53 protein-coding genes, 5 tRNA genes and 6 pseudogenes are annotated in these 57,671 nt (G+C 52.8%); 13 read left to right on the top strand and 51 right to left on the bottom strand.

Annotation, left to right across the window (positions count from 1 at the left end; all coding sequences use genetic code 11):
- The first annotated feature begins 85 nt into the window (after positions 1-85).
- From JOD24_RS04520 to JOD24_RS04510, 3 genes and pseudogenes are all read left to right on the top strand, one after another.
- Positions 86-769 carry an amino acid ABC transporter permease gene (locus JOD24_RS04520; protein WP_380164245.1) on the top strand — a complete coding sequence of 228 codons (684 nt, stop codon included), beginning with the start codon at positions 86-88 and terminating at the stop codon, positions 767-769.
- 14 nt (positions 770-783) lie between these two features.
- Positions 784-1,533: an amino acid ABC transporter ATP-binding protein gene (locus JOD24_RS04515; RefSeq protein ID WP_380164157.1), complete on the top strand. Its 750-nt coding sequence runs from the start codon at positions 784-786 to the stop codon at positions 1,531-1,533.
- 520 nt (positions 1,534-2,053) lie between these two features.
- Positions 2,054-2,254, top strand: a pseudogene (locus JOD24_RS04510) (Arm DNA-binding domain-containing protein); the annotation flags it as partial.
- 123 nt (positions 2,255-2,377) lie between these two features.
- Here the strand turns inward: JOD24_RS04510 and JOD24_RS04505 are convergent.
- The 6 genes from JOD24_RS04505 to JOD24_RS04480 form a co-directional block, all read right to left on the bottom strand.
- Positions 2,378-2,452, bottom strand: a tRNA-Val gene (locus JOD24_RS04505).
- 16 nt (positions 2,453-2,468) lie between these two features.
- A tRNA-Ile gene (locus JOD24_RS04500) sits at positions 2,469-2,544 on the bottom strand.
- A gap of 14 nt (positions 2,545-2,558) precedes the next feature.
- Positions 2,559-2,635, bottom strand: a tRNA-Asp gene (locus JOD24_RS04495).
- Between the two features lie 4 nt (positions 2,636-2,639).
- Positions 2,640-2,715: transfer RNA gene (locus JOD24_RS04490), tRNA-Met, on the bottom strand.
- A gap of 60 nt (positions 2,716-2,775) precedes the next feature.
- A complete protein-coding gene (locus JOD24_RS04485) occupies positions 2,776-2,952 on the bottom strand; it encodes a hypothetical protein (protein WP_380164161.1) in 177 nt (58 codons plus the stop codon).
- Between the two features lie 292 nt (positions 2,953-3,244).
- Complete coding sequence (locus JOD24_RS04480; protein ID WP_380164163.1) at positions 3,245-3,793, bottom strand: phosphatidylglycerophosphatase A family protein; 549 nt, start codon at positions 3,791-3,793, stop codon at positions 3,245-3,247.
- 192 nt (positions 3,794-3,985) lie between these two features.
- On the opposite strand from JOD24_RS04480, the gene JOD24_RS04475 reads away from it, so the two are divergent.
- Together JOD24_RS04475 and JOD24_RS04470 are read left to right on the top strand one after the other, a co-directional pair.
- Positions 3,986-4,495: a YjcG family protein gene (locus JOD24_RS04475; RefSeq protein ID WP_380164165.1), complete on the top strand. Its 510-nt coding sequence runs from the start codon at positions 3,986-3,988 to the stop codon at positions 4,493-4,495.
- Between the two features lie 26 nt (positions 4,496-4,521).
- Complete coding sequence (locus JOD24_RS04470) at positions 4,522-4,959, top strand: GNAT family N-acetyltransferase (RefSeq protein WP_380164167.1); 438 nt, start codon at positions 4,522-4,524, stop codon at positions 4,957-4,959.
- Between the two features lie 12 nt (positions 4,960-4,971).
- Here JOD24_RS04470 and JOD24_RS04465 read toward each other — a convergent pair whose 3' ends face one another.
- Entirely contained in the window at positions 4,972-5,811 is an 840-nt protein-coding gene (locus JOD24_RS04465; RefSeq protein WP_380164169.1) for a PHP domain-containing protein, read from the bottom strand.
- Between the two features lie 185 nt (positions 5,812-5,996).
- Between JOD24_RS04465 and JOD24_RS04460 the strand changes: the two genes are divergently transcribed.
- Positions 5,997-6,353, top strand: coding sequence for a hypothetical protein (locus tag JOD24_RS04460; RefSeq protein WP_380164171.1), 357 nt, complete (start codon positions 5,997-5,999; stop codon positions 6,351-6,353).
- Positions 6,354-6,633: 280 nt separating this feature from the next.
- Here the strand turns inward: JOD24_RS04460 and JOD24_RS04455 are convergent, their stop codons facing one another.
- The 5 genes from JOD24_RS04455 to JOD24_RS04435 form a co-directional block, all read right to left on the bottom strand.
- Positions 6,634-6,843 carry a DUF948 domain-containing protein gene (locus JOD24_RS04455; RefSeq protein WP_380164173.1) on the bottom strand — a complete coding sequence of 70 codons (210 nt, stop codon included), beginning with the start codon at positions 6,841-6,843 and terminating at the stop codon, positions 6,634-6,636.
- 220 nt (positions 6,844-7,063) lie between these two features.
- Positions 7,064-8,569 carry a YecA family protein gene (locus tag JOD24_RS04450; protein WP_429246416.1) on the bottom strand — a complete coding sequence of 502 codons (1,506 nt, stop codon included), beginning with the start codon at positions 8,567-8,569 and terminating at the stop codon, positions 7,064-7,066.
- Positions 8,570-8,733: 164 nt separating this feature from the next.
- The gene (locus tag JOD24_RS04445) at positions 8,734-9,750 is read right to left on the bottom strand and encodes a resuscitation-promoting factor (protein WP_380164177.1); all 1,017 of its coding nucleotides are present in this window, start codon (positions 9,748-9,750) and stop codon (positions 8,734-8,736) included.
- 181 nt (positions 9,751-9,931) lie between these two features.
- A complete protein-coding gene (locus JOD24_RS04440) occupies positions 9,932-11,032 on the bottom strand; it encodes a VanW family protein (protein WP_429246415.1) in 1,101 nt (366 codons plus the stop codon).
- Between the two features lie 65 nt (positions 11,033-11,097).
- Positions 11,098-11,364 (bottom strand): DUF1294 domain-containing protein, encoded by a 267-nt coding sequence (locus JOD24_RS04435; protein WP_380164247.1) that lies wholly within the window; start codon positions 11,362-11,364, stop codon positions 11,098-11,100.
- Positions 11,365-11,745: 381 nt separating this feature from the next.
- Between JOD24_RS04435 and JOD24_RS04430 the strand changes: the two genes are divergently transcribed.
- Both JOD24_RS04430 and JOD24_RS04425 read left to right on the top strand, forming a co-directional pair.
- On the top strand, positions 11,746-13,065 hold the full coding sequence (locus tag JOD24_RS04430) for a cytochrome ubiquinol oxidase subunit I (RefSeq protein WP_380164181.1): 1,320 nt from the start codon (positions 11,746-11,748) through the stop codon (positions 13,063-13,065).
- Positions 13,066-13,081: 16 nt separating this feature from the next.
- Entirely contained in the window at positions 13,082-14,098 is a 1,017-nt protein-coding gene (locus JOD24_RS04425) for a cytochrome d ubiquinol oxidase subunit II (RefSeq protein WP_380164183.1), read from the top strand.
- Between the two features lie 16 nt (positions 14,099-14,114).
- Here the strand turns inward: JOD24_RS04425 and JOD24_RS04420 are convergent, their stop codons facing one another.
- The 32 genes and pseudogenes from JOD24_RS04420 to JOD24_RS04265 form a co-directional block, all read right to left on the bottom strand.
- The gene (locus JOD24_RS04420; protein ID WP_380164185.1) at positions 14,115-14,828 is read right to left on the bottom strand and encodes a gamma-glutamyl-gamma-aminobutyrate hydrolase family protein; all 714 of its coding nucleotides are present in this window, start codon (positions 14,826-14,828) and stop codon (positions 14,115-14,117) included.
- A 120-nt stretch (positions 14,829-14,948) separates the two neighbouring features.
- Entirely contained in the window at positions 14,949-15,176 is a 228-nt protein-coding gene (locus JOD24_RS04415) for a DUF378 domain-containing protein (protein WP_380164187.1), read from the bottom strand.
- A 122-nt stretch (positions 15,177-15,298) separates the two neighbouring features.
- On the bottom strand, positions 15,299-16,396 hold the full coding sequence (gene ispG / locus JOD24_RS04410; RefSeq protein ID WP_380164189.1) for a flavodoxin-dependent (E)-4-hydroxy-3-methylbut-2-enyl-diphosphate synthase: 1,098 nt from the start codon (positions 16,394-16,396) through the stop codon (positions 15,299-15,301).
- A 330-nt stretch (positions 16,397-16,726) separates the two neighbouring features.
- Positions 16,727-16,930, bottom strand: a complete 204-nt coding sequence (locus JOD24_RS04405; protein ID WP_380164190.1) for a YqzE family protein — start codon at positions 16,928-16,930, stop codon at positions 16,727-16,729.
- Between the two features lie 43 nt (positions 16,931-16,973).
- A complete protein-coding gene (locus JOD24_RS04400) occupies positions 16,974-17,498 on the bottom strand; it encodes a shikimate kinase (protein ID WP_380164192.1) in 525 nt (174 codons plus the stop codon).
- Between the two features lie 120 nt (positions 17,499-17,618).
- The gene (locus JOD24_RS04395; protein ID WP_380164194.1) at positions 17,619-17,771 is read right to left on the bottom strand and encodes an SHOCT domain-containing protein; all 153 of its coding nucleotides are present in this window, start codon (positions 17,769-17,771) and stop codon (positions 17,619-17,621) included.
- Positions 17,772-17,917: 146 nt separating this feature from the next.
- A complete protein-coding gene (locus JOD24_RS04390; protein ID WP_380164196.1) occupies positions 17,918-18,292 on the bottom strand; it encodes a hypothetical protein in 375 nt (124 codons plus the stop codon).
- Positions 18,289-18,867: a hypothetical protein gene (locus JOD24_RS04385; protein ID WP_380164198.1), complete on the bottom strand. Its 579-nt coding sequence runs from the start codon at positions 18,865-18,867 to the stop codon at positions 18,289-18,291. The genes JOD24_RS04390 and JOD24_RS04385 overlap by 4 nt, the downstream gene beginning before the upstream one ends.
- Positions 18,750-19,115 carry a prepilin-type N-terminal cleavage/methylation domain-containing protein gene (locus JOD24_RS04380; protein ID WP_380164200.1) on the bottom strand — a complete coding sequence of 122 codons (366 nt, stop codon included), beginning with the start codon at positions 19,113-19,115 and terminating at the stop codon, positions 18,750-18,752. The genes JOD24_RS04385 and JOD24_RS04380 overlap by 118 nt, the downstream gene beginning before the upstream one ends.
- The gene (locus JOD24_RS04375; RefSeq protein ID WP_380164249.1) at positions 19,112-19,519 is read right to left on the bottom strand and encodes a GspH/FimT family pseudopilin; all 408 of its coding nucleotides are present in this window, start codon (positions 19,517-19,519) and stop codon (positions 19,112-19,114) included. Before JOD24_RS04375 ends, JOD24_RS04380 begins: the two co-directional genes overlap by 4 nt.
- Before the next feature lie 34 nt (positions 19,520-19,553).
- A complete protein-coding gene (locus JOD24_RS04370) occupies positions 19,554-19,916 on the bottom strand; it encodes a competence type IV pilus major pilin ComGC (protein ID WP_429246414.1) in 363 nt (120 codons plus the stop codon).
- On the bottom strand, positions 19,913-20,959 hold the full coding sequence (locus tag JOD24_RS04365) for a type II secretion system F family protein (RefSeq protein ID WP_380164204.1): 1,047 nt from the start codon (positions 20,957-20,959) through the stop codon (positions 19,913-19,915). Before JOD24_RS04365 ends, JOD24_RS04370 begins: the two co-directional genes overlap by 4 nt.
- Positions 20,952-22,034, bottom strand: a complete 1,083-nt coding sequence (locus tag JOD24_RS04360) for a GspE/PulE family protein (RefSeq protein ID WP_380164206.1) — start codon at positions 22,032-22,034, stop codon at positions 20,952-20,954. The genes JOD24_RS04365 and JOD24_RS04360 overlap by 8 nt, the downstream gene beginning before the upstream one ends.
- 267 nt (positions 22,035-22,301) lie before the next feature.
- Positions 22,302-22,757, bottom strand: coding sequence for an SMI1/KNR4 family protein (locus JOD24_RS04355; protein WP_380164208.1), 456 nt, complete (start codon positions 22,755-22,757; stop codon positions 22,302-22,304).
- A gap of 665 nt (positions 22,758-23,422) precedes the next feature.
- The gene (locus JOD24_RS04350; protein ID WP_429246413.1) at positions 23,423-24,847 is read right to left on the bottom strand and encodes a DHA2 family efflux MFS transporter permease subunit; all 1,425 of its coding nucleotides are present in this window, start codon (positions 24,845-24,847) and stop codon (positions 23,423-23,425) included.
- A 3-nt stretch (positions 24,848-24,850) separates the two neighbouring features.
- Entirely contained in the window at positions 24,851-25,060 is a 210-nt protein-coding gene (locus tag JOD24_RS04345; protein WP_429246412.1) for an MbtH family protein, read from the bottom strand.
- A pseudogene (locus tag JOD24_RS04340) lies at positions 25,044-27,559 on the bottom strand (amino acid adenylation domain-containing protein). Before JOD24_RS04340 ends, JOD24_RS04345 begins: the two are co-directional and overlap by 17 nt.
- 108 nt (positions 27,560-27,667) lie before the next feature.
- Positions 27,668-28,978: pseudogene (locus tag JOD24_RS04335) on the bottom strand (condensation domain-containing protein); the annotation flags it as partial.
- A gap of 56 nt (positions 28,979-29,034) precedes the next feature.
- On the bottom strand, positions 29,035-29,934 hold the full coding sequence (locus JOD24_RS04330; RefSeq protein ID WP_429246411.1) for an isochorismatase: 900 nt from the start codon (positions 29,932-29,934) through the stop codon (positions 29,035-29,037).
- Positions 29,935-29,977: 43 nt separating this feature from the next.
- The gene (locus JOD24_RS04325; RefSeq protein ID WP_429246410.1) at positions 29,978-31,594 is read right to left on the bottom strand and encodes a (2,3-dihydroxybenzoyl)adenylate synthase; all 1,617 of its coding nucleotides are present in this window, start codon (positions 31,592-31,594) and stop codon (positions 29,978-29,980) included.
- A 2-nt stretch (positions 31,595-31,596) separates the two neighbouring features.
- A complete protein-coding gene (gene dhbC, locus JOD24_RS04320; RefSeq protein WP_429246409.1) occupies positions 31,597-32,835 on the bottom strand; it encodes an isochorismate synthase DhbC in 1,239 nt (412 codons plus the stop codon).
- Between the two features lie 25 nt (positions 32,836-32,860).
- Entirely contained in the window at positions 32,861-33,634 is a 774-nt protein-coding gene (locus JOD24_RS04315; protein ID WP_429246408.1) for a 2,3-dihydro-2,3-dihydroxybenzoate dehydrogenase, read from the bottom strand.
- The gene (locus tag JOD24_RS04310; protein ID WP_429246407.1) at positions 33,627-34,502 is read right to left on the bottom strand and encodes an alpha/beta hydrolase; all 876 of its coding nucleotides are present in this window, start codon (positions 34,500-34,502) and stop codon (positions 33,627-33,629) included. The genes JOD24_RS04315 and JOD24_RS04310 overlap by 8 nt, the downstream gene beginning before the upstream one ends.
- Positions 34,503-34,648: 146 nt before the next feature.
- Positions 34,649-35,679, bottom strand: a pseudogene (locus JOD24_RS04305) (FecCD family ABC transporter permease).
- 39 nt (positions 35,680-35,718) lie between these two features.
- Positions 35,719-36,378, bottom strand: a pseudogene (locus JOD24_RS04300) (helix-turn-helix transcriptional regulator); the annotation flags it as partial.
- 326 nt (positions 36,379-36,704) lie between these two features.
- A complete protein-coding gene (locus tag JOD24_RS04295) occupies positions 36,705-38,051 on the bottom strand; it encodes a purine-cytosine permease family protein (protein ID WP_380165943.1) in 1,347 nt (448 codons plus the stop codon).
- A 27-nt stretch (positions 38,052-38,078) separates the two neighbouring features.
- Positions 38,079-38,408 (bottom strand): cupin domain-containing protein, encoded by a 330-nt coding sequence (locus JOD24_RS04290; RefSeq protein WP_076526473.1) that lies wholly within the window; start codon positions 38,406-38,408, stop codon positions 38,079-38,081.
- Positions 38,408-40,147 (bottom strand): annotated as a pseudogene (locus tag JOD24_RS04285) (hydantoinase B/oxoprolinase family protein). The gene JOD24_RS04290 and the pseudogene JOD24_RS04285 overlap by 1 nt, the downstream one beginning before the upstream one ends.
- 1 nt (position 40,148) lies before the next feature.
- Positions 40,149-42,194 (bottom strand): hydantoinase/oxoprolinase family protein, encoded by a 2,046-nt coding sequence (locus tag JOD24_RS04280; protein ID WP_380165941.1) that lies wholly within the window; start codon positions 42,192-42,194, stop codon positions 40,149-40,151.
- 25 nt (positions 42,195-42,219) lie between these two features.
- Complete coding sequence (locus JOD24_RS04275; protein WP_429246406.1) at positions 42,220-42,759, bottom strand: helix-turn-helix domain-containing protein; 540 nt, start codon at positions 42,757-42,759, stop codon at positions 42,220-42,222.
- Between the two features lie 226 nt (positions 42,760-42,985).
- Positions 42,986-43,525 carry a helix-turn-helix domain-containing protein gene (locus JOD24_RS04270; RefSeq protein WP_040387276.1) on the bottom strand — a complete coding sequence of 180 codons (540 nt, stop codon included), beginning with the start codon at positions 43,523-43,525 and terminating at the stop codon, positions 42,986-42,988.
- Positions 43,526-43,652: 127 nt separating this feature from the next.
- On the bottom strand, positions 43,653-43,931 hold the full coding sequence (locus JOD24_RS04265) for a hypothetical protein (RefSeq protein WP_009709291.1): 279 nt from the start codon (positions 43,929-43,931) through the stop codon (positions 43,653-43,655).
- 255 nt (positions 43,932-44,186) lie between these two features.
- Between JOD24_RS04265 and JOD24_RS04260 the strand changes: the two genes are divergently transcribed.
- Together JOD24_RS04260 and JOD24_RS04255 are read left to right on the top strand one after the other, a co-directional pair.
- Positions 44,187-44,261, top strand: a tRNA-Gln gene (locus tag JOD24_RS04260).
- Between the two features lie 110 nt (positions 44,262-44,371).
- The gene (locus JOD24_RS04255; RefSeq protein ID WP_380165939.1) at positions 44,372-45,181 is read left to right on the top strand and encodes a metallophosphoesterase; all 810 of its coding nucleotides are present in this window, start codon (positions 44,372-44,374) and stop codon (positions 45,179-45,181) included.
- A 39-nt stretch (positions 45,182-45,220) separates the two neighbouring features.
- Here JOD24_RS04255 and JOD24_RS04250 read toward each other — a convergent pair whose 3' ends face one another.
- The 6 genes from JOD24_RS04250 to JOD24_RS04225 form a co-directional block, all read right to left on the bottom strand.
- Entirely contained in the window at positions 45,221-46,336 is a 1,116-nt protein-coding gene (locus JOD24_RS04250) for an MGDG synthase family glycosyltransferase (RefSeq protein ID WP_380165937.1), read from the bottom strand.
- Positions 46,336-46,929 (bottom strand): YkoP family protein, encoded by a 594-nt coding sequence (locus JOD24_RS04245; protein ID WP_429246405.1) that lies wholly within the window; start codon positions 46,927-46,929, stop codon positions 46,336-46,338. The genes JOD24_RS04250 and JOD24_RS04245 overlap by 1 nt, the downstream gene beginning before the upstream one ends.
- Positions 46,930-47,056: 127 nt before the next feature.
- Positions 47,057-47,725 carry a TerC family protein gene (locus tag JOD24_RS04240; protein WP_429246404.1) on the bottom strand — a complete coding sequence of 223 codons (669 nt, stop codon included), beginning with the start codon at positions 47,723-47,725 and terminating at the stop codon, positions 47,057-47,059.
- Between the two features lie 118 nt (positions 47,726-47,843).
- On the bottom strand, positions 47,844-49,493 hold the full coding sequence (locus tag JOD24_RS04235) for a M20/M25/M40 family metallo-hydrolase (RefSeq protein WP_429246403.1): 1,650 nt from the start codon (positions 49,491-49,493) through the stop codon (positions 47,844-47,846).
- 72 nt (positions 49,494-49,565) lie between these two features.
- Positions 49,566-50,762, bottom strand: a complete 1,197-nt coding sequence (gene thiI, locus JOD24_RS04230; RefSeq protein WP_380165929.1) for a tRNA uracil 4-sulfurtransferase ThiI — start codon at positions 50,760-50,762, stop codon at positions 49,566-49,568.
- A complete protein-coding gene (locus JOD24_RS04225; protein WP_380165927.1) occupies positions 50,759-51,922 on the bottom strand; it encodes a cysteine desulfurase family protein in 1,164 nt (387 codons plus the stop codon). Before JOD24_RS04225 ends, thiI begins: the two co-directional genes overlap by 4 nt.
- 750 nt (positions 51,923-52,672) lie before the next feature.
- Between JOD24_RS04225 and selD the strand changes: the two genes are divergently transcribed.
- The 3 genes from selD (at position 52,673) to selA (ending at position 55,807) form a co-directional block, all read left to right on the top strand.
- Entirely contained in the window at positions 52,673-53,725 is a 1,053-nt protein-coding gene (gene selD / locus JOD24_RS04220) for a selenide, water dikinase SelD (RefSeq protein WP_429246402.1), read from the top strand.
- Between the two features lie 210 nt (positions 53,726-53,935).
- Positions 53,936-54,142, top strand: coding sequence for a hypothetical protein (locus tag JOD24_RS04215; RefSeq protein ID WP_429246401.1), 207 nt, complete (start codon positions 53,936-53,938; stop codon positions 54,140-54,142).
- Positions 54,143-54,400: 258 nt separating this feature from the next.
- Entirely contained in the window at positions 54,401-55,807 is a 1,407-nt protein-coding gene (gene selA, locus JOD24_RS04210) for an L-seryl-tRNA(Sec) selenium transferase (RefSeq protein WP_429246400.1), read from the top strand.
- Between the two features lie 34 nt (positions 55,808-55,841).
- On the opposite strand, the gene JOD24_RS04205 is transcribed toward selA, so the two are convergent.
- A complete protein-coding gene (locus JOD24_RS04205; RefSeq protein WP_429246399.1) occupies positions 55,842-57,416 on the bottom strand; it encodes an acyl--CoA ligase family protein in 1,575 nt (524 codons plus the stop codon).
- Between the last annotated feature and the right edge of the window lie 255 nt (positions 57,417-57,671).

Below are 57,671 nucleotides of genomic sequence, written 5' to 3'. Positions count from 1 at the left end.
CCGTCCACATAGGGATTCTCCCATCGATGGCATCGGACCATAGACTTTCTCCATGCAAAATCACACCGGCGAAAGGTTGGAAAGCATCATGACGGATATTGAATGGGATAAACTCTTCAATCCGCAACTGGCAGCGGAATCCTTGCCGTTTGTGCTGGAAGGAATCGGATACACCATTTCCCTCAGTTTCATCACCATGATCATCGGACTGATCCTCGGGCTGATCACCGCCATGGGACGGATGTCAAAGCGGGTGTGGTTCCGGTGGCCGGCCCGGTTCTATATCTCTATCATTCGAGGGACCCCTCTCCTGGTTCAGCTATCCATCTTGTACCTGGGCTTGCCGGTGGTGGGAATCCGGTTGTCCGCCATTACCGCCGCAATCATCGGTCTCTCTCTCAACGTGGGCGGATACTCCGCGGAAACCATCCGTGCCGCGATCCTGTCCATCCCCCGGGGGCAGTGGGAAGCGGCCAAATCGATGAACATGACTCATTGGCAGACGATGCGCCGGATCATCCTCCCCCAATCCGTCCGGGTGGCACTGCCGCCGTTGGCCAACACCTTTCTCAGTTTGGTGAAGGACACGGCCCTGCTCTCGGTGATCACCGTACCGGAGATGATGTACCAAGCGAAGATTGTCGGCGGGCGCAGTTTTGATCCCATGACCATGTATATCCTGGTGGCCGCCATCTATTGGATCATCTGCACCCTGCTCAACGTGTTGCAGGAAAAACTGGAAAAAAGATTCGGCCGTTTTGCCGTCTAAATGGAGGTGAACCCATGATCACCATTCACGATTTGAACAAACAATATGGAGAGTTGCAAGTGTTGAAGGGAATTGATCTACAGGTGGAGACGGGAAAAGTCCTCTGCATCATCGGTCCCAGCGGTTCCGGTAAATCCACCCTTCTCCGCTGCATCAACCTGCTGGAAACCCCCACTTCGGGAACGGTTTCCATCGGGGATACAACCGTCACCTTCGGAGAGAAGAAACCCAGGGAAAAAGAGATCCGTGCCCTACGTGGCAAGACGGGGATGGTCTTCCAAAGTTTCAACCTCTTCCCCCACAAAACCGCACTGGAAAACGTGATGGAGGGACCCCTGGTGGTGAAGAGGGAAGAGAAAGCCCGCACGCGGGAGCGGGGGAGGGAGCTTCTGGCCAAAGTGGGTCTCGCCGACAAGGAAAACACGTATCCCTCCCAACTCTCCGGCGGTCAGCAACAACGGGTCGCCATCGCCCGTGCCCTCGGCATGGCACCGGAGGTGCTCCTCTTCGATGAACCTACTTCCGCCCTCGATCCAGAACTGATTGGTGAAGTCCTGGCCACCATGAAAGAGTTGGCCAGGGAAAACCAGACGATGGTGATCGTCACACACGAGATGGCTTTCGCCCGGGATGTGGCTGATCAAGTGATCTTCATGGATGAAGGCTCCATCGTCGAGTCAGGAGATCCGGCCCAGATCTTCTCCAACCCCAGTCACAAACGGACCCGGCTGTTCCTGGCCAAACTGCTGACCGAGACAAGTTGACCCTGATCATATTTTATAAAAAAGAAGCCTGTTCATCCTCGTTCTGGCTTCTTTTTTGATTTTCGAACAAATAGCCTGTGGCGCATCCTTAATTTCATATTGTAGTGCCCATGGCGCATCCTTAATTTCATATTGTAGTGCCCATGGCGCAAAGGTCGCTTTGGCAGCACACGACTCCCTTCCGCCACCCATTTTCTGGTTAATCAACGAAGATGACCAACGGTTTGTTGGAAGGAATCAATGGACTAGTACAAGCGATAATTGAGAAGGAGGAACCCGAATGAGCGAGGAAATCAAAGGCCTACTGCAGGCAATTCTGAGGCGATTGGACGAACATGGCGCAGAAATAAAGGCTGTACGAGAAGAGGCTCACTCCATCTGAAAGGAAATGGCCGCAAAGGAAGATGTGGCGGAAATCTGAGGAAATATTCACCCCCTGATCGATGAAGTCAGGAAATTGAAACGGAAAGTCGGGGAGGTACAATGAAAGGTTACTCAAAGGAAGACGTGGTCCTTTACACTGGATATCGGAAAGGATGCCCAGGGGAAGCGGAAGCAAAAGACAAAGGGAGGATTTAAGACCAAAAAGGCAGCCGAGGAAGCCTGTACGGAGTTGATCGAGCTGAACAAAGGTGAGTATGTGGTACCTAGCAAATCCACACTGGGTGAATACCTCCAGAAATGGATCAACTCCTCCGCAAAACAAACCATGAGGGATACCTGGATACCCATCAGATTGTGATCGATAAGCACATCAATTTAAGTCAGCTGACAAAAGAGTTTTTTGTGGTCAACGCCCACAAAGACAAAAAAATAAAAACCCTTGAGAATTCAAGGGTTTCAGTGGTGGGCAGTACTGGGATCGAACCAGTGACCTCTACCGTGTCAAGGTAGCGCTCTCCCCCTGAGCTAACTGCCCGAAGAAGTCATGGCTCTGGTGGGCCCAACAGGACTCGAACCTGTGACCGATCGGTTATGAGCCGACTGCTCTACCAGCTGAGCTATAGGCCCTAAAAAAAATAAGATGGCGGAGCTGACGGGACTCGAACCCGCGACCTCCGGCGTGACAGGCCGGCGTGAACTCCAACTTCACCACAGCTCCATAATGGTTGCGGGGGCAGGACTTGAACCTGCGACCTTCGGGTTATGAGCCCGACGAGCTACCGACTGCTCCACCCCGCGGCGACAAATAATACTATACTACATTATAGAAGTCATGGCAAGGGGTTATCCAAAGTTTTTTCAGGAACGTCTCCAAATGTATCGAACTCCATAACGCCCCTTCTTAGATTGAAAGACTTCCACTTCAGCTGGACTGTCATATCCATAGATCCACCAGTCTTCCTGCATCCGTGTAGCCAGACAACGGGCCTGAAAGCGTGTTTCATACAATTTGGCCCAATAAATCCAGCATGTCATGTGGTCAATCCCCCTTATTTCAGTCTCCGCATGGGAAATTGCATCAGGGGATAGTTTGTCTGAAAACCGAGGGATTCATGCTTGGAGGGCAATCGTACATTTTTGCTACCAGCCGATTCCTTCGGTTCCTTCCGGTCATAAAATAAATTGACAATCCCATTGGATTGTCAGTTCAACCATCTGACCTGCTTTGGACAGATGTTCCCTCCTCTGAATGGGGGCTGTTCCCACAGCCCCTTTTTTTTGTCCAAAAACCATCCCCTCCCGAATTCAGACACAGAAGAAAGTTATCTCAGCCAGCATGTTGATTGGGTACATCGGCTTCTCCGGCTTCTGCCGCCTCCTCTTCATCCCGGATCCGGTGAGCTAGACGACTGGAAGCCGATGCAGCGATGCTCGCTACCAGATCATCCAAAAAGGTATGAACGAGACCGTCGTTTTGAGTATCCAAGTTTTTTATAACCCCGATTTTGTGTTTATCCAAATACCCAAAAGTGGTGACAGCAATGCTCCCGTATCCAAACACCGATCCAAGAGCCAGTGTCTCGTCACAGCCGAACAATCCTTCATCCTCTCTCACGATGGACAGGAGGGGTTCGGACAACTGATTTTTCTCTGCTAACTGATCCAGCTCCACTCCGACCAAAATGGCATGCTGAATCTCCCGTTTATCCAAAACAGCAGTTACACTTTCCACACAGCTGTCCATGGTGAGGTGATCGGAATAGGGGGATTGCATTTGATAAACAATCTCGGCGATCCCTTCCAAGGTGACCCCACGGTCCTGCAAGCGTTCCAGTGCAGAATCCTTCACCACTTTACTGTGAACACGCCTATTCATCATCGGTTCCTCCTCTTCCACGTAAAAGCCACCTTTCCATCTTATCACAATTCTTCTTGCAGGTTCTTATCTTTTGACTTTATCGGTTGTTCACTAGAGGGTATAATGAAAGGTAACCCTTTCCACTGCCCAAGGATTGCACTTGGCGAATCGGTTCCGACTACTCTTATTCCCAACAAAGGAGGTAATGCGATGAAATTCGGGATCGCCACTTTTCCGGGAAAAGTGATACAGGACTTCGCAAACTCCTACCGTAAACGGTACGACCCCAACTACACATTGATACCGCCCCATATCACCCTTAAGGAATCCTTTCATTTGGATGAAAAGATGCTCCCCCAAGCCGTGGAGCACCTAGAGCAAGTAGCACAGGAGACAGCCCCCTTCAATATTCATTTTCATAAAATCGGCAGTTTCCACCCCACGAACAACGTCGTGTACATGGCTGTGGAAAATGCGGATGAAATCAACCGCCTTCATGAAAAAATCAATCGCGGCCAACTTCATCACGAAAGCGGATATAAATTCATCCCTCACATCACCATCGGTCAGAAACTTCCCCAAGACGAACTACTGGATGTTTATGGTAGCCTGCGGATGTTATCTGTGGACATGAACAGCTGGATCGATCGTTTTCACTTAATGTATCAGCTGGAAAACGGCTCCTGGACGCTCTATCAATCTTTCCTGCTCCAAGGATAATCCGAACAGTTATCCGGAGGTTTTTCATGAGCTTCGAAATTAAAACGGTTACAAACCAAAACGAACTGGACCAAGTCATGTCCATTCGATTCCAAGTGTTTGTGGAAGAACAAAAGGTCCCCCTTTCCTTGGAAATTGACGATTGGGAGGAGACAGCGACTCATTTTCTGGCTCGATCTGCCGGAAAACCTGCAGGTGCCGCTCGCTTGCGCTTTCTTGCCGATAGCATCGGAAAGGTGGAGCGGGTGGCGGTTCTGCCCTCGCAGCGAAAGACCGGAATGGGTCGTGCTCTGATGCAAGCCATAGAGGAATTCGCCGCCAATCACGGGGTGACCCTGATCCAGCTTCACGCCCAAATCCAAGCTCTTCCTTTTTACTGTAAATTGGGCTACCAAGTGACGGGGGAACCCTTTATGGATGCGGGGATTCAACATCGAAAAATGGAGAAGCCGATCCTTTCCTAGGATCGGCTTCCCTTATGTTCTTGCGGACCTGGCGGCCTTTTCCAAAGCATTGACCGTTTCCCGATCGGTGGTGCAGGTTCCCAAGTCAGCATGATACATGGAACCCTGGCGTTCCCCGTGAAAATCCGACCCGGCAGTCGCCAAGAGCCCACACTGACGGACCATTTCCCTATACCTGATTCTCATCTTCTCATCATGGTCTGGATGGTTCACTTCGATCCCTGCGAGATCATTTTGGGCGAGTTTCCACACTAATTCATCATCGTCGTATAAGCCAGGATGGGCCAAAACAGGGACTCCACCGGCCTGGCGGATTAAGATTAGCGCTTCCTCCGGAGAGATCCGAGGGGTGGTGACATATGCCGCCCCGTCTTTGCCCAGATACTTTGCAAAAGCTTCATTCATGTTCTGAACAACGCCTTTTTCCACCAGCACTTCCGCAATATGCGGGCGACCGATATTTACTTTGTCCGGTTTTCGGGCCTCCACTTCCTCCATGGTAATTTGGATTCCCAGGTTCGTCAGTCTGTCCAGAAGCTGGTGGTTCCGTCTTTTCCTCGCTTCCCGTTGTTCCTGTAGCCTCTCCTGAAACGATTCATCAGTAAGATCCACAAAATATCCGAGTACATGGATATCCTGTCCGTTGGCGACCGTACTGATCTCGACTCCCGGAATTACAACCAGCCCCGATTCTTCCCCGCACTGTCGGGCTTCTTCGACACCGGCCACCGTATCATGATCTGTGATGGCAATTCCCAGGAGTCCCTTCGCTTTCGCCCTTTTGACCACTTCAACCGGTGAAAACATTCCATCGGATGCTGTGGTATGTACATGCAGATCCAAACGACTCAATGGGCTCCACTCCTTTCCCTTCCTTTCAAAGCATACCACACTCTCCAGAAAAGCGAGGAAAACCCGGAATGATTCATACCGTGCCACCCTTCGTTCATAACATGGAAGTATCCCTTTTTCAGAAACACCCTTTGCTTGCGCAATGAAGGATAGGAACGCAAACCATCTTGTGAGGAGGTTTCACTTTGGGCCAAAGGATGAAACGAATCATGGGATTGGTGTACACTCGCGATCAAATTGATCGCACGCTGCGCTCCGGGGGATTTGTCCGGCGTAGCGGACAACCCCCTGTCTATGATCTTCACCTTCGCGATCCACTTTCCGGACAGAAATTTCGCCTCCGGATTCCCACCTATCCTTCTCCAGATCCAGATATTTCTCGACTTCGCCTAGGGAAGCCTGTCATTGATCGATGTAGAGGGTATCCCTCGGTAAAATCAGGCCATTCTCCTATCCCAGACCATGTGGTGAAAGCAGCAGACCATCAACTAGCGGAAGTTTTCTCTTATCTCAATTCCAGCGATCCCGGGAAGGAGGTCTGATCCACCTCTTACTGGGAGCCACGCCTGTGTGACCGTCACCGATCTCATTCCAAAAAAACCTATATCGTTGTGATTCCATCTCTTAGACGCGGCCGGCCGGGGTTGAGTTTTACATTCCGGGGGAGATCGGCTCGACTTGTGTCCTGTGGGTCTGACGCAACACTCTTGCGTTGTCAGCCACACAGGCCTCTTTTTTTCTTTACATGAAACAAAAAGACTGCACACGCCTTAGAAAAAGGTGCGGACACCCACAGGGTGCCCGCCACACTCAACAGTCGTTTCAGGTGCGTTTTTTCAATTCTTTCTTAACTTGTTCACCCAGTTCATTAGCATTTTGCGATGACTGTTTAGTTTCGTCTGTGGAAACACCCAATTCAGACGCCACCTCGTTCATCGTTTCCCGAAGTTTTCGCTCATCGGAGGAAACATCTTTCCGGTCATGCTCTTTTTCCTTGGGTTCTTCTTTATTGAAGTTAAACAAGCCGAACATAGCAAACGCCCCCCTACAAGTGGTTGAGTGCCCTTTTAGTATCACACTTGTCAAAAGGCATTATAATTCCTGTTTATGGTGGTTTAAACGTAGAGTAACTTTTTTATGCAAAAAAGGAGAACAAGGCAGGACTCCTAGATTCCTATGCAGAATAAGACAAACGAACACCCGTACGCTTCAGAATACGAAAAAAAACTCGCCATGGGAAACGGCGAGTCCTTCAAAGCAATTCGGGTTCATAAATCTCCTGAAGGTGTGGATAGACAGATTCCACAGAATGGAAACTACATCTTTCCCCATGAAAAGCAACGGTTCCACGCACCCAGAAACGATGATCCAGCCAAGTCGGAGGAACCCCCCGACCGTTCATATGAAGGGGAAGCCACTGATCCGCAATTCTCAAGCGGGCTTCTGCCCCGGAAACAGCCATTTGAACTGTGCCTGTCAACTGTTTGGAACCAGGGGCTTCGGCCACCCCGTTTTCCCGCAACCAGCGATAGGCCTCATAAGAAAGCGGGAGATTTCGGATCGACTCCCGATACACCGGAGCAAAAGCAGGATACACATCACTGATCGCCTCTTCCTGAATCCAGCGAAACAGTCCCTTTAATGTATTCAGGAAGATTCTTGATTTAATCGGTCCACCTTCGCCGGTATCCACGTACCAGACCCCGAAGAAATGGGACAAGACATCCCCACTCAACATGGGCCAGGTAAACCGCTTGCCAAAATAGGTGGCAACATACTTTTTAAAGAGTTCGAGGGAATGCAGATAGAAACTTTGGGTCTTCTCCTGGAATTTCTCCACATAGTTGGAGAAAAACAAGTTCAACTGCTGTTCCACGATATCGGGAAGACCTATCTCTTCCTCTGGCAAAACCGGTGGGTTGAACCGTTTCTTCTCAACAGGCAGTGCACCCATTTCGGACATTTCCTTCTCTTGTGTTGTTTCTCCCCAACCTTCCTCACTGACGGGATCGGGAAGATCTTCCGCTGCCTTTTCCGACTGTTCCATCTCCCGGGCTCGTTGCATCATCCACCCGAGAACATGCAGTCCATGTTGATGCCAATATTCCCGCTGTAAGCCCTCACTGGGCTGTACTTGATTTTTTAAATACATATCGATCTCCCCCTTCATCTCCACCCCAAAAGATGTATAAGGGCCAAACAGCTCGTACCGATTGACCAAGCGGGAGAGTCGAGCAAACATCAACATGCCTACACGAACCGGCTCCACCAGACGGATAGAAAACTCCTGGTCTTCCGTCAATAACGAACGGAGGATCACCTCCTCACCGTTCACGCGAACCACTTCGTAACAGCACAGATGAACCCCCGCCAATTCTTCGGCGATTCGCTCCGATTGCGATGAGGAACCGACCAAGGTTCTCCTCCAATATTCCACGGGTCTTTCTCCCCGAAAACAAGTCGCATCAAACAGCATCCAAAAACGATAGGTGTAGGCCAACTTGGACGGGATCGGATGTTCTACCGGCAACTGGAGACATTTTTTAAAGGTGACGGACCACTTCTCGTCGATTTCCCTCATACAATTCTCTTGAAACCATTTGTTAAGCCAAGAGACCAACCGGGTTTTCAATTTCCGCTCCCGCTCTTCCCGTAGAAACTCCGCTGACTTGAAAGCCACCACCCGTTCACAGCACTTTTTGTATTTTTTTCCGCTACCACAGGGACAAGGATCATTTCTACCAGCAGTTACAGGCATATTGACACATCCCGTATAATCCTTTTCTCCAGTATATCTCAATTCCCCATCAAAAAACAAAAATATTTGGAAAAGACTGAGCCAATTCCCACTTCGCAACCTACTCTTATCATAAATAGAAAAAACCCGTGGTGTAAAGTACCACGGGGAAAATGATTCCACTTTTATTCGAGGATATAAACGGTTACACCTCTCCGCCCCCACTGAATCGCTTCCTGGCGGGTCTCGAAGAAAAGATCGATGATATTTCCGTTCACGGCCCCACCGGTATCCTGCGCCACAGCCTGACCGTAGCCTGGTATGTAGAGCTTGGTACCGAGTGGGATGACACTAGTATCGACAGCAACGGTTCCTCGATGAGGCATCGCACCTGTCGCAGTAGGACTTCCGGTGTGAGTGTATCCCGTGGCCTGCATGGAGAGGCTTTTTTTGTATTTTAGACCGGCAATTCGGGACCCAGAAGAGGAAGAAGCCAGATCCGTGTCTTCCTTTTCTTCCTCCTTAGTCTCTTCGCCGGAGCCCACCTTCACAATCTCAGCCACAGGTTTAACCTCATCCACTTTCTTCTGATCCGTCACCATGGCCTTTCCATTTTTATACAAGGCGGTCACTTCATAGATGACTTTTCCCTTTTCCCCTTTTTGGGTCACCTTTTTTTCACCCTTGGGCAAATCAGGATCCTTTTCTTTTTTGACTGGATAATCCGTCGTTTCTACCTTTTTCTTGACCTGTTTTTCGATTTTGTCGATCACAATCATCATATCATTGTTAATTTTTTGATCCAATGCGGCATTCATTTGATCGCTTTTTTCCGTTTTCACTTTTTGTTCCTTGAGAAAATCTCCGACAGTGGGTTGCAACGTTCGGGTCTTGACCGGGTCTTTCCCACCCACCTTCAGAGAGACCTTACAATTACAGGTCAGGTGAACTTTGGAATCCTTTTCGATCGGCTGATCCCAGGGGTGATCAGGCTTATATTGCTTTTTGAGTTTGGCGGGATCATAACCTTCATCGGCCAAAGCCTCCGCCAATGTTCCACTGAGGACGTCGGTTTTGATTTTTTTATCCTGGTCACTGAAGGTGACGGTGATCTCTTTGTTCATCATCGCATAACCGACGAACGTACCGGACAACAGCAGGACAGCGGCAACCCCGAGAGAAATGATCAGGGATTTCTTCATTCAATACCTCCTTCCTACTGGTAAAAAGACGGTTATATTATAACAGAGTACCAGGAAATGTCCACAAATCAGGAAATTTCAAAATGTGTCCAATTTGTTAAATGATTCAAACAAAGCCTCCATCTATCTTATGACTTCACTTTCCGGATCTGCCCCATGGACATGAAAGAGGAGAGCGGATTTATTCCACTCTCCCGCCGGCATCCGTCGGCTCCGGATCTCCGGAGATCTGGTCAGGCGGCAACGGCTCTCTTTGAAACTTCTTCACATTTTCATCTAAGGGAAGTTTTTCACTGGGTGTAGGTACTTTTTCTGTCTTGGGCATCGTCTTGGGCGCCTCCCGTGTCGCTTTTGGATGGTGGCGGATTGCGGAGGACCCATAAATATCCACCGTGAGACGACCATTTCGAGCGGTTGCTTGAATCAGAATCGGTCTGTTCAGCTGATTTTGAAACTGAAAATCAGGTCCGCCCCATGAAACTGTCGCATCCCGGCCCGCCGGCACATAAGTCACCTGCTTGCTGTGGCTTACTCGCTGTACCACATGCAAGCCCGCTCTCTCCACGCTGTTAAATAACGTGGACGAAGTTTGACAGATCCCACCACCCACTCCTTCCGTATACTCTCCCCGGACGATGATCTTAGCTGGGCGGTATCCTCGGGAGCCGGAACGAATCCCCACTGTCCGGTTAAAGGAAAACACTTCTCCGACATTGACCACCTGATGGTCGATCGCCCGCACAGACAGTAAGATATTCTGAGATCGATTCGCATTATGCGGATTATATACCGTGGAGTAAGAAGCTAGGTGCTTCTCCTTGATCCTTTTCAAGGTTTCCGTGGTGATGGGCGGGCTCCAGATCTGTACGGGAACTGTCAAAGGGCGGTTAAGATAATGGTGAATCCCGTCCAGCCAATGGTTCACCTCCGCCCGATCCACTTTGCGGCCATTTTGGTGCGGCACCAATTGCCGGTCCCGGAAGTAGGCGGATTTCGGTTCACGGTTAATCTCTTTTTCCACTTGTGAAAACCAATGGTGGAAGGCATCCCGGTCCAAGGTGGTGGGATCGATCCCATCAAATCCCGCTTGACTGAGATCCAATCTCCACTCTTTCCCTTCATACTTCACGATGAAAAGCGATTTGGTCTGATTTCGGGCTTTCACATCTGCATGACCTGGGGCCTCTTCCTTTGGTTTCGAAGCCGGTTTCTGGGACACTTCTCCCGGCACACATCCGCAGATAAACAAGAGTACAGAAAGCCAAAATCCAATCGTCTTCAAGCTCTCACCCCCCGTCTCTAGTCTTTGTCAGGGGGAAGAGGCAACACACTGGGAACTTCAAACAATTATCCAAATAAGCCGACGAGAACAATCCCGGCGATCCCATTCCAAAGGATGAGCAAGGGAACACCGTAGCGAAAAGTAGAGTGCATGGTCTTATGTCGAAATGTTTTCATTCCCACCCAAAGGCCGAGTCCACCGCCCAAAAATCCGCTCATAAACAAACGTCGTTCCGGGATTCGCCACCTGCCTTTCTTGGCCCGGGCTTTATCCGACCCCATCCATGCAAAGGCCACCCCATTGATTACCAACAGATAAATAAGGATCCACATCATAAACTCAGCGTATCCGATCCATTAAAAAATCTCCATACATCTTCTTTCCGATTTTTCATAAGCGTAGTTTTCTATGCCGGGGCCCGACCGGTCGGAATGGTGTTTCACATTCCCCGGAGCTAGAATTCCTGCCATTGTAAGGGAATCATCCGCTACTCCATGGGGCGATGATTTTATGGCAACTATAAGGCAATTTTTCATCCGATTTGTGAGGGATTGGCGAAAAGACCGTTTTGCGAACAAATTCCCATGTACATTCGGGTATGCTACCCTAAAGGGGAAAATCCGCAAATCTGGAGCCTGTTGGGTCATTCTGAGACGATGTGAAAAGAGAGAACCAGTTATGGAGACAACCCCTGGAACGGGAGGCGAATTCGAATGGAACCTACGGTTTTAAGCCGAATCCTGACTGCTGAAACTCTCGCTTTCCATATAATTTGGGCTACGATCGGCGTCGGCGTGCCGATTTTTATCTCCCTGGCGGAAGGCTGGGGAATTTGGAAGAAGGATTCCCATTATATCTTGCTGGCCCGGCGTTGGACGCGGGGATTTGTGATCACGGTCGCTGTCGGGGTAGTGACCGGAACATGTATCGGATTGATGCTCAGTCTTTTGTGGCCCCGCTTTATGCAACTGGCAGGCAATCTGATCAGTCTGCCCTTGTTCCTGGAGACCTTCGCTTTTTTCTTTGAAGCGATTTTCCTCGGTATTTATCTCTATACCTGGGATCGACTCAAACCGGTTCTTCATTGGCTGACCTCGATTCCGATTATCATTGGTTCATCGCTGTCGGCGGTTTTTATCACGACGGTCAATGCATTTATGAACACGCCGGCAGGATTTTCAATCCAACAGGGAAAATTGGTCGATCTCCGTCCCCTGGAAGCTATGTTCAATCCGGCCACCCCAAGCAAAGTGGCTCATGTTCTCTCCTCTGCCTATGTAACCTGCGCCTTCCTGCTCGGTGGAATTGCAGCTTGGTTCCTACTGAAGGGAAGGAACCATATCTACTATAAAAAAGCGTTGAAAATGACCATGATCGCCGGTCTGATCCTTGCCCTGGGCACTGCGGTTGCCGGGGATCTCTCGGGAAAATTCCTTGCCGAGCATGTACCGGAAAAACTAGCCGCAGCGGAGTGGCATTTTGAAACCCAGCGGGAGGCTCCCCTTATCCTGGGAGGATATCTTACTGAAAACCATGAGGTCAAAGGGGCGATTCAGATTCCCTTCGCACTCAGTATCCTTGGGAAAGGTTCCCCTGATGGGGAAATTATCGGGCTGAATGAGTTTCCACCGGATGAGCGTCCACCACTTTATCTTCACTACCTGTTTGACGGAATGGTGGGGATTGGAATCTATCTGATCCTGATCTCCGCCCTGTTCCTGTTCGCTTGGTGGAGAAAGAAAAACCTCTGGAACAGGTGGATTCTCTGGGGAATCGTAGTGGGTGCTCCCCTCTCTTTCCTGGCCATCGAATTGGGTTGGATCTACGCCGAGGTGGGACGTCAACCTTGGATCATCCGAGGGATGATGCGCGTCGATCAGGCCGCTACCACGTCCAATGATGTCGGATGGATCCTAGGCGTGTTTTCCCTGGTGTACGTTGCACTCGGAACCATCGCCTGCACCGTCTTGATTCGCTTGTTCCGACATCACCAACCGGAAAAAGAACTGGAACAGCGCCGGATCATCTTGTGAGAAAGGAGGGATCTCCGTGAGTTTGGAATGGATCGGCATCACGGTTCTCTGGACCTTTCTGTATGGATATCTGATCGTAGCCTCCATCGATTTTGGTGCCGGTTTTTTCTCCTATTACAGCCTATTGACACGGCAGGAACATGTCATCAGCCAGGTGATTGATCGCTATCTCTCTCCAGTTTGGGAAGTGACCAATGTGTTCTTGGTCTTTTTCTTTGTGGGGATTGTCGGATTTTTCCCGGATACGGCCTACTACTTCGGGACGGCTCTGTTGATTCCCGGGGGTATAGCTCTTCTGCTGTTGACCATCCGGGGGTCTTTTTACGCCTTTGCCAATTATGGCGCGCGAAAAAGTCGCATCTACCTGTTCCTCTATGGAATGACGGGCTTGTTTATCCCTGCTGCTCTATCCACGGTCTTGACGATCTCCGAAGGTGGATTTATCCGGGAAACCGCCGCAGGTTATGTGGAATTCCTTCCTCAGGCGTTATTCACCAGTCCTTACTCCTGGGCGGTGGTTTTCCTCGCCTTGGTCAGTGTGCTATACATCAGTGCCAGTTTTCTCGTCTTTTACGCCCGCAAAGCGAAAGATGAAAAAGCATACGAACTGCTGCGAAAGTACTCCCTCTTTTGGAGCGGACCGACGATCCTGGCCAGTCTCTGGGTATTCCTGGCCTTATCCCGTCACAACCTGGTTCATTTTCAAAACATGGTGGACTTGGCCTGGATGTTTTTGCTCTCCTTCGCCTGCTTTCTGGGGGCAGTCTATCTCACTTGGTGGCGAAAAGCCCCTGGTTGGGCATTTATTCTGGTGATGCTACAGTTCGCCTTCGCCTTTTTCGGGTACGGCGCTTCCCATTTACCCTATCTGTTGTATCCTTATATCACTCTGCAGTCCGGCTTGACCCAACCGCAGATGGGCTGGGCGCTGGTGATCTCCTTTATCGCTGGTCTGTTCCTCCTGGTGCCCTCTCTCATCTTGCTGATGCGTCTGTTTCTCTTCAACGCTCGCTACGTCCGTGGAGAAAAATGAAAAACAACTGCACGGTTTACCGTGCAGTTGTTTTATTGCGGGCATGATCCACCAAAGTATGAAACAAACGTCGGGAAACCCTGTCGGTGCGAAACAGGTTTTCCGGATGCCATTGCACTCCCATGACCCAGGTGGGACCGTCTCCCTCAAAGGCCTCAATCACTCCGTCTGGAGCAATCGCCGATGGAATATATCCTTCAGGAAGACGCCGGACCGCTTGGTGATGATAACTGTTGACCCGGATCCGGTCCTCTCCGGCGATTTGTGACAGCCAGGTGCCCTCCTGAATTGAAACACTATGGGACAGGTACCCCCGGGGCCCCCGCTGAACATGCTGAATCGAATCCTTCCGCTGACTGTACAGGTCCTGGTACATATCTCCTCCCAGCGCAATACAGAGGATTTGGCAACCTCTACAAATGGCCAAAACCGGTTTCCCTGCGTGCACCATCTTACGGACGAGAGCGATCTCCATGCGATCCCGTTCCGGCTCCACCTCACCCAAGCCAGGCAACGGTTCTTCGCCAAACAAGGAAGGATCGATGTCGTCTCCCCCAGTCAACAGCAACCCGTCGATCTGTTGAACCATTCCGTCCAAAACATCCGTTTCCGTAGCATAAGGAAGCAAAAACGGGATTCCTCCCGCAGTCAATACCGCGTCGGCGTTATCTCGAGATAATGTTAAACGGTTCTCATTCATGGACAACGTCATCCCAATGACCGGTTTCATGTACCTCCCCCGTTCTTCCTATTCTGAAAAGTGATTCGCCGCTTATTGTATCACAGCACAGAAAAAAGCGTCGGAAGGCTATCTGGAGGATCGCTTTCCGACGCTGCTTAATTCGTTATTTTAGTGGGTATCCCCGGCTGAAACCCGGTCGTTAAACAGAAACCGGATGGAGTAGATCCCCGCCAATCCAACCAAGGAATAGATGACCCGGCTAAATCCGGAGGATTCGCGGGTAGCATCGCCTCCAAAGAGGGCTGATACCAGGTCCCACTGAAACAGACCGACTAACAGCCAGTCTAAAGCTCCGACAATAACCAAGATCAAAGCGAATCGCGAAAAACCACTCATTCTGCACCCCTCCTTCTGATCCTGTCACGGATTCATATGGTATCCTCATTTTGCCGCAAAAGGTTGCTATTTATGAATGAAAGAAACCGGCCCCCTTCCGGAGCCGGTTTACAGATGATACATTAGGCCTGTTGTTTTTCCTTCTCTTGTTTCTGACGATGCTCCTCGGCCAGTTTGTCAATTTCCTTTTTCAATTCTTCCACCATCTGATCTTCTGGTACTTTACGGATGGTCTTCCCATGACGGAACAGAAGTCCTTCTCCCCGTCCCCCGGCAATCCCGATGTCCGCCTCTTTGGCTTCCCCGGGTCCGTTGACGGCACACCCCAGAACAGATACTTTGATCGGCGCCTTGATCTTGGAAATATACTCCTCAACTTCATTGGCGATTTTGATCAGATCAATCTCGATCCGTCCACAAGTGGGACAGGAAATCAGAGTGGCAGCATTATCCGCTAGGCCAAAGTCTTTCAGTAGCTCGCGAGCCACCTTGATTTCCTCCACAGGGTCCGCACTCAGGCTGATCCGCATGGTATTCCCGATTCCCTTGGACAGAATGGCGCCCATCCCAGCGGAGCTTTTGATGGTTCCGGAGAAGAGCGTGCCAGACTCGGTAATCCCCAAGTGGAGGGGGTATTTGATTTGTTCCGCTGCTTTAGTGTAGGCTTCGATGGCCAATGAAACATCCGAAGCTTTCAGAGAGACGACGATATCATGAAAATCGAGGTCCTCCAAGATGCCGATATGGTACAAGGCACTTTCCACCATGCCCTCGGCGGTGGGATAGCCATATTTCTCCAAAATCCGTTTTTCCAGGGAACCCGCATTCACTCCGATCCGAATCGGAATTCCCCGTTCCTTGGCCGCTTTCACCACTGCCTCTACTTTTTCCCGTCGCCCGATGTTACCGGGATTGATCCGGATCTTGTCGATCCCGCCCTCAATCGCCTTCAAAGCGAGACGGTAGTCAAAGTGAATATCGGCTACCAGAGGGACATTCACCTGTTTTTTAATCTCCGGAATCGCTTCCGCTGCACGCATGTCCGGACAGGCAACCCGTACGATCTGGCACCCGGCTTCTTCCAAACGGTCGATTTCATCCACCGTGGCTTTGACATCATGTGTTTTTGTAGTGGTCATGCTCTGGATGACCACCCGATCGTTACCGCCGATCTGGATATCCCCGACTTTCACCGGTCGGGTTTGCGTGCGATGAAACATCTATATCGCCCCTTTGAATACATAAAAACTAAGACTCCGTATATTATATATCATTTCGGAAATGCAAAAAAGGAGCCAAATACACCTTTGACTCCCGAATGGCATTTTTTAAGGAGGGATTTCACCTTGGTAAACCAGTTGTAATCCAGGTTGGACGCTCACACTCTGAACTTTGCAGTGACAGTTATTCTTCTCCATTCTTCACATAAGCGATTAATGCTACCCGATCCTAAAGGAGCCGATTCAGGTTCTCCTCGGCTTCGGTGATATCCTCGATCACATTGGAGCGGTCATCCAGGTGGACCCATTGGTAAGATTTATGCTCCTGTTTCACTGCGATCCGCCCTTGAAACGCTTTTTCTGTTGGCCCACAAACATTTTCATACCAAAAGGGATCATACCAAAGAAGCGGTATGTCCAGTGCATCCGCTGTTCCCGACGGAGGGTGCGGGCTTGACGACGCTCTTCCCTGGGCGTATCCATGTATTTAACCATCTCTTGAACCAGGAATTTCAAATAATCATTTGTCGACACGGTCTGCACCTCCCTGGTTCCAGTTTAACCAGGGAAGAAAGGTTTAAATCCCGGAACCTCCAGCGATCTCTTTCCATCGTTGGATAATTTTTACCACTATCTCTTCTGGAGAGCTCTCTGTAGTATCCAGAAATAAATCTGCAAAATCGTACACCCCCTGCCGTTCCCGCTTCAGATCCCGCACCCATTGTTGGGCGCCTCCTCGCAACAGCGGACGGGATTGATCTGTAGCCAGCCGTCGCACCAGTTCTTCTTCTGAAGCATCTAGGGCCACCACCCATCCATGGGAACGAATCCAGGACACATTTTCAGGATCGAGAACTATCCCGCCACCGGTGGTGATCACCCCCGGTGCTTGCTCTAACACTTGCTTCAACACCTTTTTCTCCCACAGGCGAAAATGGGCCTCTCCTCCTTCATCGAAGAGGTGGGAAATCTTTTTTTCGGAAATTCGCTCCACTTCCGTATCCGTATCCAGCCAGGAGCATGCCAACTTTTCTGCCAGAATTTCTCCGACGGTACTTTTTCCCGTACCCATAAATCCAATCACAATGATGTGCTTATCCATCTTTTCCCTCTCCTCCGCTCCCAGGTTTTCGCCATTATATCACGCCCCGCGGAGGATACGGTGGATGATGATTGTGTGCCAAGGAGTGATCAGAAGTGGTGCCCAATCCGGCCGCTTTTTTTAGAATCCCAGAAGCTTCTGCTTAGATGCTTCAAACTCAGCGGGAGTTATTATTCCGTCGTCACGTAATTTCACAAGTTCCCGGATCTGCCCTGCAGCAGTAAGATTAGTGGATGTGGATAATGTCGGTATTGAATTACTCTCCAGCTCCATTTGGTATTGTTCGATAAGTTGTTTGGCTTTGATAAAGTCATTTTTATGTTTGGCATTCCAAAAACCATAGTGCTATTTTTCTCTGATGTCACAAAGAATTTGGGTATGAGAAAAGCCGCCTGTCATACAGACGGATTCTCCCCACCCTAAGGCCCCCACCGAAGCACTTCACATGTTTTTGGCTCCACCTCCACTCGGATTGTCTGCCGGACTTTTTTACCCTTAGCGACAGAGTGAATTCGCACCCGGTTTCCCCCTGTTCCTTCGATGCGGGTTTCGGTTTTCATGCCGTTCATCGGGGTGGACAGGGATTGGTTCCAAGCAGGATCGTCACACACCTTCTGTTGCATACGGGCAATGCCGCTCTCCGCCGCGTATTGGGCCCGAACTCGCTTCATTTCCATCTGGATCCCTTTGAATGAGTATGTGTAGCTGGTCAAGGCTGCCGTCGTCAGCAAAAAGGCCAGGACCGTCACCGCCAGCACAAAAGGGAGGGCGATCCCCCGCTCATCCTGAATCACTGTGCCAACCTCCCTCGGACAAAAAATGTGGCATCCCAATCCCCATGCCAATTTTGCAGACCCAGATCGATCCGGACCCCGTCTGACCCAGGATCGAATCCGATGAAATAGACATCTTCCAAAAGGATCGTCGTCCCCTGAAAGCGCGAGGCTCCCGGTGGCCGCACACTGCGGATGATCCGGCGCTTCTGATGTTTGTAACGGATCGTCTCCCCTTCCGGCAAATCAAACAACAACCATCCTGTAGAGGTGAGTCGAAAATTTTCCCCTCTGCGCAGATCATTCCGGACATCAGCGATAAAGGTCTCTGCCCCAGAGTGAAGTTGTTGTTCAGCCACCATCTTTTTCAATCCACTCTCCAGTCCCAAACTGACACCCAACACAACCGGAATCAACAGGGCCAGGAGGGACAGCACCACAGCCAGCTCCACATAGGTAAAGCCGCTCTCTTCCCGGATCAGCGCCGGAAGCTTAATCCTTTGAGCGACTCCTTTTGCCGCTTCTGGCTCGCATCCTTCCAGGTAATCTCCACAAACACGCCTGCCAAATGCGGCTCGGCATACTTTTTTTCCCACCGGATCCGATAGTTCACCCCTTTCCCTTTCTTGTTTTTCTCACCTGTCGCCGGAACCGGGACCGCAGAAGATTGTACCCGTTCCATCTCGGATTGGAGGAGAAGATGCGCTTCCATCCGTTGAGCATGGGAATGATGACGGATCTGGAGCTCTCCGAGAATAGGCAGGGCTACAGACACCAGCACCCCGAACACCATCAGGGCGGTGACCGTTTCCGCCAAGGTGAACCCCTCTTCCCCGCGGATCATGGCACCACCTCCACACGAGGTCTACCTGAGGCCACCTGTACCACGATCCGCCCCACTGTCTTCCCATTCTTCTTCAAGCGGAAGGTGCCACCCCGGGCCTGTCCCGAAGGTTGAAAAACCAAACGATGGGACGGATAGTTACTCTCTAGCCGATAACGGGCCGGCACCTTTTCTTCCCGCAACCGTTCCTCTCCCCGGTGGATAGAGTACACTCCCCCTTTTGTATCCACCTGCAAAAATGTCACCTCTTCCCGAACCGACGCCTCTCGCTGAGCCAAGCGGATGTCCTCGGAAAAAAGTTCCATGAACTGTTCCTGCTCCAATCGATCCCCCCACTGGGCAAATGCCGGCAAAGCCAGTGATGTGATCAGTCCCGCCAGGATGAGGGTCAGGGACAGCTCCACCAAACTCCACCCTTCCTCCCCGCGCCATCCCCTTTTAATTCCCATGGATACTACATTTCACCCGCTTTTCCACGCTGGCATTCTTGTGGATCGAATATTTCCCTTTGGCGGGACAGGTGGGAACCGTGCGGAGATACCCTCTTCTCTTCATCTGCCTCACGCTGCTCGGATAACTCCCCAACTCCAGATAATAATTGTCCGCCTGGGAGCCGATCAGCTTGCGATTGGCCTCACAGGCCCGACTCTGGGCCGACTCCCCTGCTGCTTTGAGGTTGGGAAGGGCGATGGCGATGATGACAGCGATCACGAATAACACCACCAACATCTCAATCAGGGTAAACCCCCGCTCATCCCGCTTTAATTTTCGGAAATTCAATTTTCCCACTCCTTTGCTCAAATCGCTTCCACCAGATGCAACATCGGCAAAAACAGAGCTAGAACCGTAGCTGCCATCAGCACTCCGATGATGAATATCAGTATCGGTTCCAAGCTGTGGGTAAACCGGTCCAACCGCTCCTTGATCATCAGCTCAGTCCCTTGAGCCAGACTGAGCAGCGACCGATCCAAAGATCCCGTTTCCTCCCCCAGGGCCACCAACCCCGGCAAAGAGGGCAAAAACAGCTTTTCTTCCCGCTTCAGCGCCTGATGCAGGGATTCCCCGGCCAACAGCTGTTCCCGCACCCGAAAGATCCCCCTGCGAAAAGGATCCCAAGGGGCAAGGGAGTCCATCACTTCCACTGCTTTCAGCAGGGGAAGCCCGGATTTCAATAGCGAACCCAGTTGGATGCCTAGGTAGTGAGTAAACCGCAAGGTGAAAAAAGAACGAACCACCGGCAAGGAATACAGCGGGGAAGTCCACCGTCTCTTTCGTTCAGGGGGCAGCCGCCGGATGTATAGCCAGGCGATGCCAAACAAGGCCAAAGCGGCGATCAAGCCGAAGAAGCCTGTCTGCAGGGACTGATGGATGCGCAAAAAGATCCGGGTATAAAGGGGCAAAGTCAAGCCCATCGTCTCATACATCTCCGAAAAACGAGGCACCACTGTGGTCATCAGGAACAAGAAGGCGAATCCCACCAGGATCAGCACCACCAGAGGATACGTGAGGGCCCGGGTCAATTCCCGGATCAAGCGCCCTCGTTCCCGATAGTACACTTCACACTGTTTCAGACCGAACCCGTAATCTCCATGCTCTTCCGCTGCTCGGATCAGGGAGGTGAACAGCGCAGGCATCCCTTCTGCCTCTAGTGCCGCCGACAAGCTTTTTCCCTGATCCAGTGACCCAAGTATTCGATCTGCTTCCCCAGCCTCAATCACTCCCTGCTCCGACAACAGGCGAATACTGGGTACCAGAGGGAATCCTGCTTCCAACAGATTGGCCAGATGCTGACTAAAGAGAGCCAGTCGATTGGCATTCCACCTACGTTTCCGTTCCTTACTCATGAACATCCACCACCCGGTGGTATTCGGAAATGGTCGTCTCCCCGGTCATCACTTTTTCCAGAGTGGCTTCCGACAGGGAACGCATCCCTGCCGTTCTGAGGTTTTGTCTCAGTCGGGACAGCGGTGCCCGCTCCACAATCAAAGGATGGAAGTCCTCTTCCACCTCCAACACTTCAAACACCCCGGTTCGGTTCCGATACCCCGTCTGACGGCAATCTTCGCATCCTTTTCCCTTACATTCTTGGCAGATCAGGCGAACCAGCCGTTGCGCCACCACCCCGGTCAAAGCGGATGCGATCCGGTATGGGGCGACGCCCATATCCAGCAGTCGCGTCACCGAGCTGCAGGTATCCACCGTATGCAGGGAAGACAACACCAAGTGCCCTGTCAAAGCCGCCCGGATCGCGATGTCTGCAGTCTCTTCGTCCCGTATTTCTCCTACCATGATGATGTTCGGATCCTGGCGGAGCACCGCCCGAAGTCCTCGGGCGAAGGTGAGGCCTGCCTTGGGATTCACTTGAATCTGATTCACCCCGGACAATTGAAATTCAATGGGGTCCTCCAGGGTGACCAGGTTCAACTCTTCCCGGTTCAGATCCTGGAGAATAGCATAGAGAGTCGTCGTCTTGCCTGAACCCGTCGGTCCTGTGACCAGGACCAATCCTCCCGGGCGGCGGATGATCCCCTCTACCCGCTTTTTTTCATCGGCTCCCATTCCCAACTCAGACAAGGTCATCCGCTCCGGCCGGTTGCGTAGTAACCGTAGAACCAGCTTTTCCCCGTGTAGCGTCGGCATGCTGGAGATTCGGACATCTACCCGTTCCCCCTGATGAGTCACGGTCAGTGCTCCATCCTGTGGCAAACGTTTCTCCCCGATATCCAGATGGCCCATTACCTTGATCCGGGAAATCAGCGGATACATCTCCTCCCGGGGCAACGAATCGACGGAAACCAAAAACCCATCCACCCGTTGCCGGATACACAACTCTTCTTCTCGGGGTTCAATATGGATATCCGATGCCCGGCTATCGATGGCCTCCTCCAACAGCCGGGTGGCATACTGAGCCGCATCCATTACCACCACCTCCATTCATTGGAAAATTTTATGACTCCTGACTAGATTTCGACATGGATATCCGAAATCCTTCCTTCTACGACAAAATATCCTTTTTGAATTTTCCAAGCCTCGCCGAAATAAGCACAAAAAAAGAGGCCTTGCAGTCCCCTCTGAAAAGATTGGGATTTAAGCCTTTTTTAGGACTCCTATACAAAAAACGGTCCAGACTATGGGACAGTTTTTTGCACTCATCGGGTAGCCCAGTCTACCTGTGAGTGGGGGCGCTTAATCTTCCTCATCATCATGAAGCATATCAAGTAGCTCGGTAAATGTGTTACAGATCTTCTCAGCATTCCCGCCCTCTACTTCATGATCCCAAAAGATGATCGCGGGGTATCCATCATTCAATTGATTGTAATCAAAACACAAATAGTTTCCTGCTGGATCAGTAGCAAAGATAATCACATTTTCCGACATGCCGATCTCTTCTCGATGGATATCAGTATTAGCTTCCAAAAATTCAAGTTCTTCTTCGCCTTCCATTAACGTAAGCAATTGCCCAAAGCTCATGCTGCAACCATCAAGATAATAGCAAGATGGAAATGGAATCCCTCCATGATTTTCGACAAACACTTTTCTGAAGTCCTCCGGTAGCTGAATACCTAACTTTTGCTCTTTTTCCCTTAGAACCTCCTCGGAAATCGGTGACAAGCTATATTTCCAAATAATTGGTTTTTCCATTTTCGACTACTCCCCTTATTTTCAATTTCTAAATTCACGTCCACCACCCCAGATTTTCTCGTCCACCAGTGTGAATTGTCTTCTCAGATCGCCAGTTAACAGCGATCTCCAAAGCTCACACATTGAAGAGTGTAAGAAGTTGCATGAAGAACCAGACAACAGTGAATGTGACGAGTTTCCCTTTGCCTCCACTTGGGTCTTCAACAGGTGGGGAAGGGAAGTATTCCGTATATATCAGAAAGCAGACGTGTTGATTATCTATATTTTGGGTGGGGGATCGTGTTCACCCACGCGACCGTCGCCATCCAGCAAGGAAGTAATGACTGGCCGCTCCAAATCTGACCATCGGGCAGGGGCAAAGCCTTACGGAAGCAACACAAGGAAGAATGTTGCCCCTAAACGCCCTCTCGTAAGACTTCTCCGCTGGGTAGGATGGCTACCTTGCTATCGAGATTGTAGTGCCCGTGGCGCAAAGGTCGCTTTGGCAGCACACGACTCCCTTCCGCCACCTATTTTCTGGTTAATCAACAGCCCTGCTTCGATCTCTATTTCACCATCCTATAGGGGGCTTTTCTTATTGGGGGGCTTGCTTGGAAAAACGCTGTCGGAGTCTATCTATCTCTAGCCTGTATCTGCTCATATTCCATACATCCGTCCGGTTCCTCTCAGCTTTCACTTTTTAAGGCTGTAACCGGGGCTTTCTGTACATTGGGGGACTTCTCCACAAGGGCGTCTTCATCGCGAAAGCGAAGTGCCACTCCCAGGGCCGCTATTAAAAAGAGGATCGCTCCCAAAATAGCCATCTTATAAGCGTTCAGATTGGAAGCTACGCCCACTCCAGCCAGTATTCCCGTCAGTGACACCATGCCGATCGCGGCTCCCAATCGGTTCTGAACATGGAACAGGGTGGAGGCATGCCCCATGGCAGAGGGGGAAAGCCGGTTGAAAGCGGAAGCCTGCACCACCCCCACCCCATGCCCCAGAAAGAAGCCAGCGAAAAACAACAAGAGGCGAACCATCCAGGGGTTCGTATCTGTCTGCACTATACAGAGTAGCCCGAACATCCCGATGGCACAGATCAGTGCTGTAACCATCAATCTTCGCGGACCCCATCTCTCATACAAGATGGGAACCAACTGGGACGCCGCCATCAGACCGAGAGCTTCCGGAAATGTGGTAAGCCCCGCTTCAAAGGCGGAGGCACCCAGGGCATCCTGATACATGAGCGGAACAATATAGATCATGCCCTGCAACCCTGCCGCAATGAGCAGGGAGATCCATCCCATCTGGCGAAACAGCCGCTCTGAATATAAACGCACATTCAACATCGGTTGATCCCCTCGCAGTTCCCGACGGACAAAGAGGAAACTGAGGAGCAATCCCAGCAGAAGTGTGCCCCCAATCTCCGGGGAACTCCAGCCCCGGGCCGTCCCCTGGGTGAAGGCGTACATCGTCAAAGCCAGTCCCGGCGCAGAGAGTAAAAATCCCGGAAGATCAAAGGAATGGCGATGTTCTTCCCGGTACTCCTGCAGAAAGAGAGAACCCAGGAGCAAGCACAACATACCAACAGGAAGGTTGACATAGAAAATCCAATGCCAAGAGGTAAAGTCCACCAAAAATCCGCCTAGAATCGGCCCCATCGCGGGAGCCAGTGCAATGGGAACCATCAGATAACGAGAAATGCGAATCCGTTCCGCTGGAGAAAACCTTCGGAGCAAAATCGTCAGTCCCAGCGGCGTCAGCAAGCCACCTCCGACCCCCTGAAGTGCCCGAAATAGGTTGAGGGACGTCAAATTTGTGGACATCCCACACAGGGCGGAAGCGACTGTAAATATGCCGATTGCCAACAAAAAGATGCGTTTAGATCCATACCGGTCTCCGAGCCACCCGGAGATCGGGAGACAAGCGGCTAAACTGACCAAATAGGTGATATTGACGCTTCCCATGGCAGAAGGGGGGACCTGCAGATCCTGACTGATCGTCACCATAGCCACGGTCACGATGGTGCCGTCCATTGCAGCCATAAACATCGCCAGCACATAGACCAGACCGACGACCTTCTTCTGTCCATCGGGCGATAACTGGTTCATTCCCTAGGAGTGACTCCTGGAACGGATACTGACGGGACGCATATCCGTCCATTCGGCTTCAATGTAATCCAGCGCGTTCTGCCGTGGAACCGGCCCATACACCCTTGTCCAGCCCTCCGGCACCTGGATGGAATCGAGCCAGAGGGAATACTCTCCCTCTCCATTGATCAGCACTACATACCTCCCCTCCGGATTCTCAAAGGGATTGATCATTCAACATCCTCCTCCCACGGTGCAAACGATTCAGGTTCTCCGCCAGAATCCCGCCGATCTCGGCGATCGGTCCGGGCTGACACATATCCTTGTGGCGACAGTCGATGTGATACTGCTTCATCTCTCCCTCCATATAGGGATTCCACATCTCCGGGGAGATGGGATCCAGCCAGTCGGGAATTACCGTCGACCGGAAAAACAGCAGATCCCCGCGGTAACGTTGGGGAGTCGATTCCCCCAGTAGGCGGACGGAATTGACATACGCTTGCTTCAGGTTCATAATCACCGATTCCTCGAAGCTGGCCAGCGCACTTCCATCCTGACGGAGCAGATCCATCACGTTGTCCAGGGTGAGCGGCTGGTTCTGTAGATTTTCCGGATCATATCCCCCCAATGCCAGCAGAGCAATCAACGCCTCTTGTTCGCCAGGGATCTCCGCGATGGAAAGGAAATGGCTTGGATAGGCGTCGAGTAGGGCAAGCATCGCAACCTCCTCACCCCGCTTCTGTAGTTCGCAGGCGATCGCATGGGCGACATTACCTCCGAGAGACCAACCCAAAAGATAGTAGGGACCCGTCGGTTGAATGCGGCGCATCTGATTCATGTAATCTACAGCCATCTCCGTGTCCCCGGCAAAGGCTCCCTGCGGGCGATTCCTCGAGCCTGCAAACCGTAAATCGGATCTTCTGGACCCAGATGTCGCATTAGACCGGCATAGCACCAGCTGAGCCCTCCTGCCGGGTGGATACAAAACAAAGGAGGACGCGTTCCGTGGGAACGGAGTGGGAGCAACACCTCCAGCGCATTCCCATGGTCTCCCCGTTCCAGACGCTTGGAGAGACCGGCCACAGTGGGGGCTTCAAACAGGGTCCCTACTCCCAAATCCACACCCAGCACTTCCCGGATTCGGCTCACCAACCGGACTGCCAACAGGGAGTGGCCTCCTAACTCGAAAAAGCCGTCGTCGATCCCCACCTGGGAAAGTCCCAACACCTCCGCAAACAGCCCGCACAATACCTCTTCCTGGGCTGTCCGCGGGGAGCGGCTTTTTCCCTCTCCTTCAACAACCGGTGCCGGCAACGCCTTTCGGTCCAACTTGCCATTGGGTGTCAGCGGCATCTCTGGAAGGATGACCACAGCCCCGGGCACCATATAATCAGGCAGACTGCGGGATGCATACTGGCGCAATTCCGCCGGCTCGGGAGTTTTTGTCGCCGTGGGAACCACATAGGCCACCAACCGCGAATCCCCCGGACGGTCTTCCCGGGCCAGTACCGCCACCTGAGCGACTTCAGGGTGCTGAGCCATCACCACTTCAATTTCTAGGAACCCACGCATCTTCACCTGATGGTCCACCCGGCCGATATAATCCAGGGTCCCATCTTTGCGCCACCGGGCCAGGTCGCCGCTACGATACATGCGGCTGCCAGGGGAACCGAAGGGATTCGCCACAAATCGCTCGGCAGTCAGTCCCGGACGGCCATGGTATCCCCGTGCCAGCCCGCCACCTGCAATATACAGCTCCCCGGCCACCCCAGGCGGCACCGGTTGCAGGTGGCGATCCAAGATATACACCTGGGTATTCCAGAGCGGACGTCCAATCGGTGGAGCACCCTCGGTTCCCTCATCCAGGGATTGAAGTGTAGACCAGATGGTGGTTTCCGTGGGGCCATAGAGATTGACCACGGGACAGACCGCCTGTTGCAACTTCTTCAGCAAATCGACAGGCAACGCCTCTCCCCCTACTAACACCCGAAGGCCGCGGATTCTCTCCGGATCCTGTTCCAGAAGGGAGCGCCACAGAGAAGGCGTCGCCTGCATCAAAGTCGCTCCTGTATCGGCGATCTTCTGGATCAACACCGCTGGATCCCGAACGGCCTCCTTCGTGGCAAGGACCAACCCCGCTCCCTCCAGTAGAGGAAGGAAGACTTCCAGAGCAGCGATGTCGAAGGCGATGGTCGTGACAGCCAGCAGTCGATCCTGTGCCGTCAAGGGAAATTGCTCTTGCATCGCAGCCAGGAATTGATTGAGACTGCGGTGGAGAACCACCACTCCCTTGGGCTTGCCAGTGGAACCCGAGGTATAGATGATGTAAGCTGGGTGAAGGGGCGACAGAGGGGCGATCCGATCCGCATCCTCCAGATCCGTAGCCGGATACTCTTTCAACCTCTGGACCACCTCTGGTGCATCTAGCAGGATTCGTGGAATCTCCTCGGTCTCCAGCAGTTGCGACACTGTCGTATGGGTGATCAGACACACGGGGCGAGCGTCTTCCAGCATGTAAGCCAGCCGCTCCGCCGGATAGCCCGGATCCAGCGGGAGATAGGCGGCTCCCGTTTTGAGGGTCGCCAGTAATCCGACGATCATCTCCACTGATCGAGGCAGAGCCAGAGCAACCACCCCTTCGGGTCCCGCCCCCTGGGCGATCAGCTCACGAGCCAACTGGTTGGCCCGTTCATTCAATTCCCAGTAGGTCAGCTCCTGCCCCTCACATACCACTGCGATCGCTTCCGGACTGCGCTCCACCTGTTGTCGTAACCGTTCCGGCAGGCTCGCTTCCGGTTGCCCATGATCCGTACGGTTCCACTCGACGAGGAGACGGGTCCGTTCTTCTGGATCGAGAATCTCCTGGCACCCGATGAGTTCTTGTGGATCCCCATCGGCTGTTCGTTCTAAAAAGCGCAAAAAACGGTTCTGATGTTCCTGCAAATCCTCGGTGGAGTAGACAGCTGGATTGGCATCCATGTCCAGTCGCCACCCTGGGCCATCTGAACGGGGATACATATGAATTGACAGATCCTCCACCGGTCCCGCTGAAAGATGATGCTTGAAGGCGGGATGTCCGGCAAATTCAAACCGCTGCTCAAAAGGCAGAATGTTGATCAGTGGACCGAACAAACGCCGTCCTTCCCCCACCCGATGCAGTTCCCGACGCAACTCTTCATGCCGGTACCGCTGATGGCGGCGCATCGAGGCGATCTCTCTCGCAACCTGATCGATCAGTTCCCTCAGACGCATCTCGGACTGCACCGACAAACGCAAGGGCAATACATTCATCACCATGCCTGGAATTCGTAGCGAAGCCGATCCCAACCGATTCATCATCGGCAACCCGAGAATCACGTCCTCGGCATGGGTTAGCCGGTGGATGTAAGCCGCCGTCGTAGCGACCACAACATCCAACCCACTGGCCCCCACTTCCTCGGCCGCCTCCTGCAGGCGATCCATCGTCGATGCCGAAAGATGGGCTGAGCGGCGATGGAAACTGCGAAAAGCCCGTTGGCTCCGTTCGGCGAGACTGACCACTTCGGGATGATCGGCGAAACGATCCCACCAGTATTTACGGTCCTGCTCCCATGTTTCCGATCGACGATAAGCCTCTTCTTCCTGCAAAATCAGGCGCATCGAACCCCAAGCAGCAGAATTGATCTCCCGGCCTTGGGCCAGGGCCGTGTAGATTTGGGCGACCCGCCCGGCGATGAGGGAAAATCCATAGCCGTCCATCGCGATATGATGGATGCGCTGATACCAGAAAAAACGGTCCTCCGCCACCTGGAACAACGCTTGAGTAAAGAGCGGCCCCTGCCGCGGATCCACAGGTTGAGCGAGATCTGTATTCATCCATGCCTGAGCCGCCTCCCGGGGATTCGTCTCTCCCCGGAAGTCGATGCGGTGCAGGGACCAATCGACTGTGGGCTCCATTACCTGATACGGTCCTCGATCCTCCTCGCCAAAGCGAAGATGCAACGCCTCAGTTTCCATCACCGTCCGGCGCAACGCCCTCTCGAACAACTCCGGGTCGATCTCTCCGTGGATCTCGAGATATTCTGCTGCATTGTATGTCGGATTCTCCGGATCCAGCTGCTGTGCAAACCACATACCGGATTGGGCTCCTGTCAAGGAATAGCGATCAGACATGCCCGTAACCTCCTTTATCAGAATCTGTGTCCGTGAGCTTGCTGATCATCTATCATCTACTGGGGAGAACGGGAAGCGAGGAGTCGCCACCAATCGGCGATCGTCGAACGCTCCGCCAGCTCAACGAAGGTGACTTCCACACCTGATCGGCGAAACTGCTCCACCAATTTCATGATCCGGATCGAATCCAGCCCCCGGTTGATGAGGTCTTCCTCGTTGCCCAAATCCATCGGATCCAAGGTGAGTACATGGGCCACCTGCGCGCGCACCTCTTCCAGGGTCAGAGAGCGACGATCCGAGACCTCCGCCTTTGAATGTGTTTTTTTCAAATCTTCCAGCAACCGGTTGGTCGTCGTCGTGATCCCGCATCGTTCCGCCACATAGGTCAGCGCCATTCGATGATATTTCTCTGAGAAATCAGCCACCGCGTCAGCCACGAAAAAGGGTTGCACATCCTGCATATAGGCTTCACAGGCGGTGAGCAAACATCCGATATGGGCATAAACACCGCAGACGATCAGCTGATCCCGCTGCTGGCGATGCAGGAGTTCCAGCAGATCGGTCCGTTGAAAGGCGCTGTACCGCCATTTCGTCATAACGAGATCGTTGTCACCTGACGCCAGTTCAGCGACCATTTCCGCCTGATCCGGATTCGCCTCCATTCCCGGCCCCCAAAAGTCCACGAGCAATCCTCGCTGTTCCGTACTTTGGTTTCCAGGCTGCGCCGAGTAGATCACTGGAATGCCAACGGCGTCACAATGTTGTTTCAATGATCGAATGTTTCGAATTAATTCTGTTACCGGCGACGTTCCAGCGGCGTAAGGCGCAAGAAAATACTTTTGCATATCATGGATGAGCAGAACCGCCCGTTTGGGATCGGGTATCCACGAAACCCGATTCTGCGGCAGATCTGCCCACTCAGGCATCGGATAGGGGGAAATCGTGGGTAACGACATCACATCACTTCCTTATCCTTTTAATCATCGGTGAGAAATCACCTCAAACCGATTCCATCCCTTTCCGAAGGGCTTCACGCAAATCCTTTTTACTCACCTTGCCCACTCCGGTCTGAGGGAAAGAATCTACAAACTCCACCTGATCCGGAATCTTGTACACAGCTAGCCCCCGTTCCCTGAGGAAGGACTTCAGTTCCCCTGCTGTAGGCGACTTTCTTCGCGGGATGATGTAGGCACAAGATCGCTCACCCAAAAAATCGTCAGGCACGGATACCACCGCCGCATCGAAGACGGCTGGATGCGCGAGAAGATGGTTTTCCACCTCTTCCGACGACACTTTGTCTCCCCCACGGTTAATTTGGTCTTTGATTCGCCCTTCCACGATCAGATGACCGGAGGAAGTGATTCTCACCAAATCACTGGTTCGGTAATAGCCATCGGGAGTAAAGGAACTTGCATGTTGTTCATCGGCTTTGTAATACCTGCGAATGGTGTAGGGACCTCGGGTCAAAAGCTGTCCGACCTCACCTGGTTCCACATCCTGGCCCTGTTCATCCACTACGCGAATCTCATCGTAGGGAGACATCGGCCTTCCCTGGGTATGAATCACAATCTCATCGGGGTCATCCAGCCTCGTGTAATTGACCAGTCCCTCCGCCATGCCGAAAACCTGTTGCAAGGTACAACGGAACACCTCTTTGGCTCTTCGGGCAGCTTCGGGACCCAACTTGGACCCGCCGACCTGCAGCACCTGGAGACTGGACAAATCATTGTCACGGGTGGACACCGCCTCCGTCCACACCAGGGCTAACGGTGGAACCAACCCGGTGATCGTTACCCGTTCCTTTTCGATCAGGGGAAAGGCGTCGTCCGGACTGGGAGTAGGCGAAAGCACCACCCGCCCACCAGCATACAGTGTACCGAGGACCCCTGGCCCTGGTGAACTGAGCGGGTAATTGTGTGACACGGGCAAAACGCAAAGATATACACTGTTTTCATCCAGCTCGCAGATTTCAGCGCTCAACCGCAAGGTGTAAATATAATCGTCATGTGTCCGAGGAATCAGCTTCGGCAACCCCGTACTGCCACCAGATAATTGGAGAAAGGCCACCTCTTCGGAAGAGACGGGAGGTAACGAGATCGGGGGGCGGTACAGTTCTTCCAGAGAGAGAAAGTCCCCCGGTTCCCCCACGACGATCACATGTTGCAGGGTGGTGACTTGCTCTTGAACATGTTTAGCCAATTCCCGATAGTCAAATCCTCCATAAACATCGGGAATAATGTAAGCCGATGCTTCGGCATGCTCACAAAAATATGTGATCTCATTGCTCCGGTGAGCAGGAAGGGAGAAAACCGGCAGCGCACCCAGGCGAAATAAGGCAAAACATACTGTTAAAAACTCAGGGATATTGGGGAGCTGAACCACCACGCGATCCCCTAGCTCAATCCCCAGCTCGGAAAACCCGGCTGCCAACCGATCCGTCTGCCGATCCAGCTCCTGATAACTTAAGCGGATCTCACCGCCGACCACCGCAGTCCGGTTACCGTACCGCTCGGCCCTCTCCCGTAACATCTGACCGAAAGTCTCTCCCCGCCAGCAACCCAACGCCCGGTAACCTTCGGCCAACTCCTCAGGAAAGGGTGTAAACCCAGGCAGCATATTCATTCCCTCCCATCGATTTCAAAGGGTTCTCGATCCATCCCCATCGCACGAAGCATCGTCTGAAACTTAGCCGATGTTTCCGCCAACTCCTCATCTGGAATCGACTCAGGGACAATTCCTGCACCTGCAAAGAGCCGGAGCAAACGTCCCTCCACCTCTGCATACCGAATCGTCACCACCCACTCTCCGTCTCCGGCGGCATCCATCCATCCGACCATGCCTGTATAAAACTCACGGTCAAAGGGTTCCAATGCCCGGATCGACGCCCTGGCTAAATCCGTCGGCGTTCCACAGATCGCCGGTGTTGGGTGCAACGCCGTCGCCAGTTGCAACGACGAAGTGGAGGAATCCTTCAGTTCACCGACCACACGAGTCGAAAGATGCCACATGGTTTCGGTTTGAGCCAGGGAAGGCGCAGCCGGAACCTCCAGTTTCCTACAATAGGGGCGGAGGGCATCGGAGACCGCCTCCACGACGAAGGCATGTTCATAGCGATCCTTAGTAGACTCGAGCAGTTCCGCCGCCTGCCGCCGATCTTCCATAGGATCTTCGCTACGTGGCCGGGATCCGGCCAAGGGATTCGCCGTCACATGGCCCCCTGAACGGGAGACGAGCAGTTCCGGACTGGCCCCGATCAACGTCCGCCGTCCCTCTCCTCTCCCGTCCACTCTGGAGTCTGATAGTGGCAAATCCACAGCAAAGACGTAACCCTTCGATGGATGCCTTACCAGATTACGAAGCAGTGGGAGAATCCTGACGGGTTCTGCTGAGGTGAATTGCATGATCCGGGACAGCACCACTTTTTCCAGTTCCCCTGCCTGCAGCAGATTCAATCCTTGTTCCACAGCGTGCATATAATAGGATGGCGGCGGAACCTCGCGAATCGCCTCGATCGACGCCAATGGCGGTGTATCCGAAGCCGAAGCAAAAAAGTGCTGCGGTTCAGCCCAACGAACCTGTTTTGGCACAACGAGCCGGGCTGGCATCTGCGGATCGAAAGGCACCGCCCCTACGATGACCGAGTCCTCATGTCCAGAAGATCGAGCCTCGTCCAACAGCGTGTCCACTTGGCGAAGAAGGCCATTTCCTTCCTCCATCCCTCCCGAACTCGTCGTTTCGGCGTGGATCCCCTTCGCCAGCAGGGTCCCTTGGGGAGAAGAAAAGAAAAAGGGATCGCCCTCCTGGTAATCCTCCATCAGGAGAGGGTCGGTTTTCGTCATCGCATCCTGATTGTTCATGGGTTCCGACTCCTTTCTGTCAGCCTCAAGCACCCAGGGTAGCTCCCCCGTCTACGCGCAGATCGTGCATGGTAATGTGCCGGGCCTCGTCAGAAGACAAATAAAGAACCGCATGGGCGATATCCTCTGGTTCCGCCAATCTTTGAAGTGGGATGCCCAGCCGATACGTCTCCAAAGAGCCCTCCATGATGGCCTGCGCCCCCTGTTCATCCTTCCACATCGATCGTTGCATCGGCGTATCCGTCGACCCCGGAGAAACCACGTTACAGCGAATGTGATACGGAGCCAGTTCCAATCCCAAACATTGAGTCAACATCGTCGAGCCCGCTTTGGAAGCTGCGTAAGCCGCCATGTCCATCCGTGGAACACTGGCCGCGTTGGACCCTATCGTGACAATCGAACCGGACCGGCGGGGAATCATATGCTTGCTGACCGAGCGGCACAGATGAAAAACACCCGTCAGGTTCACCGCCAGTGTCGTCTCCCAATCCTTATCGCTGTAGCTGGCGACCGCCCCCGTGTGCAATACACCGGCGACATTGACCAGTACGCCGATCGGGCCCATTTCCGCCTCAATGCGATCCACCACCTCGTCCACGGTTGAACTCTCCCGCACATCTGCGGTGAAAGTCCGAACCGAGGAGCCCGCATCGCCTAGCCCGGCCACCATCCGATCCAGTCCCTCTCCATTCTGATCTACGGCAGCGACGACATCTCCTCTTTCGGCAAAGGTCTTGGATACTGCAGCCCCAATCCCCTGGGCAGCCCCTGTCACCAATACAATCCTTCCATCATCCATTGTCGTGTCTCCTTTCATCTCCTGGACGGTGGGCAAATCGGAGCGACCGGCTGACCAAGATCGGCAGCACTGATCCATGGTTTTCCTTGGCAAATACCTCAAACTCCGTGTACACGCCTCGCCGGGAAAAAGCCCCCAGACGCCCGGATAGCTCCTGAGCATTTTCATACATGCGGCTGGGATGATTTTTTTCCAACTCCCCCACCGCGATCAACACCCGCGCTTCGATGGGTTTTCGCTCCAAACGGTCGGCGAATCTTCTTTCCTGCTCCTGCAGTCGTCTCCAATCCCAATGGATGGACGGACTGCCGGCCACATAGGTTCGAAAAGCCTCCGGTCGATTCAAAAGCACCTGCAACACAAAGAGGCCGCCGAGGGAATGGCCGACAATCGCCTGATTCGCTTTATCAATCGGAAGCAGGTCCTCAATTTCCGGTTTCAGCTCTTCCTCGATAAAGGAGAGAAAGTTTTCTGCCCCTCCGCATCGAGGCCATGCTTTCCCCTCTCGAGTCAAGGGTTGTTCCTCTCTAGATATCGGATACGTAAAATCATAGAAACGATCGGGGGAAAAGGGTTGATCCGTCGGATAACCGATCCCGACGATCACCGCTGGAACCGCACCGGTCTTCTCCGAGCGACCGGATTGCACTCGCATCGCCTCTACCATCGTTGCAAAGACTGCGTTGGCGTCCAACAAGTAGAACACTGGATACCCCTCAGGAGGCGGCTCACCCTCTGGGACTGCCACCAGAATGCGATAGGATCGATTTTCGATGTGCGAACACATCAAGCGCCGATGGGTGCGCGGTAAAACCACTCCGCAGCTTTCCGTCAAACTCCACGTTACAGAACATTCCTCTGGAATCATACATCCTTCCTCAACAACACCTAGATGCGTGGTGATTTCCATCTAGCGAGCGGTAGGGATGGAGTTTCACATTCTAGCGCCAAAGTTCTGACGGGCCAAAAATGCTCCAAGTGAACCCCCCCTGTGACGATTTTTTCACCCGATTGCTATGACCCCAGCTTGCGACGGGCGGAAAACAAAAGATAGATAAAGTAGGGAACTCCGATGATGGAAAGAATCACCCCCACCGGGAGCTCCACTGGGGAAAATACCACCTTGGCAATCCAGTCGGAAATCGTCACCAGCAACATTCCAAAAGCTCCGGACACAGGCAATACATAACGATGACGCGGGCCCACCAACCCTTTGGCGATGTGTGGAGCGATCAGTCCGACAAATCCGATGTTTCCCGAAACGGAAACACAGGCGCTGATAATACCGATACTCAACAAAAAGAGCACCTTTTTTTCAGTTTCTGTGGAAACCCCCAACCCCTTGGCAGCCTCGTCCCCGAGTCGGAACAAGTCGATAACCCGTGACCGGTACAAGATCGCTGGCACAAACAGGAGAAGCCATGGAAGCATCGAAGCGATCGATTTCCAATCGGTATTCCAGATGCTGCCCAAAAGCCACACCGTCGCCATCTCGAAATCCTGCGGATTCAACTTCAGGGATAGATAAAGAGATAGTGCTCCCAGTCCTGACCCTGCGGCGATTCCGACTAAAATCAGGCGCTGAGGATCCAACACTCCATTTCGCCAGGAGAAGAAATAGATGAACAAGGCGGTTGCCATCCCACCCACCCGAACAACGGCATCCCCAGAGCCGATAACCAAATGCTTTCAGCCGCCGAACCCCCCATAAAGAACATAAACATCACGATCGCGGTGCCAGCCCCGGCATTAATCCCTAAAATACCGGGATCAGCCAAATCGTTACGGGTTAACCCTTGAATCACTGCACCCCCGATTCCCAATCCGAAACCGACGAGTGCCGCCGCTACAATCCGGGGCAATCGGAATTCAAAAAGAACCAAATGGTGAGCCGGATCCGCCTCGATGCCCAACAGAGTTCGGAAAACATCCATCGCTGACATATCAAACTCACCATAGGTCAGGCTGAGATAGATCGCGGCCCCGATCACCCCCACATGACCCACAAGTACCGACCAAAAACGGCCTGCCGAATCCCTGAACACCTTCTCACCCCCCTTTTTTGTAAATCAGATAAAGAAAGAGTGGACATCACCCAACTCAAGCGGCTCTGTGCCTGACGTGTCATACGCCGCCTCATAGATCCGATCACACCGAAATACCCGATATCCCTGGCGCAGAAAGCAGTATGCCTTACAATACCAGAAACCGTCCTTAGCATAAATGTAGACCGGCTGTATCCGGCGATGATTCACCTCCCCCTCCTTTGACTCATATTTGACAGCAAGCACTTTCCCGTATATAGCGGCGTCGAGGAGCATGACCAGATAGGGGGCATCGCTCCGCCTTGTTGGTGTAATGAAGTCGATCCGATTCCTCATACTATCAATTCGGTCACGGACATCTCCGGACATATGGAGATAGAACTTTCTCAGCGCCGATGCGGACTCCGCTTCAAACGGCAGGGAAGAGTAATGACGCAGGGCGTGCACCGCAAAAAACATCGCCACGGCCTCTTCCTCCGTGAATGCGATTGGAGGCAGCACCCGTTCCCTTATCACCTGATAACCACCATGCGGCCCTACTTCCGAGTAGAGAGGCACCCCCAGTTCACTCAGTTCCCGCAAATCCCTCAGAATCGTGCGCTTGGAGACTCCGAATTCATCTGCAAGCTCCTGAACCTTAAAGCGCCGTTTTCGGTTGACAGTCATCATCAGCTCCATCAGCCGTTTGGATTTAGGCATCACGAACAACCCTTTATTTATGATTTGGTGAAATTATAACATGACAGTACATCCTTGTCGGACAGCTAAATACAGCCTGGAAACGTTGTGTGATCACTCCCATTATCATCAAAGAATCACCGTCCCGGGAGGAGCCGGTGATTTGTGCTTTTGGTTGATGCTTTTACATTCTTGATTACACGAATACTGCTTCGATAGCCGCCTCTTCCCCATCGTTGCCGACCCATGACCGCGACGACCTTTGTGTCAAGCAGTTCTTTATAGACCCTCTTCAGAGTCATGACAGCAAAAAACGGCCCTCCGAAGAGAGCCGTTGAATCTTTCCTTTATACTGTCTCTGCCTGTTCCGAGGCGACTGCTTCTTCTTTTCCTATATCCTCGGTAAAGTGATCCGGTTTGACCCTGGCCTTCAGCTGCATCGCAACCAAGTACACCATGCCCGACGCAATCAGCGATTGAACCGCTGGAATTCCAAGTGTATTCACATACTGCGTCAGATAACCGACAAACGTTCCGACCACGAGTCCAATGGTCGCCATCCAGTTCCAGCCCGGAAGGTCTTTCCATTGACGCCGGCGGATGAAGAAAAAGTCCGCCATCATGACACCGGCGATAGCCGGATAGACAAGCGCCGTCATGTATAAAAAGTCCATGAAGTAATCAAGGATGCCTGCAAGCGCGATGACAATTGCCAGGAGGGTCCCGCCCAGTGTCAGCAACGCGCGTCCCCGGTTCGAGTTGACGTTGCACAGGTTTGCGAGCGCGAGGCCCATGCTGTAGTTATTAACGAGCTGGCTCGTCCATGTCGCGATCCAGAGGATAAGGAAGCCCCACACCGGGAAGCCCAAATTCATCATGACATTGACAATGTCCGCGTCACCGACGCCGACAGACATGATGGCACCAACATAGAAGAGAGGGAAGCCGACTGCAATAATGCCGAGCGGAATGAGCACGTTATCCTTAACTTTTGGCTTCGCATACCGCGTGTAGTCGGATGCGATGACCCACTGGGAGACGTTGATCCCAATGACGAGGGATAGCGCCGCCAGGAATGTTATCTGCGGTTCCGGATTCCAGTCCATGATTGTATCCCAGCCTGTGTTCTTTAATGCATAGTAGATCCCCCCTGCGACGAGCAGCAACCCAGCAGGCACAGCAATATAGTCCGTCCATTTCATCGAGTTGTAGCCGATGATGGAAGGAAGCGCGAATGCCAGCCCCGCAACAATGGTTACAATCGCCCATGGCCAGAACTGGTTTTCATAATCAATACCTAACATGGCTGAAATTGCATTCCCCGTAACCGCCGTCTGCAGAGCCCACCAACCAAGGGAGACGACGAAAATGGTCAGGCCGACAATGAATCTCGCCTGTGCCGCACCAAAACTCGTCCGCGCGATCACCGACGAGGAACGCCCGGTTTTGGCCCCCATGTATCCGGAAATGGTGTTTCCGATCCACTGGATGACAAACAACGAAATCAGAAGCACCCAGAAGAGTTCCGACAAACCGAATGATCCTGCGAGCGTGGCACCGACCATGAGAACCGGGATAGTGAACTCCAGGCCGCCAAATATCATGGCCGGTGTCAGCCAGTGCTGCCGCTTATTTTCCGGGATGGCCGCAAGGGCTTCATCCTTGCCGCCGCTCAACGGTTTGGTATCTTCCATCTCACGATCCCATCACTTTCTCAAGTGTTATCCCACCAGGACGAAGACCAGTTCACAGTCCTCTTCCCCATCGTTTGTCGCCACATGTTCCTCGCCTTTCGGGATGAAGGTGGCATCCCCGGCAGTGACACGGATCTTCTCGTCGCCGATGTCAGTGACGAGGGATCCTTTCAGAATGATGGAGTACTCGTTCTCCCTATGCTTTGAAACCCCTGTAAGTGGAACTGTTTCCCCTGCCCGGATGACGACGCGGCCGACCTTCACACTGGAGTCGCCCACCGCTTCCTGGAATGCCGTCTTCATGGAGTAAGATTCGTTGCCTTCCTCTTGCAGATCCGCGAGCTTCAATACGTCCATTATGCTTCCCTCTTTCCTGTGACGCCTTCGACTTCGTATGTCTCCGGGTTCACCTTCACTCCGTATTTCTCTTCCGCATGTCCGGCGGTCATGTAACCGTTCTTGACATCGCGCGCGACCTGCTCGGCGGGGCGCTTGAGCGGGTCACCGTAGCCACCGCCGGTTGCTGTCATGAGCTTCACGACATCACCTTTATTCAGCGGATAGCGCGGATACATACCGAAGGGCCCGTCCGTCGTGCCGTCCTTCTTCTCGATGATGAATTCGTTCGGAGAACCTTTCTCACCACCGTTAAGCCCCCAGGGATGAAACTTGTTCCGCCCGAATGTCGCCGAAACGGTCTGGCCGTCTGTCATCGCACGGTAGCTGCGGATAACCCCCGCCCCGCCGATGTATTCTCCGGCACCCATGCCGTCAGTCCTCAGGCTGTACTCGTCGATCATGACGCCGTAGCGGGTTTCCGCCACCTCGACCGGGACGTTGTACGTTTCCCCGTCGCCGATGCAGAACTGGCCACGTGCACCGTCTTGTCCGCGTGCCGCGCCCCATCCGCCTGCGGACGGCTCGACGATCAGGAACGGTTCGCCGTTCACATGGTGGTTCCCGGCAAGCGTCACCGCACATACGGACAGGAGCTGTCCGGCGGGAAGCCGGTCCGGAAGATACGGAGCGAGCGCCTGCATGACGACATCCGCGCCGCCCTGCATCGACTCCCAGTAGACCGAAACCGGAGCCGGACGTTCCGCAGACAGGATGGACGCCGGATCCGTGATGATCTCAAGCGGGCGAAACACGCCGTCATTCACGTCCTGGGACGGGTTCGTGATTGCCAGGAAGACTGTCCGGACCGCCGAGACGAGACCAGTGTACGTGACATTGACAGGGCCCGGCACCTGAGGGTGGGTTCCGCGGAAGTCGCAGATGAACTTGTCGTCGGTAATAGTCACCTTGACCCGGACGTTGAACGGTCCGTTGCCGAAACCGTCGTCGTCGATGAAGTCCTCCGCGAAGAATTCGCCCTTTGGCAGCTTCGCGAGCTCCTTTCGCGCCATCTGTTCACCGTGGTCGAGATAGTTTTCGATGGCGGTCTTCACGGTTTCGGTACCGTTCTTCTCACACAATTCCCTAACGCGCTTGTCGCCGGTGCGGATCGCCGCCACCTGCGCCCACAGGTCACCGAGGGAGAGATCCGGGAAGCGGACGTTCGCTTCGATCATGTCGATAACCGCCTGGTTGAGTCTCCCTCACTCATACAACTTGACGCATGGGAGTTGCAGGCCTTCCTGGTAAATCTCCGTCGCGTCATTGCTGAAGGAACCCGGGTCCTTGCCGCCGACATCCGTCCAGTGCGCCTTGTTCGCAGCGAATGCGACCAGCTCACCGTCCGCGAAGATGGGCATGACGAACCCGACATCGGACAGGTGGGAGCCCCCGCCCCCGTACGAGTCATTGATGATGATGATGTCCCCTGGTTGAAGGTCTCCCTCGAATTTCTTCAAGGTTTCCTTAACCATGAACGTCAGCATCCCGATGAAGCCGGTGACCCCGTTGCCCTGTGTCAGCAGCTGGCCTTTCGCATCGGTCAGGCCGCTCGCATAGTCGAGCACTTCATAGATGACCGGGCTCATGGATGTTCTGGCCAGAGTGTGGAACATCTCCTCACCGATCGCCACCAGTGAATCTTTGACAATCTCGAGTGTGAACGGATCTACAGTATATTCTCCCTTGCTTGTTTTCATCTCAGCGCACCTCCGTTTCGATGATCAGGTTCCCGTATTCATCAATCGACGCCTTCTGATCGGGGTAGATGACCGTAACCGCCGCCTGTTCCTCAATGACCGCCGGACCGCTGAACGCCATGCCCGGCTCAAGCTTCGCGCGGTTGTATACGACAGTGTCCACCCAGCCTTCCTGCTCGTAGTAGACAGGCCGCTTTTCCTTGAGCGCATCCGTTGCCGTACCGCCTTTCAACTGGAGCTTCTTCAGGGCAGGCTTCTCGACCGAGCCGAAAGCCGTGAGGTGAAGATTGACGACTTCCATCTCTGCCTCTTCCAGCTTGAACGTGTAGTTCTTCTCGTGGAGCTCGTGAAAGTCGGCGATGAGCTGTGTCAGCGATTCCGGTGTAACCGGACCGGATGCGAGAGGAACCTTCACGGTGTGTTCCTGCCCCGCATAGCGCATGTCTGCATACCGCATAAAGCGGATATTGTCCTTTTCGATGTTCTCTTCCGCGAACTGGGCAACCGCCGTCCGGGCAAGCTCATCCCATTCCTGGTTGAAGCCATCGAGATCAAGTCCGTTCACGCGGGCGATATACGTCTGGATGTAGTCATGCCGAAGGTCCGTCATGAGCATCCCCCAGGCAGAGAATACCGGAGACGCAACCGGAACGACCACTTTTCTGACACCGAGTTCGCGGGCAAGCGCCGGTGCGTGCATCGAGCCGCCGCCGCCGAATGCGACGAGCGTAAAGTCGCGCGGGTCGTAACCTTTCCGAACCGAGATGAGCTTCAATGCGTTCAACATGTTCGAGTTGGCGATCCGGATCATGCCCAGTGCGCCATCCTCCGGCTTCATATCAAACCGGTCGGCCACTTTCGTCTTGATCGCTTCTTCGACCTTGGCCATATCGACGTTGTAGTCAAAGTTTTTCGGAGACAGGCGTCCTGTCAGAAGGTTGGCGTCTGTCGTCGTCGGCTCCGTTCCGCCCTGACCGTAAGCGACAGGACCCGGCACGGATCCTGCGGACTGAGGGCCGACTTTAAGCGCGCCGCCTTCATCGATCCAGGCGATGGAACCGCCACCGTTCCCGATTTCGACGATGTCGACGACCGGAGTCTTGATCGGGTAGCCCGCGTTGTACTCATCCTTCTCGATGTAGTAATCTGTCGAGACCTTCACTTCGCCTTCCACGATGAGTGAGCATTTCGCAGTCGTTCCGCCGATGTCGAAGGCGATGATGTTCTCCTCTCCGAGGATTTCGCCCAAGTAAGCCGCGCCGTAGATGCCGGCGACCGGACCCGACTCGACCATGTTAATCGGGTTTTTTTTCGCTTGCTCAAACGTTGTCGTCCCCCCGTTGGACTGCATGATGTAGCGAAGGTCACCCGTTCCCAGTTGACTGAGGCGACCGTTGAGGCGGTCGATGTACGAAGACGCAATCGGCTTGACATAAGAGTTGAGGACCGCTGTGTTGGTCCGCTCATACTCGCGCCATTCTTTCGTCACTTCATGCGATGCCGTCACAGCCGCTTCCGGCCACAACTCGTTGATCAACTCGACCGTGCGGATTTCGTGTGCCGGGTTCTTGTAGGCATGGAGATAGGCGACCGCGATGGCATCGACTCCTTCTTTCTTAAAATAATCGACCAGTACTTTGATGCGATCCTCATCAAGCGGCACGATCTCTTCGCCCAGCTGGTTCATCCGCTCAGTCACTTCCTGGCGCAGGTAGCGCTCGACGAAGGGCTCAGGCTTCTTATAACGGAGGTTGAACAGATCAGGCCGGTTGCCACGTGCGATTTCCAGGACATCGCGGAAGCCCGCGGTGGTGATCAGGCCGGTCTTGACGCCCTTTCGCTCCGTCAGTGCGTTGATGATGACTGTCGTCCCGTGGATGAACGTCTGGATCGACTTCGGGTTTACCCCACTCTTTTCGATTACGTCGATGACACCCTGCTCAAAGTTCGGAGGGGTTGTTGGGCTCTTGGCCACTCCGACATTCCCTTCTCCGTCCACATATACAAGATCTGTAAATGTTCCACCAATATCAGTTGCTACTCTCATCCGATCCTCCCCCTTATCGTAAAAGTCAGAATACAGCCGGTGTGACAATGCTCAGCAACACGGCTTCCTCGTCAAGGAGATTCTCCCAGCCATGCGGAACGGTCGAAGGGAAATGGATCGTATCCCCCTCGCGCACCACATACTCGCTGTCGCCCACCTTGATGAGTATGGTTCCTTTCAGGACGTAGCAGAATTCCTCGCCCGGATGGGAATCCGGATTCTGCTTCATCTTCGGCGCCAACGTCACCATCATCGGTTCCAGTCCCCTGCCGTCAAACTCGCCGTTCAGCCTTGTGTAGAGGACTGACGAGCCTTCTAACCGGAACGGTTTCTGTTCTTCCTTTTTCAGCATGTAGTTGAAGTTGTTTTCCGCAAGGAAGAACTGCCGGATCGGCACCCCGAATGCGTCGGCGATTTTCTTCAGCGACGTGATGGCCAGGGATGATGTCCCCCGCTCAACCTGTGACAGAAAACTGACTGACAGTTCGGTGCGTTCACTCAAATCTTTAAGCGTGTACCCACGTGACTGCCGGAGACGTCTGATTTCATTGCAGACTTCTTCCATACACTCTCTCCTGTAATTGAATACAATAAATCGCAAAAATGAATCTATACTAGATTATTTTCGATACTACCATAATTCATTCCGTTTTGAAAGAATGTTTTTTGGGGAGCAAACTTTTTTCGGAGTGTCCTTTCAAGACGAAAATACAGGCCGATTCCGCTCTTCAACACGGAACCGGCCTGGTGATGCCAAATTATAACACATTGTTGCTTATTTCTCCCGCAGGTCAGAAAATAACCGGCGTCACGACGCATAGGAATGATGAATCTTCGCTGAGGGGATTCTCCCAGGAGTGCGGAAGATTGGAAGGAAAATGAATCGTATCCCCTTCTCTCATGAAGTATTCCTTTCCATCCACCGTAAACAGGGCCGCTCCCTTCAGGACGTAATAGAATTCTTCTCCCGGATGGGAATCCCGCGCCTGCTTTTCCTTCGGTGCAAGCGTCACAAGAAGCGGCTCCAGACTACGTCCCCCGAATTCCCCGTTCAGCCTCGTATAGACGGCAGACGAGCCTTCCAGCCGGAAAGGCTTCTGTTCTTCTGCTTTTAAAAGATAGTTATGATTGAACTCCGCTTCAAAAAAGCGGGTAATCGGTACGCCGAGAGCATCCGCGATTTTCTTTAACGATGTAATGGCCAGGGATGAACTTCCCCGCTCCACCTGGGAGAGGAAACTGACCGACAGTCCGGTCCGTTCACTCAGTACCTTGAGCGTATAGCCCTGCTCAAGTCGAAGACGCTTAATCTCTTGGTAAATCTCCTCCATAAAAACTGCCCCCATCCCCAATTACATATATGCCGTAAAAATCACCCTGCGATTTAATGATTTCGATAATATCAAAAACTGTCAAGTGGAAAGAGATTTTCTCTATTAATATCTCCCCCTGATCTTCTCAATCCCCGCTTTTCTCCCTGCTTTTCCGAAACCGGCAGCCCAATTCCTGATACACGTAGATCGGCCAGCTGAAAATGGCAACCCCCGCCAATGCGAGGTAGATGAGATTTCCCCCGTAACGCTCCGCCAGAGAGCGGATCTGGTTTGCCAACTCCAGGATTCCCGGGTCTTCCCCGCTTTCCATCATCTCAAAGAATTCAGGTTCAAACCACCGTTTCCAGACGATGGTTCCGATCAACAGATAGAGTGCGGGCAGGATCAGAACTCCATTGAGCATTTCTCTTTGACTCCTTTTCAGTGTTCCTCAAACATCCTATGTAAGTTCGCCTCAGGTGTTTTCCATTCCATTTATCCCTACATTTTGTTCGACCCGGTCCGGGATGATCCTTCCTCAACCCATCAAAAAAAGTTTTCCCCATCCTGAATAATCGGCACGTCCGGGTGTCAGATTAAAGAGTGTCAACAGCGATCGGGGAGACATCTTTCGGACCGGTCCCGGTGATTCCCCGCCTTTTTAAAAAAAACACTTTCATGGGGAGTAGCCAAGCGGTAAGGCAACGGACTTTGACTCCGTGATGCGCAGGTTCGATTCCTGCCTCCCCAGCCACCATCCCCGGAAACCACCGGGGATTTTCCGCGTTTTGCCACTCGACTTTCCACCTGAAATACTGTAAAGTGGTGTACGTAAATCGTCTAAGTGTACAGGTGGCGAGGATATTGATATTTTTATGGATTTTACTCTCATTGATCGGCGTGTTTCTCATCATATGGGCTATTGCCCGTTGGAACACTTTCCGGCCGTTGGTCAAGCGCGTGAAACTTCAAGTTTCTCATCCCCTTGACGAATTGCGGATCTTGCATCTGTCTGACCTGCACATGGAAAAGCTCTCCATCTCTCCGGAATCCCTTCTGCAAGAAGTGAAGGATGAGCCGATTGATCTGATCGCCCTGACTGGAGATTACCTGGATACCCAACCGATGACGAAACGGTTTCTTCAATATATCGACGCACTAAACACCTTAAACCCGCGCTACGGCATGGTTGCTGTTTTCGGTAATCATGATTATTTGATCGCCGAGCATCTGCCCACTCTACAAAAAGAGATGGAAAAACGGGGGTGCGTCGTCCTCAAAAACGAACACATCCAAATTCCCATCGATGGTGACACCTTGAACATCATCGGAATTGATGACCATTACTCTGGACACAGTGATCCGGACCGAGCTTTTTTCGGTGTGGACAAAGGGATTCAACTCGTTCTGACCCACGATCCAAACATCGTGTTGGAGATGGATCACCACTTCGATTATCTCCTGTCCGGTCACTTCCACGGCGGCCAGATCAACTGGCCCAAGCCTTATCATCTCAAGCGGATGGGCAAGCTTCCCAACCAGAATATCATCAGCGGGCTGCATTATCATGAGAAGCGTGCTTTCTATATCAGTGACGGTTTGGGACAGACAGGCTTTAACATGCGTCTGCGTTCTCGACCTGAAATCACTTTCCACAGTATCGGTGGTTTTTAAAATGTTCAACCCCGTCCCACTTTTGGACGGGGTAGTTTGTTACAGATAATCCTGGATGACTTGGGCGGCATCCAGTGAAGAGCGGGGCCGCCCCAATGCCTTGGCGCGCTTTCCCATCTGTCTCCAGCGCTCCGGGTCTTGCAGTAAGGGATGGATATGCCGGGGAATGGACTGGGGATGGTCTTGCCGGAGTGCCACTCTTTCCCGCATCAAAAAACGGCTGTTCCGTTCTTCCTGTCCAGGTATAGGCTGGCAGATCAATATCGGCAGGCCTGTAGCCAGCGCCTCTGAGCTGGTCATTCCCCCCGGCTTAGTCACAATCAAATCGGAAGCTCCCATCCAATCCCGCATCCCATCCACATAACCGAAGAGATAAACTTTCTTGTCGCCGTGGAAGCGGGCCTGCAGGCGGTCATATAGCTCCCGGTTTTTTCCCGTCACCACCACCAACTGGGATTGGGGCAGATCCCGCCGAAACTGAGTGATCGTCTGATCCAGTGGACCCAATCCCATTCCTCCACCCATCAACAACACCGTAAACGCCTTCGGATCGATCCCCATCTGCATCCGCAAATTGGCTTTACATGCCAGGGGCTCTGTAAAGTCCGGAGAGATGGGAATTCCCGTGCGGTAAATCCGTCGGTCCTCCACTCCAAACTCCCGGATCATTTTTTCGGCAACCCGTTCATGTGCGACCAAGTAAAAATCGACTGCGGGATGAATCCAAAACCCGTTGACGTCAAAATCAGTGATTGCTGCCCCCAATCGGAAAGGGCGTCCCATCCGATCCTTCGCCTCCGCCAAAGCCCCGAGGCAAAAAGCATGGGTTGCAATCACCACGTGAGGCTGACGAGTGTTCAAAAGTTCACCCATTTTCCCCGCCAAAACCCGTGCCAAGGAGGTACGGAAGGCTTCACTAAATTCCCGTTCTTTGCTATAGACCGCTCCCCACAACCCGGGAGCATGATGAAGCGTACTCAAATAAACTTTGCGAATCATTCCTTCCAGTTGCCGATTGAAATAGGGGAGTCCACATACAATTTCCACTTTCACTTCCCGATTCACCCGGTTCAATCCTTTGCGGATGGCCTGGGCCGCCTGAAAATGTCCGCTACCTCCGATCGTCTCTGTGAACACCAGTATTCTTTTCTCCATTATTTCATCCCCGCCGAATGATATCGTCGGTTGAATTCTTCCCGTGAAATAAACACCCGTTTAGGGATCAGAGGATGTTTATAATTTCTGAGTCTCCTCCATCCCTGAGGATGGCAACTGACCAAAATCCATTTCAGAAAGAAGGACTTCAACCGCATCCGGATGATGCCCGGGATTTCCCGGGTAGCAAAGCCTAAGTGCTCCGAACCCGAATGTAAAAATGTAGTACCCAGCAACACCTGAATCTGATTACCTCTAGGATGATTTTCCAGAAATTCTGCTAGAGCGGGAAATGAGCTTCGGATCTGGCGCAGGATAAGTAGCTCGATACCGATCTCCGACCTTTTTCCCTGGTGGCGGCGGGTCTCCAGCAGCAACTGAGCAATGCGGAAATTATGGAGATGGAGTTTTGCATACCAATCTCCTTTCTTTAATTGAACTCCATCCCTTGTCATCAGTACTTCCCCTCGATACGGCTTCACCACGACCCGGAACAAATTGTGATGAGTGCGATCCACATACTGTAGACGAGTCACTCCATAATATATTTTATCCATCCATTGCCATGCTACAAGAAAGACCCTGGGAATCATCGGCCCCCTCCTTTCTTTCGTAAACATGGATATTATTTGTCAATCAAGGGCCGACCATACAACCATAAAGCCCGCCGTCATCGTCCTTGGCAGGCTTTTTTCTTCCTATCTTCTGGCAAATATTCCATCAGGAAGGGTTCGACCGATGTTCCTTCCAAAGGTGTCCCACGATCAACACGAGGAAGATCAGAGCCACCGGCGTCAACCAGGATAGAAATTCCACATGTCGGATGAGATGATCGTGGACAATGGGATCCTCCACGATCAATTGTCCCCCTGTGTAGGCCAGAATCCCCGCTCCTACATAAACCAACCAAGGGAGACGGTTGATGATGGAAGCGACCAGTTTGCTCCCCCACATCAGAATGGGAATACTGAGGGCCAAGCCGAACAAGACCAGCCAAAAATTTCCATGCGAAGCACCGGCCACGGCCAGCACATTATCCAGGCTCATCACCACATCCGCAACGATGATGGTTTTGATGGCAGATTTTAATCCGTGACCCATGTTCATATCCGCCTCCCCTCCTTCATCCGCCAACAATTTGAGGGCGATCCAGAGGAGCAGCAGACCCCCGACAGTTTTTAACAGGGGAATCTTCAACAACCATACTGCAATCAGCGTAAGGGCAATCCGGAGAACGACAGCAGCGCCGGTTCCATAAATAATCGCCTGCTTCCGCTGTTTATCGGGCAACCTGCGTGCTGCCATCCCAATAACCACCGCATTGTCCCCACTCAAAACCAGATCGAGAATGATGATGTTGAAGAATCCGATCCATAAGTGTGCATCCATTGCTTCCAACCCAACCTTCCCTTGTCCATTCCTATACCCTCATCCTATCGCTTAAACACCATTAAAATACATTGGAGAGGTGAAAAGAGAAAACTTACCTCAATCCAAATACAGGTCCTTAGGAACTCAACAAGTTTCGGATCACCTGGTAACTCAGGTTGGGGACGATCTCCATGGAATAGGGAATTTCCACTCGTTCCCATTGTTTATGTGCATCCATCCCATAGGGACCGATATTGACCGCCGACACATCCAGCGCCTGGATGGTATCAACATCCATCCGGTGTTTGGTACCCCATGCAGGCATGTTTTTTTCCAGGGAAGTGATTCCTTCCCGGTCGTCACTGATCGCTACAAAACTCATATCGGAGATATAGGGGAAAAAGTTGCGAACCTGAATCGGATGTTCACATCGAGGCTGGATTTGTTGCACCGCCCTCCGCACAGCCTGGATCAATCGTCGATCCCGACTCTCCTTTTCATTCAAGACAATCCGCGGCATATAGATGGAGGCATAAAAAAGGATCACCGCTGGACTTTTTTCCTCCTCCCAAGACCAACACTCCTCCACCATCCTGCGACAATAATCCCGCAGGTCCAGTTCCTCTTCGTTGAGAAGATTCATGACAAAAACCCGCATACTCTCCTCAAACTCACTTCCGTATCGAGCACTGCACTGATCGTACAACTCCTCATAAGTAAACACCCGTGGTTTCCACTCCAAGGAGCGAAGGGGTTCCCCTGTGCGTTGACTATAACGGAGATAGCGGGCTTGATATCGTTTCCAGGCGGCATCCACTGCTTCCCTCGCCACTTCTTTCAGCTTTTCCAACACCTCTTTAGGAGACATGCTGTGGACAAAAAAATTGTAATAAACCAAAGCGGAAATCGGAGTTTGCACATCGTATCGAGATTTGAGATCCGTCTGTTTCAGGGAAACCGGCGGTAGCGTGATTTCCCCGTACATCTCATCACAAAAATCCGGATTGTAGTCCAGATGCCGGGTCAGCTCTGCGGCTACCAGATTGGGGTCAAATCCCTCGAAGGCCTGCCCCACGTGAGTTTCCTTGCCCGCGATAAAAAACGCCGGCAACAGCTTGCCCACGGTTCCCAGATAGACATAACGATGGGGATCCCCTGCAAAGCGGGGGGAAGTGTAATCCCCATTGATGGCAGCGATGTAGGAAAGATTCTCCTCCTCCGCTAGCTGAAAAAGATCGGAGAGGGCAGACAAGATTCCCTGGGAGTTATCTTCTTCGTCACATTCGGAGAGAAACAGGACATTCCCCTGCAATTCTTCCGGATGCTCAGCAAAATAACGGGTCAGCACCATATGGGCGGCTACCCCGGACTTCATGTCCACAGAGCCCCGCCCACAGGCCCAATCGCCACTTTGTAGATTCTGTTGGACCTCTTTAGGGATTTTGGACTTTTTCCATTTCTCCATCAATTCATCAGAGGAGAAGGCAAGCCGTTTCCACTTTCCGTAATCCTCCACCCCCACGGTGTCCATATGGCCCATCAAAATCACCGTTTCAGTAAAAGACGCATTTCCCCCTTTTACCAGAGCAAACACATTGTATCGCTCTCGTTCATCCCGATGGGTCTTCACCATCCGAAGATGTTCCGGATGTTCGCGAAAATAGGGAAGTTCACTAAAGTAATCATAGATGCGATATGCGATATCCCGCTCTCCAATCGTTCCGTTGATGCTAGGGTGGCGTACCAGGTCTTGGGTCAATTCCAATACGCTCTCTTTCCAATTCATTCCGCTCTCCTCCCTATTGGTGAATAATTCAGAAAACAGATTCGACACCCACCCCTTACAGGGTGGGTACCATCAGAAATAAGAAAACTCTTCTTGAGTGGTCTCCCGTTTCAAGGTGACACATTCAGTCGCTGCCACCGCATCCTGAACCAGCCTTTCCACATCCAAGCTGGCCTCCAAGGCCCGGGAACGCTCCACTCCGGGACGGGTAACCGGGTACTTAGGTTGAAACACCGTGCAACAATCCTCATAAGGGAGGATCGATGTTTCATAAGTGCCGATCTTCCGGGAAACCTGCATGATCTCCTGTTTGTCCATCCCGACCAGCGGACGGAGAATCGGCATCCGGGTCACATCATTAATGACGTTCATACTCTCCAGAGTCTGGCTGGCCACCTGCCCCAGACTTTCCCCGGTCACTAGGGCGAGGGCTTGATTGCTCCGGGCCAGCTCCTCGGAGATGCGAACCATAAACCTGCGCATGATCGTGATCATATAGGCAGAAGGACACTTCTCCCGAATCTGTGTCTGAATCTCAGTGAAGGGCACAACATGCAGATGGATCTTGCCCGCATATCGAGTCAGGATCTGCGCTAGATCCTCCACTTTTTTCCGGGCTCGTTCACTGGTGAAGGGATAGCTATGAAAATGGACTGCTTCCAGGGCTGCCCCCCGTTTCAGCACATAATAGGCCGCTACCGGACTATCGATCCCCCCGGACAACATCAACATCACCCGACCGCTACTGCCCACGGGAAGTCCCCCTGGACCCGAGAGATCCCGTCCGTAAAGATAGGTTCCCTCCCGCCGCACTTCCACTCGCAAGGACAGTTCTGGCTGATGGACATCTACTTGAATTCCCTCAGTGTTTTTTAAGATATGGCTCCCCAACAGATGATTGATCTCCTGGGAAGTGTGGGAAAACTCCTTCCAAGCCCGTTTGGCGATCACTTTGAAAGTACGAGGACGGGGATCCAATCCCTGCACCAACTCCAGTGCTGCCGCCTGGATCTGATCTAGGTCGGATTCCACTCGAGTTGCAGGGGAGATGCCAACCACCCCGAACACTTCCCGTAGCTCTTCTACCACCGGATCCATCGGTTGCCCATTCAATTCGACAAACATGCGACCAAAGGTCTTTTTCACCTGAACCCCGGAAAAAGAACTTAATTTTTCCCGGATATTCTGGAGCAACCGATTTTCAAATTGGTTGCGGTTCTTTCCTTTCAAAGCCAATTCCCCATAACGGATCAGAATCAGATCGCTCATTTAGACATCCCTTTCATCACAAGCTTCAATCTCGGAATCACCTCAGTGAGAGCTTCGATGCATTGATGGATCTCTTTTTGGGTGGTGGTCCACCCCATACTGATCCGGATCGCACCCAATGCCACCTCGTCGCTGACTCCCATCGCCTTTAATACGGAACTGGGCTTTTCACCCTTGGAAGAACAGGCCGATTTGCTGGAAACATAGACACCCTTTTCTTCCAAGGCATGGACAATCACTTCCGATTTCAACCCCGGAAAGGAGAGGCTGAGAATGTGTGGAGCTCCTCCCTCCGCCGAAACATCCCCATGAATCCTCAGATCGTCGAGAGAAGAGGTCAGCGCTTCAACCATTTCTCTCTTCCAACGAAGCCAGCGGGAGACTGCTTCCCTGCGTCTCTCCTCGGCCAGGATGGCTGCTTTGGCAAACCCGACAATACCGGGAACATTTTGCGTTCCGGACCGAAACCCCTCCTCCTGTCCGCCTCCCGTCAACAGTGGAGTGAGGGTGACTCCCTTTCGAATGTAAAGAGCGCCCACACCCTTGGGGCCATGGAACTTATGGCCGGAGAAGCTCATCAGATCCACGCCCCACTCCTGGGGTCGCAATTCGCATTTTCCAAAGGCTTGAACTGCATCCACATGAAAAAAGGCCTTCGGATACCGGCTGACGATCCGGCCGATTTCCGGGATCGGTTGGATCGTTCCCACCTCATTGTTCGTATGCATGACGGAGACCAACACCGTCTCCTCTGTCATGGCCGCTTCCACATCTTGCGGTCGGACCCCTCCCGATTCATCCACTGGAAGCCGGGTCACCTTCCATCCCGACATCTCCAGCTGATGGCAGACTTCTAGGACGGCAGCGTGTTCCACTTGGGTGGTGATCAAATGCCGCCCCCGGTTGCGATGTTGCCAGGCCACTCCTTTGATGGCCATGTTGTTGGCTTCCGTTCCTCCCGAAGTAAAGACCAGGCTTCCGGGGGAAACCCCCAGAAGCCGGGCTGTGGCCTCCCTCGACTGCTTGAGAAGCCTCTCCGCTTTTCCCCCCCACCCATGCAGGGAGGAGGGATTTCCATATACATTCTTCATCACGTCGGCCACCACCCGGATCACCTCCGGGTCTGGCTGTGTCGTTGCACTGTTATCCAGATATACCATATCGTTCATCCTTTGATCACACGATTGAGATTCCGACCCTCATCATATCATAGGGTCCTTGTCATATAAAGAAACCATCCGACACACTATCTTCGAAGTATACCCACAATGACCCCAACAAAAAACCGGTTGTCTCCAAGGAGAAAACCGGTTTTTCACCTTGCCTGCACTCGATTGCAAAAAGCCTCGATCTGTGTCAGAGCAGCTTCCCTGCTGTTCGCTTTTTCTGTTCACCCGGCTCCCTCCTGTCAGCGCTGAGAAGATTGGCCCCCTATCAGTTCCGCAGGGAGCAGGATTTCTTTTCCCGGGCGGAATTTCTGATTAACTATAAAGTGGATGAGGGGAACGAAACGATCCTTTCGTTCTTCCCCTTGCCCCCATCGTATGAGAGGAGGGGGCTGGTGGGACGGCTACGATCTCTTGCAAAGAGCGCAAAGGCTCTTCACCCTCCCACCAGCCCGACCTGATTTCCTACCTAAAATAAGCGAATCAACATGCCTGTGGCACCTCGTTCATCCCCCTTCTTTGCTCCGCTCACTGATCCAGTCGCTAACCGTAGTCATGGAAGGGGAACCCCCGCCAGTTTGGCCACACCTTTGATCGTGGCCATGATCATTTGCCCCTCTTTTTCCTGAGATGTCTGGCGTTGCAACATTTTCCGCCTTGATTATATCGGATAATCTATCCGTCTTCCTTCTTCCTCCGCCACTGGGGTATAATAAACGGAAATGTTGTCCCGGAGGTGAGAGCATGAAAGATCGGGATGAGATCCGCTTGACCCAACTTTCGGCCAAAGCGGGTTGAGGCTGCAAAATCGGTCCTTCGGACCTGGCGCAGGTTCTGCGTCATTTACCCCGTGACCAGGAACAACCGGAAGTACTGGTGGGACTGTCGGAGCCCGATGATGCCGGTGTAATCCAGATCGATGAGGAGACGGCTCTGGTGCAGACGGTGGATTTCTTCACTCCTGTCGTGGACGACCCCTACGCCTTCGGACAGATCGCCGCTGCCAACAGCTTAAGCGATGTCTATGCCATGGGGGCACGACCGATCACGGCCCTGAACATCGTGGGATTCTCCCTTTCCCAGCTAGATTCCTCCCTCCTGGCGGATATCCTGCGGGGAGCCTCCGACAAAGTGAAGGAGTCTGGGGCCGCGATCATCGGTGGGCATTCCATCGATGACCCGGAGCCCAAGTTCGGTCTGTCCGTCACCGGAAAGGTTCATCCGGACCGGATCTGGCGTAAGGGCGGCGCTCGCCCCGGTGATCAACTCCTCCTGACCAAGCCTATCGGCGTTGGGATCCACACCACCGGAATCAAACGCAATCAGGTCACCGAGGAAGAGATCCAACGGGTGACTCAGGTGATGGCCACCCTGAATCGGACAGCTGCAGAAACTCTATCCGGCTATGCTGTTCAGGCCTGCACCGACGTGACCGGCTTCGGCCTCTTGGGACATGCTTCGGAGATGAGTCGGGCCGGGTGTGTCGGCTTTGAGATCGAGGCGGAGGCTGTCCCTATCCTCCCTCGCACTGACGAACTGGCCCAACAGGGGATCGTCCCCGGTGGTACTCGGGCCAACACTCGCCATCTGGAGGATGTCCTGCGGCTCGAGGAGACGGTGAGTGACACCCTGCACACCATCCTGTGCGACGCGGTCACCTCCGGCGGCCTCCTCGCCGCCCTTCCGGAGGAACAGGCCAAGGAAGCCCTGGCCGCCCTCCACCGCAACGGCGTAAACGATGCCCGTATCATCGGCCGCGTCACTAAGGAACACCCCGGCAAGATCCGCGTATACTGAGGCAAAGGTGAAGCCCCCGCCGTCGCTGGCCGGGGGCTTCACCTTTGTGGACAATCAGTTCCTCGGTAGGGATCCGATGAATGAGAAGGAAGATTTTGATGCGAAAAAGAAGTGGGTAGGATCAAGATTCCATCTAGTCAGGAGGAAAATAGAATTTGTTACATGATCTAAAACCCGATTCGGATCTGGATCCGGTGATTGAACTTCTTCATGCAACTGAAAAAGATACGTAGAAGCCTTTTCTCCATCGTAGACGGGGTTATCCGGGAAGGTCCTGACGGAAACTTACACGGTGTGGGCCAATTGATCTGTCACCTGGCAGTAGTTGATCTCCACTATGTATATCGGATCAAAGGGGAACCTGTTCCCGAAGAGTTGAAGGATGTGTATGGAACCAAGCTGGACTCCAATGGATAATTCCCGCTGTTTCAGGTGTTCCGTTGAAGGATCTTCTTGAACCTTACGATTAAGTACAACGATAGTTTCGCGTAGAAGAAGTCCACCCTACATCGGGGGATCTGGCACACGGCTGATCACAGCCACTACCACCAGGCCAATATCGTATCGTTGCATAGGATGCATTGAAATCAGCAGTCAATCATTTCTATAACGGTTTTTATTTGCGGAATCCATCATCTATGATGGAAATAACACTGCACCGAGAGGTTGAACCCGATGCCGACCCAACAACAACGAGAAGCCTTACGCCGGTTACCGGCGGTTCATGAACTGCTGAAGCGAGAGGAGCTGGCTCCGTGGCTGGAGCGTCTGCCCCGAGAATGGGTGACCCAGGCGGTGGGGGATGCGATCGCCATGAACAGGCGGGTGATCCTGGAGAATGAAACAATTCAGGGCCCGTCTATGGCTGAACTGGCCGCCCAGGCCGTGGACTCCCTCCATCGCTTGACGGAGCCTCGACTCCGCCCAGTTCTCAATGGAACCGGCGTGGTTCTCCATACCAACCTGGGCCGGGCCGTGCTGAGCGAGGCGGCGACGGAGGCGATCCAGCGAGTAGCCCGATCCGCCAGCAACCTGGAATTCCGGTTAGAGGAAGGAGTCCGGGGCTCCCGTTATGACCACGTGGAGGATCTCCTCCGTCGTCTCACCGGGGCGGAAGCCGCCTTGGTGGTCAACAACAACGCCGCCGCTGTCTTCCACGTACTACAGGTCTTAGCCAAGGGAAAAGAAGTGATCGTCTCCCGGGGGCAGCTAGTCGAGATCGGCGGCTCCTTCCGGGTATCTGAGATTATGCGGGAAAGTGGCGGCCGATTGGTAGAGGTGGGCACCACCAACAAAACCCGGATTCAGGATTACGAACAAGCCCTTACCGATGAGACGGGAATGCTGATGAAAGTACACACTAGCAACTTCCGGATCCTCGGCTTCACCGAGGAAGCCTCCCGGCAACAGCTGGCGACGCTGGCCCAGAAGCGGAACATCCCTTTCTTTGAAGACCTGGGCAGCGGGGTTCTCTATGACTTAAAAACCCGCGGCATCGGAAATGAGCCCACGATCCAGGAGTGTCTGGAAGCCGGGGCCGACCTCCTCAGCTTCAGCGGGGATAAGCTGTTAGGCGGTCCCCAAGCTGGGATCATCGTTGGTAAAAAAAGCTGGATCGATCGATTGAAGAAAAACCAACTGACCCGCTCCCTCCGCGTCGATAAATTCACCTTGGCCGCTTTGGAAGCCACTCTGCGCCACTATCTCAATCCCGAGGAAGCGGTACGGGAGATCCCCACCCTGCGTCAGATTCTGAAGGATGAAGGAGAACTGCAGTCCGCGGCGGAACAGCTGTCCGGAAGGATCCAGGACACAGTCGGGGAGGCCCTTCAAATCGAAATCGTGCCCGCCCGTTCCGAGGTAGGTGGCGGCTCCATGCCTGGGGTGGAGCTTCCCACTCACTGTGTCGCCATCGCTCCCCGGCAAATCTCCCTCACCCAACTGGAGTACCGCCTGCGGCAGGCACCGGTGCCCGTGGTGGGACGGGTCTCCCAAGACCGACTCTTCCTCGACCCCCGCACTCTGGAAATAGACGATTTTCCCCAGGTGGCCGCCAGCTTTCGCTATGCCCTGCAAATATAAAAGGATCTCCATGTGTGGAGATCCTTTTTGCAATTCAATGGATGCGATTCACCTGCTGGGCCCATTCCCTTTCCCGTAATACAAATTTTTGTACTTTTCCCGTAGATGTCTTCGGCAGTTCGCCGAATTTCACCTGATCTGGGCATTTGAAATGAGCCAGTCGGTCGCGGCAGAATTGGATCAGTTCCCGTGCCGTCACTTCTTCTCCCCGTTTCAGGGAGACAAAAGCTTTCGGACGTTCCCCCCATTTTTCATGGGGGATGGCCACTACCGCGACCTCTGAGACCGCCGGGTGCTGGGCGATGACATGTTCCACTTCGATAGAAGAGATATTTTCCCCTCCGGAGATGATCACATCCTTAGACCGGTCTTTCAATTCAATCGATCCGTCAGGATACCAGACACCTAGATCCCCGGAATGGAACCAACCGCCAGCAAAGGCCTTTTCCGTGGCTTCTGGATTGTTGTAGTAGCCCTTGGCCACCAGGTTTCCCTGCATCACCACTTCCCCAATGGTTTGACCGTCTTGTGGCACATCCTGCATTTCATGATCCACCACTCGAACCCCTTTCCCCGTGACATAAGCCTGTCCCTGTCGGGACATCCGCCGCCCCTGCTCATCCACAGGCAAGATATTCCAATGGGACTGCCACCTGCAAATCGTATGGGGGCCGTAAGTCTCTGTCAGACCGTAAACATGAATGGGGTGAATATTCAGTTCCTTCATTTGCCTCAACAGAGTGGGAGACGGCGGTGCTCCGGCTACGGTAGCCGTCACAGCCCGTTCCATAGGTCGAGCTTTCGGGTGATTCACCAACATCCCCTGAACCGTAGGTGCCCCATTATAATGAGTGATCCCTTCCCTTTCAAAGAGATCCCAAATTCGGTCCGCATCCAGTTGACGCAAACAGACATGGGTCCCGCCTACAGCTGTCACCGCCCAGGTAAAGCACCATCCGTTGCAATGAAACATCGGCAAGGTCCACAGATAGACACTTCGGTCATTCAGGCCCGTTTCAATCACTTCTCCGAGAGCATTGAGATAGACTCCGCGATAGGTATACATCACCCCCTTGGGATCTCCTGTCGTCCCTGAGGTGTAGTTGATAGAGATCGTCTCTTCCTCATGCTCCAACTCACTTTCTACAGGTTCGGGAAGACCGCCCGCCAGAAACTGTTCATAAGGATCCTCTGCCTCCCCGGTGTCGTCGATCTGAATTACTTTCACATCCTCCATCTGCAAAGACGAGATGAGAGGAAGTAACTCCGCATCTACAAACAGCCAGGAGGCACCGGAATGCCGCAGGATAAAATCCACCTCCCCTTTCTGAAGGCGAGTGTTGATAGGGACCAGAATACCACCAGCAGCCGGGACAGCATAGTGAGCTTCCAGCAATGCTGGAATATTGGGTGTCAAAAAAGCGACTCGATCACCTTTTTTCAGGCCTTCTCTCTGGAGGCGAGAAGCGAACTGATAAATTCTTCTGGCGAATTCCTGGTAAGTGTACCGACGCTCGCCATGAACCACAGCGGTCTTCTCTGAAAACATCAGCTGCGATCGCTGCAAAAAGCTCAAAGGGGTCAACAACTGGCGATAAACTGCATTCATGAGATCCCACCCTTTCTAAACAAAGGAAGAATGAAAGCGCTCACATAACGCACAATAAAATGATCTGTTTCCGTTATCATACATAAATTCATTGCTTTAATCAAATAAATATTCATTTTATATCATATTTTTCAGGGCTGTTGATAACCAGAAAATGGGTAGCGGAAGGGAGTCGTGTGCTGCCAAAGCGACCTTTGCGCCACAGGCACTACAATCTCGATGGGCTGAAGCCCTGGAATAAAGGTAGCCATCCTA

This window comes from Kroppenstedtia sanguinis (genome assembly GCF_050433445.1).
Classification (GTDB): Bacteria; Bacillota; Bacilli; order Thermoactinomycetales; family DSM-45169; genus Kroppenstedtia; species Kroppenstedtia sanguinis.
This window is presented reverse-complemented; position numbering and strand designations above follow the sequence as displayed.

Bases quoted from the DNA above. Each gene is read 5' to 3' on its own strand.
- JOD24_RS04515 (WP_380164157.1), top strand. From the start codon at position 784: ATGATCACCATTCACGATTTGAACAAACAATATGGAGAGTTGCAAGTG.
- JOD24_RS04485 (WP_380164161.1), bottom strand. From the start codon at position 2,952: ATGACATGCTGGATTTATTGGGCCAAATTGTATGAAACACGCTTTCAG.
- JOD24_RS04480 (WP_380164163.1), bottom strand. From the start codon at position 3,793: ATGAATAGGCGTGTTCACAGTAAAGTGGTGAAGGATTCTGCACTGGAA.
- JOD24_RS04475 (WP_380164165.1), top strand. From the start codon at position 3,986: ATGAAATTCGGGATCGCCACTTTTCCGGGAAAAGTGATACAGGACTTC.
- JOD24_RS04470 (WP_380164167.1), top strand. From the start codon at position 4,522: ATGAGCTTCGAAATTAAAACGGTTACAAACCAAAACGAACTGGACCAA.
- JOD24_RS04455 (WP_380164173.1), bottom strand. From the start codon at position 6,843: ATGTTCGGCTTGTTTAACTTCAATAAAGAAGAACCCAAGGAAAAAGAG.
- JOD24_RS04450 (WP_429246416.1), bottom strand. From the start codon at position 8,569: ATGCCTGTAACTGCTGGTAGAAATGATCCTTGTCCCTGTGGTAGCGGA.
- JOD24_RS04445 (WP_380164177.1), bottom strand. From the start codon at position 9,750: ATGAAGAAATCCCTGATCATTTCTCTCGGGGTTGCCGCTGTCCTGCTG.
- JOD24_RS04435 (WP_380164247.1), bottom strand. From the start codon at position 11,364: ATGTGGATCCTTATTTATCTGTTGGTAATCAATGGGGTGGCCTTTGCA.
- JOD24_RS04430 (WP_380164181.1), top strand. From the start codon at position 11,746: ATGGAACCTACGGTTTTAAGCCGAATCCTGACTGCTGAAACTCTCGCT.
- JOD24_RS04420 (WP_380164185.1), bottom strand. From the start codon at position 14,828: ATGAAACCGGTCATTGGGATGACGTTGTCCATGAATGAGAACCGTTTA.
- JOD24_RS04415 (WP_380164187.1), bottom strand. From the start codon at position 15,176: ATGAGTGGTTTTTCGCGATTCGCTTTGATCTTGGTTATTGTCGGAGCT.
- ispG (WP_380164189.1), bottom strand. From the start codon at position 16,396: ATGTTTCATCGCACGCAAACCCGACCGGTGAAAGTCGGGGATATCCAG.
- JOD24_RS04400 (WP_380164192.1), bottom strand. From the start codon at position 17,498: ATGGATAAGCACATCATTGTGATTGGATTTATGGGTACGGGAAAAAGT.
- JOD24_RS04395 (WP_380164194.1), bottom strand. From the start codon at position 17,771: ATGGAGCTGGAGAGTAATTCAATACCGACATTATCCACATCCACTAAT.
- JOD24_RS04380 (WP_380164200.1), bottom strand. From the start codon at position 19,115: ATGATCCGCGGGGAAGAGGGGTTCACCTTGGCGGAAACGGTCACCGCC.
- JOD24_RS04365 (WP_380164204.1), bottom strand. From the start codon at position 20,959: ATGAGTAAGGAACGGAAACGTAGGTGGAATGCCAATCGACTGGCTCTC.
- JOD24_RS04360 (WP_380164206.1), bottom strand. From the start codon at position 22,034: ATGGATGCGGCTCAGTATGCCACCCGGCTGTTGGAGGAGGCCATCGAT.
- JOD24_RS04355 (WP_380164208.1), bottom strand. From the start codon at position 22,757: ATGGAAAAACCAATTATTTGGAAATATAGCTTGTCACCGATTTCCGAG.
- JOD24_RS04350 (WP_429246413.1), bottom strand. From the start codon at position 24,847: ATGAACCAGTTATCGCCCGATGGACAGAAGAAGGTCGTCGGTCTGGTC.
- JOD24_RS04345 (WP_429246412.1), bottom strand. From the start codon at position 25,060: ATGATCAATCCCTTTGAGAATCCGGAGGGGAGGTATGTAGTGCTGATC.
- JOD24_RS04330 (WP_429246411.1), bottom strand. From the start codon at position 29,934: ATGTCGTTACCCACGATTTCCCCCTATCCGATGCCTGAGTGGGCAGAT.
- JOD24_RS04325 (WP_429246410.1), bottom strand. From the start codon at position 31,594: ATGCTGCCTGGGTTTACACCCTTTCCTGAGGAGTTGGCCGAAGGTTAC.
- dhbC (WP_429246409.1), bottom strand. From the start codon at position 32,835: ATGAACAATCAGGATGCGATGACGAAAACCGACCCTCTCCTGATGGAG.
- JOD24_RS04315 (WP_429246408.1), bottom strand. From the start codon at position 33,634: ATGGATGATGGAAGGATTGTATTGGTGACAGGGGCTGCCCAGGGGATT.
- JOD24_RS04310 (WP_429246407.1), bottom strand. From the start codon at position 34,502: ATGATTCCAGAGGAATGTTCTGTAACGTGGAGTTTGACGGAAAGCTGC.
- JOD24_RS04295 (WP_380165943.1), bottom strand. From the start codon at position 38,051: ATGGAAGATACCAAACCGTTGAGCGGCGGCAAGGATGAAGCCCTTGCG.
- JOD24_RS04290 (WP_076526473.1), bottom strand. From the start codon at position 38,408: ATGGACGTATTGAAGCTCGCGGATCTGCAAGAGGAAGGCAACGAATCT.
- JOD24_RS04280 (WP_380165941.1), bottom strand. From the start codon at position 42,194: ATGAGAGTAGCAACTGATATTGGTGGAACATTTACAGATCTTGTATAT.
- JOD24_RS04275 (WP_429246406.1), bottom strand. From the start codon at position 42,759: ATGGAAGAAGTCTGCAATGAAATCAGACGTCTCCGGCAGTCACGTGGG.
- JOD24_RS04270 (WP_040387276.1), bottom strand. From the start codon at position 43,525: ATGGAGGAGATTTACCAAGAGATTAAGCGTCTTCGACTTGAGCAGGGC.
- JOD24_RS04265 (WP_009709291.1), bottom strand. From the start codon at position 43,931: ATGCTCAATGGAGTTCTGATCCTGCCCGCACTCTATCTGTTGATCGGA.
- JOD24_RS04250 (WP_380165937.1), bottom strand. From the start codon at position 46,336: ATGGAGAAAAGAATACTGGTGTTCACAGAGACGATCGGAGGTAGCGGA.
- JOD24_RS04245 (WP_429246405.1), bottom strand. From the start codon at position 46,929: ATGATTCCCAGGGTCTTTCTTGTAGCATGGCAATGGATGGATAAAATA.
- JOD24_RS04240 (WP_429246404.1), bottom strand. From the start codon at position 47,725: ATGGATGCACACTTATGGATCGGATTCTTCAACATCATCATTCTCGAT.
- JOD24_RS04235 (WP_429246403.1), bottom strand. From the start codon at position 49,493: ATGAATTGGAAAGAGAGCGTATTGGAATTGACCCAAGACCTGGTACGC.
- thiI (WP_380165929.1), bottom strand. From the start codon at position 50,762: ATGAGCGATCTGATTCTGATCCGTTATGGGGAATTGGCTTTGAAAGGA.
- JOD24_RS04225 (WP_380165927.1), bottom strand. From the start codon at position 51,922: ATGGTATATCTGGATAACAGTGCAACGACACAGCCAGACCCGGAGGTG.
- JOD24_RS04215 (WP_429246401.1), top strand. From the start codon at position 53,936: ATGCAACTGAAAAAGATACGTAGAAGCCTTTTCTCCATCGTAGACGGG.
- selA (WP_429246400.1), top strand. From the start codon at position 54,401: ATGCCGACCCAACAACAACGAGAAGCCTTACGCCGGTTACCGGCGGTT.
- JOD24_RS04205 (WP_429246399.1), bottom strand. From the start codon at position 57,416: ATGAATGCAGTTTATCGCCAGTTGTTGACCCCTTTGAGCTTTTTGCAG.